Origin of the sequence: Ruminococcus sp. D54t1_190329_F1, from assembly GCF_015551645.1 — a bacterium.
Lineage (GTDB): Bacteria > Bacillota > Clostridia > Lachnospirales > Lachnospiraceae > Blautia_A > Blautia_A faecis.
Genome location: NZ_JADNDC010000023.1, coordinates 1 through 57,671 on the forward strand (window position 1 = coordinate 1; position 57,671 = coordinate 57,671).

Annotated in this window: 50 protein-coding genes, 1 tRNA gene, 1 riboswitch and 1 other annotated feature (1 of these 53 running past the window's edge); of the genes, 16 read left to right on the forward strand and 35 right to left on the reverse strand. The window is 43.8% G+C overall.

All coding sequences use genetic code 11. The features are described 5' to 3' along the window. Nucleotides 1-98: 98 nt before the first annotated feature. The 9 genes from I2D69_RS11750 to I2D69_RS11790 form a co-directional block, all read right to left on the reverse strand. A complete protein-coding gene (locus tag I2D69_RS11750) occupies nucleotides 99-719 on the reverse strand; it encodes a V-type ATP synthase subunit D (protein WP_118579368.1) in 621 nt (206 codons plus the stop codon). A 17-nt stretch (nucleotides 720-736) separates the two neighbouring features. Continuing rightward, nucleotides 737-2,119: a V-type ATP synthase subunit B gene (locus I2D69_RS11755; protein ID WP_118579365.1), complete on the reverse strand. Its 1,383-nt coding sequence runs from the start codon at nucleotides 2,117-2,119 to the stop codon at nucleotides 737-739. 18 nt (nucleotides 2,120-2,137) lie between these two features. Further along, nucleotides 2,138-3,907 carry a V-type ATP synthase subunit A gene (locus I2D69_RS11760; RefSeq protein ID WP_118579362.1) on the reverse strand — a complete coding sequence of 590 codons (1,770 nt, stop codon included), beginning with the start codon at nucleotides 3,905-3,907 and terminating at the stop codon, nucleotides 2,138-2,140. Further along, nucleotides 3,900-4,487: a V-type ATP synthase subunit E gene (locus tag I2D69_RS11765; protein WP_118579359.1), complete on the reverse strand. Its 588-nt coding sequence runs from the start codon at nucleotides 4,485-4,487 to the stop codon at nucleotides 3,900-3,902. Before I2D69_RS11765 ends, I2D69_RS11760 begins: the two co-directional genes overlap by 8 nt. A gap of 17 nt (nucleotides 4,488-4,504) precedes the next feature. After that, on the reverse strand, nucleotides 4,505-4,813 hold the full coding sequence (locus I2D69_RS11770; RefSeq protein ID WP_117851005.1) for a V-type ATP synthase subunit F: 309 nt from the start codon (nucleotides 4,811-4,813) through the stop codon (nucleotides 4,505-4,507). Between the two features lie 2 nt (nucleotides 4,814-4,815). Beyond that, complete coding sequence (locus I2D69_RS11775) at nucleotides 4,816-5,247, reverse strand: ATP synthase subunit C (protein WP_118579356.1); 432 nt, start codon at nucleotides 5,245-5,247, stop codon at nucleotides 4,816-4,818. 88 nt (nucleotides 5,248-5,335) lie between these two features. Beyond that, nucleotides 5,336-7,306, reverse strand: a complete 1,971-nt coding sequence (locus tag I2D69_RS11780) for a V-type ATPase 116kDa subunit family protein (RefSeq protein ID WP_173736221.1) — start codon at nucleotides 7,304-7,306, stop codon at nucleotides 5,336-5,338. An 18-nt stretch (nucleotides 7,307-7,324) separates the two neighbouring features. Beyond that, complete coding sequence (locus tag I2D69_RS11785) at nucleotides 7,325-8,368, reverse strand: V-type ATPase subunit (protein WP_118579353.1); 1,044 nt, start codon at nucleotides 8,366-8,368, stop codon at nucleotides 7,325-7,327. Continuing rightward, nucleotides 8,368-8,688 carry a hypothetical protein gene (locus I2D69_RS11790; RefSeq protein ID WP_118579350.1) on the reverse strand — a complete coding sequence of 107 codons (321 nt, stop codon included), beginning with the start codon at nucleotides 8,686-8,688 and terminating at the stop codon, nucleotides 8,368-8,370. The genes I2D69_RS11785 and I2D69_RS11790 overlap by 1 nt, the downstream gene beginning before the upstream one ends. A gap of 499 nt (nucleotides 8,689-9,187) precedes the next feature. Between I2D69_RS11790 and trmB the strand changes: the two genes are divergently transcribed. The 3 genes from trmB (at nucleotide 9,188) to I2D69_RS11805 (ending at nucleotide 14,390) form a co-directional block, all read left to right on the forward strand. Next, a complete protein-coding gene (gene trmB, locus I2D69_RS11795) occupies nucleotides 9,188-9,841 on the forward strand; it encodes a tRNA (guanosine(46)-N7)-methyltransferase TrmB (protein WP_195379944.1) in 654 nt (217 codons plus the stop codon). Nucleotides 9,842-10,084: 243 nt separating this feature from the next. Continuing rightward, entirely contained in the window at nucleotides 10,085-13,570 is a 3,486-nt protein-coding gene (locus I2D69_RS11800; RefSeq protein WP_243243808.1) for a DEAD/DEAH box helicase, read from the forward strand. Between the two features lie 747 nt (nucleotides 13,571-14,317). Continuing rightward, a tRNA-Lys gene (locus I2D69_RS11805) sits at nucleotides 14,318-14,390 on the forward strand. A gap of 985 nt (nucleotides 14,391-15,375) precedes the next feature. Here the strand turns inward: I2D69_RS11805 and I2D69_RS11810 are convergent. After that, entirely contained in the window at nucleotides 15,376-15,933 is a 558-nt protein-coding gene (locus tag I2D69_RS11810) for a C40 family peptidase (protein WP_195379946.1), read from the reverse strand. A 304-nt stretch (nucleotides 15,934-16,237) separates the two neighbouring features. On the opposite strand from I2D69_RS11810, the gene I2D69_RS11815 reads away from it, so the two are divergent. From I2D69_RS11815 to I2D69_RS11835, 5 genes are all read left to right on the forward strand, one after another. Further along, nucleotides 16,238-18,007 (forward strand): DUF885 domain-containing protein, encoded by a 1,770-nt coding sequence (locus I2D69_RS11815; protein ID WP_195379947.1) that lies wholly within the window; start codon nucleotides 16,238-16,240, stop codon nucleotides 18,005-18,007. A 230-nt stretch (nucleotides 18,008-18,237) separates the two neighbouring features. Further along, complete coding sequence (locus I2D69_RS11820) at nucleotides 18,238-19,803, forward strand: CapA family protein (RefSeq protein WP_195379948.1); 1,566 nt, start codon at nucleotides 18,238-18,240, stop codon at nucleotides 19,801-19,803. 731 nt (nucleotides 19,804-20,534) lie between these two features. After that, a complete protein-coding gene (locus I2D69_RS11825; protein WP_173735399.1) occupies nucleotides 20,535-21,908 on the forward strand; it encodes an SPFH domain-containing protein in 1,374 nt (457 codons plus the stop codon). Between the two features lie 26 nt (nucleotides 21,909-21,934). Further along, nucleotides 21,935-23,023, forward strand: coding sequence for a hypothetical protein (locus I2D69_RS11830; RefSeq protein ID WP_173735400.1), 1,089 nt, complete (start codon nucleotides 21,935-21,937; stop codon nucleotides 23,021-23,023). 13 nt (nucleotides 23,024-23,036) lie between these two features. Beyond that, a complete protein-coding gene (locus I2D69_RS11835) occupies nucleotides 23,037-23,927 on the forward strand; it encodes a TPM domain-containing protein (protein ID WP_173735401.1) in 891 nt (296 codons plus the stop codon). Nucleotides 23,928-24,205: 278 nt separating this feature from the next. Here I2D69_RS11835 and I2D69_RS11840 read toward each other — a convergent pair whose 3' ends face one another. Next, a complete protein-coding gene (locus I2D69_RS11840; RefSeq protein WP_118579324.1) occupies nucleotides 24,206-25,561 on the reverse strand; it encodes a uracil-xanthine permease family protein in 1,356 nt (451 codons plus the stop codon). A 634-nt stretch (nucleotides 25,562-26,195) separates the two neighbouring features. Here I2D69_RS11840 and upp point away from each other — a divergent pair. After that, nucleotides 26,196-26,825, forward strand: a complete 630-nt coding sequence (gene upp / locus I2D69_RS11845) for a uracil phosphoribosyltransferase (RefSeq protein ID WP_118579383.1) — start codon at nucleotides 26,196-26,198, stop codon at nucleotides 26,823-26,825. Nucleotides 26,826-26,905: 80 nt separating this feature from the next. Here the strand turns inward: upp and I2D69_RS11850 are convergent, their stop codons facing one another. Genes I2D69_RS11850 through I2D69_RS11865 form a run of 4 tightly spaced genes read right to left on the reverse strand, consistent with a single transcriptional unit; the run spans nucleotide 26,906 to nucleotide 30,816 of the window. Beyond that, nucleotides 26,906-28,543 (reverse strand): SpoIIE family protein phosphatase, encoded by a 1,638-nt coding sequence (locus I2D69_RS11850; RefSeq protein ID WP_243243809.1) that lies wholly within the window; start codon nucleotides 28,541-28,543, stop codon nucleotides 26,906-26,908. After that, the gene (locus I2D69_RS11855; RefSeq protein WP_148463568.1) at nucleotides 28,540-29,157 is read right to left on the reverse strand and encodes a GNAT family N-acetyltransferase; all 618 of its coding nucleotides are present in this window, start codon (nucleotides 29,155-29,157) and stop codon (nucleotides 28,540-28,542) included. The genes I2D69_RS11850 and I2D69_RS11855 overlap by 4 nt, the downstream gene beginning before the upstream one ends. Beyond that, nucleotides 29,154-30,014: a class I SAM-dependent methyltransferase gene (locus I2D69_RS11860; protein ID WP_173735402.1), complete on the reverse strand. Its 861-nt coding sequence runs from the start codon at nucleotides 30,012-30,014 to the stop codon at nucleotides 29,154-29,156. The genes I2D69_RS11855 and I2D69_RS11860 overlap by 4 nt, the downstream gene beginning before the upstream one ends. Nucleotides 30,015-30,039: 25 nt before the next feature. Beyond that, nucleotides 30,040-30,816, reverse strand: a complete 777-nt coding sequence (locus tag I2D69_RS11865; RefSeq protein WP_173718514.1) for a TatD family hydrolase — start codon at nucleotides 30,814-30,816, stop codon at nucleotides 30,040-30,042. Nucleotides 30,817-31,059: 243 nt separating this feature from the next. Here I2D69_RS11865 and I2D69_RS11870 point away from each other — a divergent pair, with 243 nt between their 5' ends. Continuing rightward, complete coding sequence (locus I2D69_RS11870; RefSeq protein ID WP_173718547.1) at nucleotides 31,060-32,253, forward strand: amidohydrolase; 1,194 nt, start codon at nucleotides 31,060-31,062, stop codon at nucleotides 32,251-32,253. Here I2D69_RS11870 and I2D69_RS21100 read toward each other — a convergent pair. Continuing rightward, nucleotides 32,139-32,393 carry a DUF6783 domain-containing protein gene (locus tag I2D69_RS21100; protein ID WP_306467818.1) on the reverse strand — a complete coding sequence of 85 codons (255 nt, stop codon included), beginning with the start codon at nucleotides 32,391-32,393 and terminating at the stop codon, nucleotides 32,139-32,141. The genes I2D69_RS11870 and I2D69_RS21100 overlap by 115 nt on opposite strands. Here I2D69_RS21100 and I2D69_RS21105 point away from each other — a divergent pair. Further along, the gene (locus tag I2D69_RS21105; RefSeq protein ID WP_173718515.1) at nucleotides 32,292-32,540 is read left to right on the forward strand and encodes a DUF6783 domain-containing protein; all 249 of its coding nucleotides are present in this window, start codon (nucleotides 32,292-32,294) and stop codon (nucleotides 32,538-32,540) included. The genes I2D69_RS21100 and I2D69_RS21105 overlap by 102 nt on opposite strands. 96 nt (nucleotides 32,541-32,636) lie before the next feature. On the opposite strand, the gene I2D69_RS11880 is transcribed toward I2D69_RS21105, so the two are convergent. From I2D69_RS11880 to metG, 3 genes are all read right to left on the reverse strand, one after another. Further along, nucleotides 32,637-33,128, reverse strand: a complete 492-nt coding sequence (locus I2D69_RS11880) for a MogA/MoaB family molybdenum cofactor biosynthesis protein (RefSeq protein ID WP_148463758.1) — start codon at nucleotides 33,126-33,128, stop codon at nucleotides 32,637-32,639. Next, a complete protein-coding gene (moaC, locus tag I2D69_RS11885; RefSeq protein WP_118577929.1) occupies nucleotides 33,125-33,631 on the reverse strand; it encodes a cyclic pyranopterin monophosphate synthase MoaC in 507 nt (168 codons plus the stop codon). Before moaC ends, I2D69_RS11880 begins: the two co-directional genes overlap by 4 nt. A 77-nt stretch (nucleotides 33,632-33,708) precedes the next feature. Beyond that, nucleotides 33,709-35,667 carry a methionine--tRNA ligase gene (gene metG / locus I2D69_RS11890; RefSeq protein ID WP_148463757.1) on the reverse strand — a complete coding sequence of 653 codons (1,959 nt, stop codon included), beginning with the start codon at nucleotides 35,665-35,667 and terminating at the stop codon, nucleotides 33,709-33,711. Nucleotides 35,668-35,755: 88 nt separating this feature from the next. Next, nucleotides 35,756-36,041 (reverse strand) — a binding site (T-box leader). 188 nt (nucleotides 36,042-36,229) lie between these two features. Between metG and I2D69_RS11895 the strand changes: the two genes are divergently transcribed. Then, the gene (locus I2D69_RS11895) at nucleotides 36,230-36,628 is read left to right on the forward strand and encodes a transcriptional repressor (RefSeq protein ID WP_118577930.1); all 399 of its coding nucleotides are present in this window, start codon (nucleotides 36,230-36,232) and stop codon (nucleotides 36,626-36,628) included. A 229-nt stretch (nucleotides 36,629-36,857) separates the two neighbouring features. Next, complete coding sequence (locus I2D69_RS11900) at nucleotides 36,858-37,403, forward strand: NADH peroxidase (protein ID WP_148463755.1); 546 nt, start codon at nucleotides 36,858-36,860, stop codon at nucleotides 37,401-37,403. A gap of 217 nt (nucleotides 37,404-37,620) precedes the next feature. Here the strand turns inward: I2D69_RS11900 and I2D69_RS11905 are convergent, their stop codons facing one another. The 3 genes from I2D69_RS11905 to I2D69_RS11915 all read right to left on the reverse strand — a co-directional run bounded on the left by I2D69_RS11905 (nucleotide 37,621) and on the right by I2D69_RS11915 (nucleotide 41,401). Further along, a complete protein-coding gene (locus I2D69_RS11905) occupies nucleotides 37,621-38,841 on the reverse strand; it encodes a hypothetical protein (RefSeq protein WP_173718528.1) in 1,221 nt (406 codons plus the stop codon). Nucleotides 38,842-39,158: 317 nt separating this feature from the next. Further along, nucleotides 39,159-40,418 carry a zinc ribbon domain-containing protein gene (locus I2D69_RS11910; RefSeq protein ID WP_195379950.1) on the reverse strand — a complete coding sequence of 420 codons (1,260 nt, stop codon included), beginning with the start codon at nucleotides 40,416-40,418 and terminating at the stop codon, nucleotides 39,159-39,161. Between the two features lie 278 nt (nucleotides 40,419-40,696). Further along, entirely contained in the window at nucleotides 40,697-41,401 is a 705-nt protein-coding gene (locus I2D69_RS11915) for a serine/threonine-protein kinase (RefSeq protein WP_148463804.1), read from the reverse strand. Between the two features lie 231 nt (nucleotides 41,402-41,632). Between I2D69_RS11915 and I2D69_RS11920 the strand changes: the two genes are divergently transcribed. Next, a complete protein-coding gene (locus tag I2D69_RS11920) occupies nucleotides 41,633-42,058 on the forward strand; it encodes a helix-turn-helix transcriptional regulator (protein WP_148463803.1) in 426 nt (141 codons plus the stop codon). 313 nt (nucleotides 42,059-42,371) lie between these two features. After that, nucleotides 42,372-42,444, forward strand: a riboswitch (Fluoride riboswitch). A gap of 53 nt (nucleotides 42,445-42,497) precedes the next feature. Beyond that, nucleotides 42,498-43,721, forward strand: a complete 1,224-nt coding sequence (locus I2D69_RS11925; protein WP_173717003.1) for a cation:proton antiporter — start codon at nucleotides 42,498-42,500, stop codon at nucleotides 43,719-43,721. A gap of 68 nt (nucleotides 43,722-43,789) precedes the next feature. Here the strand turns inward: I2D69_RS11925 and I2D69_RS11930 are convergent, their stop codons facing one another. Next, a complete protein-coding gene (locus tag I2D69_RS11930) occupies nucleotides 43,790-44,695 on the reverse strand; it encodes an Rpn family recombination-promoting nuclease/putative transposase (protein ID WP_195379951.1) in 906 nt (301 codons plus the stop codon). Between the two features lie 276 nt (nucleotides 44,696-44,971). On the opposite strand from I2D69_RS11930, the gene I2D69_RS11935 reads away from it, so the two are divergent. Beyond that, nucleotides 44,972-46,168: an iron-containing alcohol dehydrogenase gene (locus I2D69_RS11935; protein WP_195379952.1), complete on the forward strand. Its 1,197-nt coding sequence runs from the start codon at nucleotides 44,972-44,974 to the stop codon at nucleotides 46,166-46,168. Between the two features lie 280 nt (nucleotides 46,169-46,448). Here I2D69_RS11935 and I2D69_RS11940 read toward each other — a convergent pair whose 3' ends face one another. The 12 genes from I2D69_RS11940 to I2D69_RS11995 all read right to left on the reverse strand — a co-directional run. Next, a complete protein-coding gene (locus I2D69_RS11940) occupies nucleotides 46,449-49,400 on the reverse strand; it encodes a glycoside hydrolase family 3 C-terminal domain-containing protein (RefSeq protein ID WP_195379953.1) in 2,952 nt (983 codons plus the stop codon). A 170-nt stretch (nucleotides 49,401-49,570) separates the two neighbouring features. After that, nucleotides 49,571-50,887 carry an ATP-binding protein gene (locus tag I2D69_RS11945; RefSeq protein ID WP_195379954.1) on the reverse strand — a complete coding sequence of 439 codons (1,317 nt, stop codon included), beginning with the start codon at nucleotides 50,885-50,887 and terminating at the stop codon, nucleotides 49,571-49,573. Continuing rightward, nucleotides 50,880-51,593 carry a LytTR family DNA-binding domain-containing protein gene (locus I2D69_RS11950; protein WP_195379955.1) on the reverse strand — a complete coding sequence of 238 codons (714 nt, stop codon included), beginning with the start codon at nucleotides 51,591-51,593 and terminating at the stop codon, nucleotides 50,880-50,882. The genes I2D69_RS11945 and I2D69_RS11950 overlap by 8 nt, the downstream gene beginning before the upstream one ends. A gap of 33 nt (nucleotides 51,594-51,626) precedes the next feature. Continuing rightward, nucleotides 51,627-52,796, reverse strand: a complete 1,170-nt coding sequence (locus I2D69_RS11955; RefSeq protein WP_243243810.1) for a serine hydrolase — start codon at nucleotides 52,794-52,796, stop codon at nucleotides 51,627-51,629. Nucleotides 52,797-53,261: 465 nt separating this feature from the next. Then, on the reverse strand, nucleotides 53,262-53,954 hold the full coding sequence (gene rplA, locus I2D69_RS11960; protein ID WP_118577943.1) for a 50S ribosomal protein L1: 693 nt from the start codon (nucleotides 53,952-53,954) through the stop codon (nucleotides 53,262-53,264). Between the two features lie 56 nt (nucleotides 53,955-54,010). Then, nucleotides 54,011-54,436: a 50S ribosomal protein L11 gene (gene rplK / locus I2D69_RS11965; RefSeq protein WP_117852954.1), complete on the reverse strand. Its 426-nt coding sequence runs from the start codon at nucleotides 54,434-54,436 to the stop codon at nucleotides 54,011-54,013. A gap of 68 nt (nucleotides 54,437-54,504) precedes the next feature. Then, a complete protein-coding gene (gene nusG, locus I2D69_RS11970; protein ID WP_173718537.1) occupies nucleotides 54,505-55,020 on the reverse strand; it encodes a transcription termination/antitermination protein NusG in 516 nt (171 codons plus the stop codon). Nucleotides 55,021-55,036: 16 nt separating this feature from the next. After that, nucleotides 55,037-55,261 carry a preprotein translocase subunit SecE gene (secE, locus tag I2D69_RS11975; protein ID WP_173718538.1) on the reverse strand — a complete coding sequence of 75 codons (225 nt, stop codon included), beginning with the start codon at nucleotides 55,259-55,261 and terminating at the stop codon, nucleotides 55,037-55,039. A gap of 25 nt (nucleotides 55,262-55,286) precedes the next feature. Continuing rightward, entirely contained in the window at nucleotides 55,287-55,436 is a 150-nt protein-coding gene (gene rpmG / locus I2D69_RS11980) for a 50S ribosomal protein L33 (protein ID WP_117853039.1), read from the reverse strand. Nucleotides 55,437-55,658: 222 nt separating this feature from the next. Next, nucleotides 55,659-56,249 carry a 4'-phosphopantetheinyl transferase superfamily protein gene (locus tag I2D69_RS11985; protein ID WP_243243811.1) on the reverse strand — a complete coding sequence of 197 codons (591 nt, stop codon included), beginning with the start codon at nucleotides 56,247-56,249 and terminating at the stop codon, nucleotides 55,659-55,661. Between the two features lie 157 nt (nucleotides 56,250-56,406). Further along, nucleotides 56,407-56,709, reverse strand: a complete 303-nt coding sequence (locus I2D69_RS11990) for an STAS domain-containing protein (protein WP_118577945.1) — start codon at nucleotides 56,707-56,709, stop codon at nucleotides 56,407-56,409. Between the two features lie 28 nt (nucleotides 56,710-56,737). After that, nucleotides 56,738-57,671, reverse strand: the end of a protein-coding gene (locus tag I2D69_RS11995; RefSeq protein ID WP_195379957.1) for a non-ribosomal peptide synthetase. The gene runs 8,057 nt beyond the window's last position; 934 of the gene's 8,991 nt are visible here — the last part of the coding sequence; its start codon lies beyond the right edge, outside the window — the gene reads right to left on this strand; its stop codon occupies nucleotides 56,738-56,740.

Below are 57,671 nucleotides of genomic sequence, written 5' to 3' on the forward strand. Positions count from 1 at the left end.
TTTAACTACACGGCTCACTGGCGATTACCGTGACCGGACTTACACCGGCAAGTGTAGTCCAGCTTTGCTGGACACACACAGAAAAAAACAGGGCGCCATCACGCACCCTGCTTCATTCTCTTAATAACCTTAAGTCTGGTAAATTCCTCTCTCTCCTTCTCCTCCAAAGCATTGGAAATATCCTTGGTCAGAGCCTCGAACTTCGGAATCGTAATATTCTTCAGCGCATTCGCCCTCTTCTGAGTCTTCTTAATATTACTAGCCAGCCGAATCGCCGAATTCTCAATCATAGACAGCTTAATGGAAAGCTCCTTCACCCTCTCAAAAGCCGCCTTCGCCTCATCCAGAGACATCTTCGTACTATAATAAGCATATGTCGGCACATTTCCCGACTTATCATACTCTACCAGCGGAATCTCCGTACCCATAACACTACGTGTCTTAATACGGATAGAATTCTCCACCGGCACCGTATGGGAAATCTGATCCACAAACGCGATACCCATCTCCATATTCGCTTTCTGCAAAGCCTCATACGCAGTCCGGAACGTCTCGTCAATCTGTCCCTGGATATCCTTCGCCTGATCAACCAGATTCATCATCTCACGAATCAGAATATTACGCTTCTTATCCATCAGTTCGTAACCCTGACGGGAAAGAGCAAGTGAATTCTTAGCCAGAATTAAATTACCCTTGGTAGGAAAGGTATTCGGATCCATTCAAGTCACCTCACTCTTTATTTGGTAGTCTCGTGATAATACTGATCCAGAATCTTGGTATCAATACGGTCAAGCTCATCCTTCGGAAGCATACCAAGAAGCTCCCAGCCCTTATTCAGAGTATCGATAATACTTCTGTTCTCTGTATCTGTCTGACCGACAAACTCAGCCTCAAACGCCTTACCAAACTGCAGATACTTCTTATCCAGAGGAGAAAGCTCGTCCTCACCGATAACAGAAGCAAGGGCTCTCGCATCTCCAACCTTTGCATAACAGGAAAACAGCTGGTTGGCAACATCCTGATGGTCTGCTCTTGTGAAGCCCTCACCAATACCATCCTTCATCAGACGGGAAAGAGACGGCAGAACATTGATTGGCGGGTAAATACCCTGTCCATGAAGCTGTCTGTCCAGAACAATCTGACCCTCAGTAATATAACCGGTAAGGTCAGGGATCGGATGGGTAATATCATCATTAGGCATGGTCAGAATCGGGATCTGTGTAACAGAACCTGTACCACCGGAAACAATACCTGCACGCTCATATAAAGTAGCAAGCTCACTGTAAAGATATCCAGGATAACCTTTACGGGAAGGAATCTCTCCCTTGGAGGAAGAAACCTCACGCATTGCCTCACAGAAAGAAGTAATATCTGTAAGGATAACCAGAATATGCATACCTTTTTCAAAAGCAAGATACTCTGCTGCAGTCAGGGCAATCTTCGGAGTCAGAAGACGCTCAACAGTCGGATCATTTGCCAGGTTCAGGAACATAACAACATGATCGGAAGCACCGCTCTCCTCAAATGTTCTGCGGAAAAACTCTGCAACATCATATTTAACACCCATTGCAGCAAACACAATGGCGAAATTTTCATCGGAATCAGCACCCAGAGATGCCTGACGCACGATCTGTGCCGCCAGCTTATCATGTGGAAGACCGTTTCCGGAGAAAATCGGAAGCTTCTGTCCACGAATCAGGGTGGTCAGACCATCAATTGCAGAAATACCGGTATTGATGTAGTTACGCGGATACTCACGGGTAACCGGGTTCAGCGGCAGACCATTGATGTTCAGGCTTACCTCCGGTGTGATCTCGCCCAGCCCATCGATTGGCTGTCCAATACCGTTAAAGGTACGTCCCAGGATTTCCGGGGAGAGCCCGATTTCCATAGGATGACCGCTAAGACGTGTATGAGTGTTTCCAAGGGACATATTATCTGTACCCTCGAAAACCTGAATTACTGCTTTATCTTCGTATATTTCAATAATACGGCCAAGCTTTTCGGTACCGTCATCCATACGGAAGGAGACGATTTCCTCGTAGGAAGCGTTTTTAACGCCTTCCAGAACTACAAGAGGGCCGTTTATTTCACTAAGGCCTAAATATTCGATTGCCATAAAAAACTTACCTCCCTATCAGCCGTTTCTCTCTAATACGTTATCATAGAATCTGTCGATGTCAGCCTTATACTGGTCAAACATCTCAGGTTTGTTATTCGGAACATCATATTTGATAGCAATAACACGCTCAAAAATATTGTCCTCCTTCAGTACGGAAACCGGCATTCCCTGATTAACAAGGGAACGGCACTTCTCGTACAGATAAAGGATGATCTCCATCATATTGAACTGCTTGCTCATCGGTACACAGGTATCCTCTGCATGGAACGCATTCTGCTGAAGGAATCCAAGACGGATAACCCTTGCAATCTCCAGAGTCAGCTTCTGGTCATCCGGAAGAACATCACTACCGATCAGCTTAACGATTTCCATCAGGGAACTCTCCTGGTTCAGAATCGCCATCAGCTGATTACGGTCGCTTACAAATTTAGCAGAAACATTATCTCTGTACCATGGGGTTAAATCCTCCAGGTACTCACTATAGCTTGTAAGCCAGTGGATAGCCGGGAAATGACGGGCATAAGCCAGAGATTTATCCAGTCCCCAGAAACAGCGGACGAAACGCTTTGTATTCTGTGTAACAGGCTCGGAGAAGTCACCTCCCTGTGGGGAAACTGCACCGATGATGGAAACAGAACCCTCTGTTCCATTTAAGTTCTGCATCATACCCGCTCTCTCATAGAAAGCGGAAAGCTTGGAAGCCAGATAAGCCGGGAAGCCTTCCTCTGCAGGCATTTCCTCCAGACGTCCGGATAACTCACGAAGAGCCTCAGCCCAACGGGAAGTGGAGTCTGCCATGATGGCAACGTCATAACCCATGTCACGATAATACTCAGCCAGTGTAACACCTGTATAAATAGAAGCCTCACGGGCTGCAACAGGCATGTTTGATGTATTGGCGATCAGAGTGGTACGGTCCATCATCAGGTTTCCGGATTTCGGGTCGATCAGTTTACTGAAATCCTCCAGAACCTGTGTCATCTCGTTTCCACGCTCACCACATCCAATATAGATAATGATATCAGCGTCAGACCACTTTGCGATCTGGTGCTGTGTCATAGTTTTTCCAGTACCGAAACCGCCAGGAATCGCTGCTGTACCACCCTTTGCAATTGGGAAAAGGGTATCCAGGATACGCTGTCCGGTTACAAGCGGCACGCTTGCAGGGAAACGCTTGTAGGTAGGTCTTGGCACACGGATCGGCCATTTCTGCGCAAGTGCGATATCGCGCTCACTGCCATCAGAAAGACGAACCGTTACAATCGGGTCAAGGATGGTATATGCTCCGTCCGGAACTGCCTTGATAACCTCAGCCTCTCCAATTGTTGGCGGAACCATGGATTTATGAAGAATGGAAGCTGTTTCCTGAGTCTCGGCAATGATAGTACCTGCACTTACCATATCTCCAACTTTAACAGTTACATGAACATCCCATTTCTTAGCAGTATCAAGGGAATCAACACTTACACCACGGGAAATATATTTTCCGGAGGATTTTGCGATCTCCTCCAGAGGACGCTGGATACCGTCGAAAATGTTATGAATGATTCCAGGTCCCAGAAGAACGGAAATAGCATCGCCTGTTCCCATTACTGTATCACCTGGCTTCAGTCCTGTTGTCTCCTCGAAAACCTGTACGGTAGTCATACCCTTTTTCAGACCAATGACCTCACCGACCAGCTTCTCAGGTCCAACATAAACCATCTCGGAAATCTTAAATCCCGGGTCGCCTTTCAGATAAATAACAGGACCGTTAACGCCGTAGATAATACCTGTTTTATTCATGGCTCAGCCCTCCGTCAAATTTGAATTCTTTTTTCAGCTTCTCATAAGCACTCAGGAAAGAGTTGTCGATCAGGATGTTTTTAGCCGGGATTGTGGCTTTGATACCACCCATAAACGGTTCATCGGAAATCTCAACTGTGAATCCGGTCTTTGCTACAATAGAGCGCTGTAATGCTGTATCTTCAGCGGAAAGATAGATAAAAATCTCATCATTTCCTGCAAATTCTCTTGCCTTCTGGATTCTGCTGCACAGATAATCCTGATACGCAGGACTCTCCATGAAGTTCTCCAGATGATTCTTAACCTCTACAAAAAGCTCGTTTTTAAGCTCTGTCTGTTTGGCTGTCCAGTCACGTCTTAAAGTCAGCTGCTCAGCAGAAAGTGCCTTGTTTACCTCTCGGGTAGCATTTTCTGTCTCTGCCTTGATCTGTGCCTCGGCATCCATTTTTCTTGATTCTTTATGCTTTTCAAACATTTCTTCCAGACTCTTCTTATGTGCTTCCAGTGTATTCTCAGCCTCTGTCTGGGCTTCCGCAACGGAAGTGTCGTAGAAATGCTGCAGTTTTTCTTCAATTGTCATGCTTGGTCTTCTCCTGCCTATAACTTTAAGCCAATGGCTTCGTTAACATATCCGGTAATAAAATCAGGTTTGCGGCCTGTACCATGCCTGTCAGGGATTTCGATGATCAAAGGCGTTTTATGGTTCAGCTTTACATCGTCCACGATCTGGGGAAACTCCCTGCCGAATTTCTCGGTCAGGAGGAGAATCCCGATTTCCTTGTTGGCGATTGCTTTTTCCAGAGCGTCCTTCAGTTCGTCACGCTCATGGACTACCACGCCTTCCACACCTGCCAGTCTCATCCCTGTGCAGGTATCGATGTTGTCACTGATCAAAAACATTTTCATAATTATAATTTACCGATGATCATGAAGGAAATGATCAGACCGTAAAGAGCAACACCTTCGGCAAGACCTACGAAGATAAGGGATTTACCAAGAATGCTCTGATCCTCGCTGATTGCACCAAGAGCTGCACTTGCCGCACTGGCTACGGCAATACCACCACCGATACAGGAAAGACCTGTAACAAGAGCTGCTGCAATATATCCAAGACCTGTTGCAATACCTGCATCAGCGCCTGTTGCAGCCTGTACAGAAGAGCTTCCTGCAAACATAACCATTGCTGCTACTAACATTGTACCAAAGAAGAAAAATGCGTTTGTTGCGATTGTTGTTTTATAGCGTCCACGGCTCTTCTCGCCGATGAAATAATAACCAAATGGAACGATAATGCTTAATACAAGCGCTACTGCTAAGATAATCTGTGTCATAACTGTCATGATAATTGACCTCCTCGTGTTTTTAACATTTGTAATGTCACTGCATTTCACAGAGACATTTGATAAATATTTCACTACCAGCGGCAGTTTACTTTGCCTCCGCGTCAGAACGGAACGGCTCGAATTTTCTTCCGCTTCCTTTGTAGAAACGGCTGAACATCTCGTAATACTCAAGTCTCAGTACCTGGATACCAACGATCAGACCCTCAAGACCGCATACGAAAATATTTCCGAGAACAATCACTACCCAGTTCGGGCTTCCGTTCTCGGCACCGGCCAGCATCAGTACAACCTGCATCATAGCTGCATGGCTGACTGCATAAGCTCCGATACGCACGAAAGAAAGTGTGTTGGAGAAATAACTCAAAAGGACTTCGAACATCTCGAAAAATCCCTGAACAATAAACATTCCCACACCGCCTTCAAAGGCTGCCGGCTTCTTTTCCACAAGGTTTGTAAGAGGCTCTTTTAAGAACATTACAAGCAGCGGAAGAATAAACATAATGCAAAGAACAATACCGCCAGGAAGCTTATGGCCTGTCATGAACAATGCAATTACAATCACTGCGGATCCATAGAATACAAGGCCTGCAACAGAGTTGGTATCAAACCATACTTTCTCTGTATCCTTTGCTTTCAGGGAATTCATAATATTAAAAATCATACACAGAAGAATGATTCCCATACCAAAGCCAATAGCGATAATAAATACGGTATTCAGTTTTCCGATAAAAGGCACATTCATCATGGCATCCATAGGCCTTAACCATACAGGCTCTATAATATCCTCAAATCCGAAGACGCTGCCGAACATGAAGCCAAAGAATGTGGAAAAGATACCTGCACAGCTGATAATTCCGGCAAGATCAATATGCTTGAATCTGTAAAGAAGATATCCGCCGATCAATAAAACCAGACCCTGTCCTGCATCTCCGAACATTGCTCCGAAAATAAAGGAATAAGTAATGGCGATAAACCAGGTTGGATCCATCTCTCCATAAGCCGGAAGGCCATACATTTTGGTGTACATTTCGAATGGCTTGAAAAGCTTGGGATTCTTCAGCTTGGTAGGCGGTGTCTTATGGGCATCCTCCTGCTCATTCTCATCAATCAGACAGAAAATACGGGAATCTCCGGAAATATCATTCTGGAAAGCTTTGGCATCCTTCTCTGTCATCCAGCCACAAAGGATATAAAATGGTTCCTTCGGCTTATAATCGGCTGCTGCCTCTCCCTTATTGTCCCCATGTGTGCATGCTGCCAGTTTACGGATATCAAAGTTCCTTGAAAACTGGGAAAGTGTATGTTTGCAGGAAACAATGTCGGATGCATTTTTTCTGAAGAAAGCTTTTCTTGCCGCTTTGTTCGCATCAAGATCTGCAATTGTTTTCTTGTACTGCGCTTCAAGTGCTGTGTATGCAGCTTTGGCAGTTCCATCATACTGATCCGGTACAAAGATTTTTTCAAAGTGCATAGCAGAATATACGGCATGGATCCGCTGCGCTTCATGAACGGGAACAAAATAAATTCCCCAGATATAACGGTCATCTTCATCACATTTAATGAAAATCGTATCCAGATTATCATAAATGTATGTTTTAAATTTATCGAAATAATCTTTCTCGATCCGTCCAAAGCGATAATGGATATAACGCATTTTCAGGATTGACTGCACATCAAAGTCTACATTTCGGAACGGATAGATAATACGAAGTGATTCTGACAGAGAATCACGTTTCTCTTCCAGTTCCTGGCGTGTCTTGTTAAGGACATCCGCTTCATCTTTGATCTGCTGTACGAAAGAGAGAGCTTTTTCGATTGGCAGCTTCTTCGCAGAAGCCTGCTCCGGGTTCTCAACCTCTTCATAGAAGCTTCCGACTGTGCTTAAAGCTTCTTTATAAGGATTGATTTCAAGATAAGGGGAAAGATTCTTCACATCTGTGAGCTCAGTAAGAGCATTCTCCAGATGAATCTCATACCGGCTGAGGTAATTATTTACAACTCGGTCGATATCCTCTCTTGGCCCGGTAATGCTGACAAATTTCATTTTCTCAATCACATTGCTACCTCCGGGTTACTAATTGTTGTGAACATAATGCATTGCCTCGTCCGGATCAACCTGGTAACGAACACACTCCAGTGCGATGGTCAGACGGTTTACCTCATGCTCTTTGTGGTAAAGATAAGAATACAAAACAGCTACTGAATAAGGATCCTTGCGAGCCTCTTTCTCAAGCACGGTACGGAGCAGACTATTATAAAGCTCCTCCATGGAGATCAGGTTCAGCTGCTGATATTTCCTGCCGTACCAGGTACGGGAAAAGATCTGCTCACCTTCTTCTTTGCTGGTAGCTTCCACCAGAGCTGTGATTTCTTCTTTCTTTAGTTTATAATTCACGGGAATCAGCTGTGCGTAGATGGCTGCCGGCTCCATTTTGTAATAACGCTTGGATCTCAGGATAAACTGCAGATTCAGCATATCAAACTTCTCACCATAAGCCTTGGTGATCTCGTCCAGATCGTTTCCCTTGAATAACTTTTTGCGGACACTCCAGATCTGATTAAAATAATAAAGATCAAGAGCCATTCCGTAGTCAAATAAAAGTCCATTGCCGTTCTCATATACGCTCTGAAGCGGAGCATAGAATTCATTGCCCTTCAGGGCTGTCATGAACTCATCCATATTTCCGGCACCTGCCACTCTGTCAATGTCCAGCTTGGAATGGTGCAGGAAAAAGTCGCGGTAAGGACTCATATCCACAGGATCGGTGCTTCTGTGATCAAAGAGATTTGTCATGATCTCTTTCAGAACACGGATTTCGTAGCGCTTGGAATAAAGTGCCAGGAACTTGCGCTGCTCCTTGTTTGCAAAATTGTAAATGCGGGAGAAATTTCCGAAAATGGATTTCTTCAGAAGCTTCTCGATCTCACCTCGGTGAAGATTATTCTCATCAAGGTCTGACCATGCTTTCGCATATTCCGGCGTTTTCTTCAAATAAGCGGCTACCTGTGGAACGTCCGAAAAGCGGACGATTTCCTGAAGCTGTTCATCTGTCACCAGATGACTGCTCATAGCGCGTATTTTCGTGGAAATTCCGCTGTAGGAAAGAACGCTTCCCATTACATCACTTCCTCCTGAATGATCTTTTCAAAAATTTCTCTGGAAAGGCGTTCGTGATTCTTCGCATAGTAAGCGTCCAGCTGACTTAAGGCAGCCTGAGTGTCTTCCCGCAGGGATGACAGGCGCTTATCCTTCTCACCCTCAAGATTCCGGCGAATTTCCTTAATCTGCTCTTCTGTCTGTTTCTCCAGCTGGGTGTCGAATTCCTTGGACTGCCTTTCCATCTCAGCTGAAAGAGCTTTCTTCTTCTGCAGTGCATCCTTCATAATGGTCTCTGCAGTTGTCTCTATCTCGGATAACTTACCGATTATCTGTTCCATTTTTCCCCTCCTTTTTCAAGTTTTAAGTATCTTACACCCATTTTGATGAAAATACCAGTCAAACTTTGCCTAAAATTTTCACAAAAATTCAATACAATTCCAGATGATTTGACTAAAAATTAACGATCTTATCAATTCCTGTCATATCGAAATTTTATAATAGGTACACGTATTAATTATAAATAGGAAGAAAATCATATTTATACAGAATTTTCTCGTTTTTCCATTTGGATTTCTTGCTGATAGGTTTCATATTCAGTCAAAATTGGTCAATTTTTTCAATTAGAAGCTCTTTGCGTTCCCCCCTGACATAGAGCGTGTCTGAGGAATCACGATATCAATATTATTGCGAAAAAGCAGGAAATCATGTATAGTAGTTTTGTTAAGAATGAATACAATTTCAGCTGATTCTGACAAGCATTTTTTACCACCTGGTAAACTTTTGCAAAGAGCCGAAATCAGTTTCAGCCAGTTATAAATTTAATTACAGGAGGAAACCATGCGACTTAGAAATATACCAGGCGCCAAAGACGCAATTGAAGAAAGTATTTACGTGATCCAGAATCCCCAGGAGAATAAGGGAAACTGGAACAAGATTTTCCCACAGAATCAGCCTGTCCATCTGGAGGTTGGCATGGGAAAAGGCCGCTTTCTTATGGATATGGCGAAGCTTCATCCGGAAATCAACTATATCGGAATCGAAATGTATGACAGCGTACTCCTTCGTGCCATTCAGAAGAAAGAAGCCCTTGCAGAAGAAGGACAGGAGCTTTCTAATTTAAAATTCATGCGCATGGATGCAAGACTTCTTCCCGAAGTTTTTGAAAAAGGCGAGGTTTCCAGAATCTATCTGAACTTCTCTGATCCCTGGCCTAAGGCCCGCCACGCTTCCCGCCGCCTTACCTCTCGGGAATTTCTTTCCCGCTACGACAAAATTCTGAAAAAAGACGGAACCATCGAGTTCAAAACTGATAACCGCGGTCTGTTCGACTTTTCCCTGGAAGAAGTCCCGGAAGCAGGATGGAAACTGGAAGCTCACACCTTTGACCTCCACCATAACGAAGAAATGATGATTGGAAATGTAATGACCGAATATGAGGAAAAATTTTCCTCTATGGGAAATCCGATCTGTAAGATGATCATTCGTCGTTAAATGTTTCACCTTGCTGTATTTCTTTTCATATTATAAGGAAGAAATATCTGGCAGGAGTTTTTTATATGAAGCGAACCAGATCTTTGCAAAAATTTGCTGCTCAATTTGGCTATGAACATAAAAACAGAAGCAATCCCTTCTCCGGCATAAAAAAGCATGCCAATGAACTGTCCAAACTGCTGGACAGCATGTTTCCCAAGGACAAAAACAACAAAGAAAAATCATAAAAAGGAAGCCAAACAAATGAAAAATTCTCCGACAGAAGTGAAAAAGAAAGAAACGGAAGAGCGCAAACGTCAGGAAGAGCTGGAAAAACAAAAGCGTAACGAAACGTACCAGCTCCTTGGCGGTTCCCAGAATGACAGTGACACAGACGACGATTCCTCATTAGAAGGAAATATCCAGCAGCTGGAAAATTACAGCTATTTTGACGGCAACAAAATTCTCGAATCCTTAAAGCTCACTGCCAAAGACCGAAAAAGCGGGGAAGCCATCTATCGCCAGGGGAAAATGAATGTCACTGACATTTCCTGCGGTTACGACAGGATGAACGGTCAGCGTCTTGGCCAGATAGAGGCAACTTTCCAAACCGGCAGAAATAATTTTGATGTCACACTCCTTTTTTCTCACGAAGAAGTGACTTACGCAAGATGTGGATGCCCGGAGTGCAGTAAGAAATACTGGGGCTGGTACTCTGATAATTCCAGATGCCAGTATACCGCTGCTCTGGCTTTTTATGTGCGGGATTATGTAAGCCACAATAATTTTTCAGATGCCACAGACATGAACGGAGACTATCTGCTGAACTCCTACCGCATGGGACAAATCAAAAACGGCCAGAAAGAAACACCGGCCCAGGTTTCTCCAAGTGTTTCCCTGATTCCAAGGCTGACTCAGAATGGCAATAAGCTTTCCGTTTCTTTTAAAGTGGGAACTTCCAAAATGTTTGTGGTAAAAAAACTGGATGACTTCTGCCGCCAGGTTCGCAACGGTGAGATCGTTCAGTATGGAACCAGCACCCAGATCAGCCACAAAACGCAGGATTTCACAGAGGAGAGCCGCAAATGGATCCGCTATATTGACCGGATTGTCCGCGAGGAAGAGCAGTTTGTAGACAAAATCCAAAATTCCGGCATCTATTTGCCAAAAAAATTTAATGTTGGCAATTCTCTGGATCTTTTTGGCTGGCGTCTGGACAGTTTTTACGACAATGTCGGCAGTGAGAAAATAGATTTTGAAGATAAAACTCCGGATGCAGCCCGTAAAAAAGCCCAGCTTCACTGCAAAACAGGGAATCCACGTATTTCCATACGGATTCTGGATGCCTCTAAGGATAAAAAGCAGTTTGACGGTGTCACAGTAAAGGGATATATCCCAGAGCTTTTTCAGGGTATGGACTCTTCATACTTTATTCAGGATGACAGCTTCTGCAAAACAGAACCGGCCTTTATGGAAAAGGTCCGTCCATTGACAGCGCTTTCCAGAAATGGAGAATTCCACTTCCAGATGGGACGTAATACATTGTCCAATTTTTATCACAATGTGCTGCCTCAGCTTCAGGAGGTAGCGGATATTATGGAGGAAAATCCGGAGAAATTCAGGCAGTACCTCACCCCTGAAGCACACTTCGTATTTTATCTGGACATGGAAAACGATAACGTTATCTGCAAGGTAAGCGCCTTTTATGGAAAAAGAGAATTCTCTGTAGGAAAGCTTTTACTTCATGAGGATATCTCCCCGGACCAGCAGTTCCGTGACTTTCCTCTGGAAAACAGTGTGCTGGATCAGACCATGGAATGGCTGCCTTACTATGATCCCGACTTTGACGTACTTCACTGCAACCATGACGAAGAACTTAGCTATCAGATTATGGAGTCTGGAACTGCCGCCCTCATGGAGCTTGGCGAAGTACGCTGCACCAACCGTTTCCGCAGCAGACACACCTTAAAGACTGTAAAGGTTTCCGTTGGTGTGTCCGTATCCGGCGGACTCCTGGATCTGAATATTTCCACCGATGATATTTCCAGCCAGGAGCTTCTGGATATCCTGAAAAGCTATCAGCTGAAGAAAAAATATTACAAGCTGAAAAGCGGCGAATTTGTCAATCTTCAAGAGCAGAACCTGGAAATGCTGGCAGAACTGATGAAAACCCTTCATCTCACCCCAAAGGAATTTGTCAAAGGAAAAATGCACATTCCGGCATACCGCACCTTATATCTGGATCAGATGCTGGAGAGCAACGAAAACATATATGCCAACCGCGACCGTCATTTCCGTGAAATCGTAAAAGGCTTCAAAACCATTAACGATGCCGATTTTGAAGAGCCGGAAAGCCTTTCCAGAATCATGCGAAAATACCAGAAGAACGGTTATAAATGGCTGCGTACCCTGGAAGCATGGAAATTTGGCGGAATTCTCGCCGATGATATGGGCCTTGGAAAAACCTTACAAGTAATCGCAGTTCTTCTTGCAGCGAAGCTTGAAGGAAAAACCGGCACATCCCTGGTAGTAGCTCCCGCTGCCCTTGTTTTTAACTGGGGTGAAGAGCTTGCCCGATTTGCCCCACAGCTGAAAGTTTCCCTGATCGCAGGAAGTCAGTCCGAGCGTCAGGCAAAGCTTCAGACGTACTCAGATTTCGATGTTCTGGTCACCTCTTACGATCTTTTAAAAAGAGATATTGACCAGTATGAGGAAAAAGAATTTTTATACCAGATCATTGATGAGGCACAGTATATCAAGAATCACACAACAGCAGCAGCCAAATCTGTAAAGGTGATCCACAGCCAGACCCGCTACGCACTTACCGGAACACCAATTGAGAACCGCCTCAGTGAGCTTTGGAGCATTTTCGATTATTTAATGCCGGGATTTCTCTACGGTTATGATTCCTTTAAAAAGGAATTTGAAACTCCGATCGTAAAGAACGACGATGAGTCTGCCATGACCCGTCTGCAGAAAATGGTGTCTCCATTTATCCTTCGCCGTCTGAAAGAGGATGTGTTGAAGGATCTTCCTGAAAAACTGGAAGAAGTCCGTTACGTGAAATTTGAGGATGCACAGCAGAAGCTGTATGATGCCCAGGTTGTGCATATGAAGGAAAAAATTGCCCAGCAGGACGAGGGCGAATTTAATAAGAGCAAATTGTGGATTCTGGCTGAATTGACGAAGCTGCGACAGATCTGCTGCTCTCCTTCTCTTTGCTTTGAAAATTACCGCGGTGAATCTGCCAAGGCTGAGAGCTGTATGCAGCTGATCCAGAGTGCTATTGATGGTGGGCACCGTATGCTTTTATTTTCCCAGTTTACTTCCATGCTGGCTCTTCTTCAGGCAGCACTGGAAAAAGAGGGGATTCCTTATTACATCATCACTGGGGAAACCTCCAAGCAGAAACGACAGGAGCTTGTGAAACAGTTCAATTCTGATACCACTCCTGTATTTCTCATTTCCCTGAAAGCAGGCGGCGTTGGACTGAATCTGACAGGTGCAGATGTGGTTATCCACTATGACCCCTGGTGGAATCAGGCTGTCCAGAATCAGGCCACTGACCGTGCCCACCGTATCGGACAGACAAAGAAAGTTACCGTGTACAAGCTCATCGCCCGCAATACCATTGAAGAAAAGATCCAGAAGCTCCAGGAAGCAAAGCAGGATCTGGCAGAGCAGATCATCAGCGGTGATATGGGACAGCTGAGTGGTATGAGCAGGGAGGATATTCTGGAATTGTTGTAGGAAATAAGGTACTATTGCTATTTAATTGATTAAAAGTTCTTCAATGCGGACGCATTTGGACAATGTGTATTACTCACTCGCCGGCGCAACGCTACAGCGAACTAATCGCTAACTGCGACTAATGCGTTCGGGAGAGCCCTCACGCATAAGTCTCCGTAAGCGCTGGATTTCGCTTACGCTAAGAGCGCGCCTGAAATGGCTCGCTGGAGTAATACACATTGCCCAAATGCTGTGTACTGGCTGGGACTTGCTGGTTGATAAGAACTTTTAATGAAGAGGGGTGGGTGAGTGATTGGTTTCCCTACACTTTCTTGACAACGATAGATTGGCAAAAAACAATAAAGTTGCGGGATACCAACTACTTCACCCCACCCCCATTGTTGTCGTTATTGTTTCTTTCTTCTCTTTCCAATAACCAGCGATTTTGCAATGTATATTCGCAAGCCGCGCATTTCAGGAGCGGTTTTAGTGGAGGCGAGATCCATGACTTACGGAGACTTAGGCGCGAAGGCTCTCCTGAGCGTCTTAGTCGCAGTTAGTCATTAGCTTGCCGGAACGTTGCGACGCGCGGCGGTGAATATACATTGTGAAATCGCGTCCGGAATAATGACCAACACACTAAATAGCAATCGTAAAAGTTTTCGAAAAAATTTAAAAAAATTATAAAATTCCTATTGACTTTTGTCCTACACTTGATATATAATACATCTTGCGTTGAGGAAATAACAAATCAACGAAATAGGAAATGCGCCTTTAGCTCAGTTGGTAGAGCACCTGACTCTTAATCAGGGTGTCCAGGGTTCGAACCCCTGAAGGCGCACTGAAAGCACTGTTTTTGCGGACAAAGCGATTGCCGCGGGGACGGTGTTTTTTTGTGCCTGCAAAGCCAGTAAGATCAAGGCTTTCGGGGATTTTAACCCTTTCGACTATAAATTGTAATCTCACGTTTTTCCAAAAACTGTTACATTTGGGGTAGTTACAAATGGTTACATTTGAATACATTTTTGAATACAAATAAAGTATGCAACTTTACCTTTCAATTTCTCTTAGCAAAAAGCCCTCTGCCATAAATCATATCTGATTCTGGCAAAGGGCTTTCTTCACTTGATTTTTATAAATTTTTCTCTTTCCTTATTCTCATAATTTGCTCCATTGGAACTCCAAATATCTGAGAGATCTCTGTAGCATTGTACTTAATATAAAAATCAGCTGTTCTGCGCCTGGGATACTCTCACGGTTGCCAACCGCATTCGTAATCCTATACTTTTTTGTCAGACATTTTATCGTTTTTGGCTTTAATTGTAATATTTTCCGCGAATATTCTATAATATTTTGATTTTGTAAAAGTCAATACCTTTTTGCCGATTTCTGTCGAATTTTACATTTTCATAACAATAACCAAAACATTTGTTTCGATTCCCATTATGTAAATCAACTCATCCACATGCTTTTCCATGTGGATAATGTGGATAACTTTGTGCATAACTTGATTTTTCAACATTTTTTCATATTTTTGAAAGTGGAAAACTTTCTACCTATTAATTCACCTATCCACATTTTTTTAAAGTCTTTGTGCAATCTGCTAATTTCAACATTTTTCGACATTTTTCCTTGCAAAATATCGTATTTACAATACCTTACAAAATACACACAAATCAATTTTATTCTCTCACTATTCCCCTTTGTATCGTGGCAGGCTCCCGCCACTGTACAAAAAGGCCGGGGAAACCTTCCCCGGCTGTAAATGTCAGAACAGGATAACCGGATTTCATATCTGTTTTATCAAATGCTCCGCTCCCTCACTCTTATTCACTAAAGAAGCCGTCCGCTTCAATATAAGTTCCTACTCCCACAGTCGCCTCATAATCATAGTTGGAAATCTTGATTCCAGACGCAGATGTACTTGCATGGATAATCTGTCCATTTCCAATGTACAGTGCCACATGGCTGATTCCGCTTCCATAGAAAATCAGATCTCCTGGCTCCAGATCTTCCACGCTTTTTTTCGCTGATTGATTATACTGATCTGCTGCTACTCTGGGCAGTGAATAGCCAAACTGTGCAAACACAGACATTACAAACCCGGAACAGTCTGCTCCGTTTGTCAGACTTGTCCCACCGTAAACATAAGGATTTCCCTCAAACTGCAGCGCAAAATCCACGATTTGCTGACGAAGCTCTTCCTCAGAAAGTACCTCCTCTGCCTCTGCAGTCTCTGTCATCCCAGCTACAAATGCCTCGCCCGCCTTTTCCACAGCAGCCTTAGTCGCTGCAAACGCAGTCTGTGGAAAAATCATCTGAGAACAGACCGTTATACACATTGTCATTCCGCAGATCAGTTTTTTCATTTTATTTTTTAACATTCATACACCTCTCAATTTATATAAAATCGCCCTTCAAAATGTTACATTTATATTAAGCATATGTAACAATTACGCATAATATCACAACAATCTGTTACCGTCAATTTTGCTCCCACAAATAAAAAAATCGCCTTTTCCGTGAAATCCAACAACTTCCCCATGACATCCCCAACTAATTTCGTCATTCCCGTCAGTCTTGTACACAAAATACACATAACCTTAAAGCCATGGAACCAAATATTTCGCATACTACACTGAAATTCTCAATAATATAGTAGAAATCCCCCAGAGCAGAGGGCATCCTATGTCAAACAGACCAAAATTCACCGCCGCTATTCTGGCTTTTTTTCTTATTATCTGCTTCACATTTTCCTGGCTTTTCAGTCATGTCTTCTCCGAAAATGCCCGCTTCGAAAACTTCGCGGAGTCCATATTTGAAAAAGAGGTTTCCGGAAACGCCCTGAATCTTCATTATTCCCTGGCTTATCCGGAAAAACAGGGCATCTCACGCCCCCGCGCTACCCTTGGCACAATACATCCCAACAATGAAAAAGCCTCTGCCCAGTGCCAGGAATATGTAAAAAAGCTGAAAAAATTTTCCCAGTCAAAGCTCAGTACTTCCAATCGCCTGACCCTTGATCTGCTCCTCCTTTACTACCACACCGAAGCCTCTCTGGGCGACAATTATCTTTTGGAAGAGCCGCTTAGCCCAAGCCTCGGGATCCAGGCGCAGCTGCCTGTACTGCTGGCGGAATACTCCTTCTACACCAATCAGGACATCACCGACTACCTGAATCTGCTCTGCAGCACAAAAGAATATTTCCAGAGCATTCTCGCCTTTGAACAGACAAAATCTGATGCCGGATTTTTTATGTGCGACGAAACTCTGGAACGCATTCAGGACCAATGCCGTGCTTTTATTCAAAACCCGGATTCCAATTATATGCTGGAAATTTTTTCTCAGAAACTAAAAGCCTATGGAAAGCTTTCCGAAAAGGACCAGGAACAGCTGAACCTGACCCATAAACAGATTCTGAAGGAAAAGGTTCTCCCCGCATATCAAACGCTGATAGAAGGTCTGGAGCAACTTCTGGGAACAGGCAAAAATACCGGAGGCCTGGTCAATTTTTCCGGTGGAAAGGAATATTACCAATATCTTCTAAAAAGCCAGGTGGGAATCTACATACCTGTGGAAAAACTGGAAAAGCGCCTCACCCAGCAGCTTTCCACCGATTCTCAGGAAATTTCAGAACTTTTGAAACAGCATCCACAACTTCTCACATTGCTAAATGAGAAAATGGATTTGCCAGATATGGAGCCCACACGGGTCATGGAGCTTCTGGAAAAAAATATTCAGCAGGATTTCCCCTCCACTGCTTCTGTAGATTTCGAAATCCGGTCTGTACATAAATCCATGGAAGAATTTCTCAGCCCGGCGTTTTACCTGACACCGCCAATGGACACAGGAGCGCCAAATGTTATTTACATCAATCATGGACGGCAAATTTCCAATCTGGAGCTTTTTACCACGCTGGCGCACGAAGGCTTCCCCGGTCATCTTTACCAGACCGTTTATTTCGGACGACAAAGTCCATCCCATATCCGGTATCTCATCGATTACAGCGGATACGTGGAAGGCTGGGCCACTTATGTGGAAAGTTATGCGTATGATTATGCCGCAGATTATCTGTCTGCCGGCACCTTATCCTCACAGGAAGCTTCTGCCTGCACGCGACTTTCCTGGCTGAACCGCAGCGTGAATCTGTGCATTTACTCCCTACTGGATGTGGGAATCCATTACCACGGCTGGACTCCTGCGCAAGCCGCCCGCTTCCTGAATCTTTTCGGAATCCGTGATGCTGCTGTCACGGCCGAGATTTACCGATATATCACCGAAACACCTGCTAATTATCTGAAATACTATGTGGGATATCTGAATTTTCTGGATCTGAAAGAAGAACAGCAATCCCTCCTTGGCGAAAACTTTGATCTGAAAAGTTTTCATCAGAAGATACTGGAAATCGGCCCTGTGCAGTTTCCGGTTTTGCGAAAATACATGAACGAGAAATTATGATTGCCTCTGAAGCTGCAGTATTTTCGCCCGGCTTCTGCCTGCCAGATCCACGCGCAATATTACCCGAAAATTCCCGAAATGCTGTAACATTTTTTTAAATATTTATGTAATAACTTCTTTCTTTGAGCACAATAATTTGCTATAATGAACTCACATTGAAAATATGCAGGAGCAATCTGATTTTCTGATCCTGCTGGTCATATTTTCCTACATTAGAGAAGGGCAAAATCATGAAAAAACGAGATAATCTCCCATTAAATTATAAAGAACGCCTGAATTCCAGAACCAGCTTTCTGGTATCCATCGCGGTTCTGGTGGTTCTCTGCCTGGTGTTTAACCAGATGGACTACACCATGATCCGCCAGCCAGCCGCCCAGGCGAAAAAAGCAGCTGACTTACAAAAACAGAAGGAAGAAGAGGCAGCTGCCACCACCCAGGAAGTCACTACAGCCACAGTTCTTGCAGTTGGGGATAACCTGGTTCAGCCAAGTCTTCTTGCATCCGGTCAGTCAGAAACCGGTGCCTGGAATTATGACAGTGTTTATGCTAATCTGAAATCCGATATACAGGCTGCCGACATTGCTATGGTCAATCAGGAAACACCTTTCACCACAGACCACAGCGCAGTCAGCGGTACCGCGCCTTACGCCACTCCTACAGAGATTGGCGACGCACTTGTAAATGCCGGATTTAATGTGGTCACATCTGCCACAGCACTGATCGATGACAATGGTTCTTCCATGATCAACGAAACTTTAAATTACTGGGAAACCAGCCATCCGGATGTCACTCTGGTTGGTATTCATAAAAACCAGTCCGGTATAGACACTCCGAAGATTGTAGAAATTAACGGAATCAAGATTGCGTTCCTTAACTATACCTTCCCGTCATATGGAAGCCAGACTGTAAGCTCCGGCGACAGCACTGATAGTTCTGATGGTTCTGCAAACGACTCTGCCAGCTCGGATACTTCCGGCAGTTCAACAGGAGATGCAGACAGCTCTGGAAGTACAGATACATCCACTTCCGGAAAAGGCTCTATGATTGACACGTTCAGCACTGCCGATGTTGCAGCCGCCATCAAACAGGCCAAAGCTTCCGCAGACTGTGTGATTTTCTCTGCAAACTGGGGCAAGACCGAAGAACCAATGCCTACCGAATACGAAAAAGAATGGGCCAACTTCCTTATGGAGCAGGGTGTTGACGTTGTGATCGGAACCAATCCGAATGTGCTCCAGCCATATGGCTACCTTACAGATGACTCTGGTCACAACATGCTGATCTACTACTCCCTTGGCAACTTCGTTACCGGTCAGGAAACACTGAAGCAGCTTCTTGGCGGAATGGCAGCCTTTACCATTCAGAAGACTGTAGACGGCGACCAGACCAGCATCCAGATCCAAGATGCCACACTGACACCGCTGGTTATGCATTACAGCTACGATACCCTGGAATATGCACCATATAAGCTGGACGATTATACAGACGCTCTAGCATCTGCACACAGCGTCCGCCAGTCCATCGGAGATGAATTTTCCCTGGAAAACCTTCAGACAAAATATGATGAAATCATGTCCATGAACGTCACACCATCTACTAAGACGAATCTTCTGGATGTCACATTTGATTCCGACGGAAATATGCTGGATTCCAACGGAAATTACGTGGAGGATAATGATTCCATCACCTCCTCCTGGTACTATCAGACACTTGCCACCCAAAGCAGTTCCAGTTCTGACGGCTCTGGATCAGACCATTCCGGAGCAGACGCATCTGATGACAATTCAGAAGGTTAAATGTCACTGTTCACCGGTAACGTTCCGCGAGGTGTTTGTGTGAACAAAGTTCATACAAAACCCGAAACCTTTGACGCGAAATCATGCGAATGCATGATTTCTATGCATTACGAAGAGCGTTTCTGTGAACAGAGTTAGCAGAACCAAAAATAAATTACGCCCCATACCAGGTTCAATATTACTAATGACAAAATCTGCAGTACTATAATATATAGGCTGCAGATTTTTGTTATTCCGGCATTCCAAACATTTTTTTGTCATCAAATGGCTGGTATACAATTCCTATTTACTGCAAATCAGATAGTATCTATGTCTTATTGTCACGAAAACCAGTCATTTATCACATATAGGTTGTTTTTTCAGACAAAATCAGATAAAATTTATAGTAGAGTAGTAACGATTCCGCACATTCACAGTGATATCCTTCTGGATACACAGAAATCATGTTTTATACGATTTCGCGCCGCATTTCTCGTTTTTTCTGTGAACTTCGTTCACAAAAACACCTCGCGGAATAATGTCTGCTGAATCGTTATGTAGAATAATTAATAAAATCATTTTCGGACAATAACTGTACAAATTAACGAAACCACTATGTCTGCTCACACAGGCACCACCAGATATGAAATCCATGGTTTCTGCGCCAATGCACTCCTGCTATTGGCATCAGGTGGCATTCGTTTACATAATTTTTCCAGTCATTGACCGGTCAAAAAGAAAGGAGTTACAATATGGGACTTATTAAAGCAGCACTTGGCGCCGCAGGCGGTACACTTGCAGATCAGTGGAAAGAATTTTTCTACTGTGATGCCATCGACAATGACGTTCTGGCAGTAAAGGGGCAGAAGCGCACATCCAAACGTTCCTCCAATACCAAGGGAAGCGACAACATTATCACCACCGGATCCGGAATCGCAGTCGCAGACGGACAGTGTATGATGATCGTAGAGCAGGGCAAGATCGTTGATATCTGCGCAGAGCCAGGCGAATACACCTACGATGCTTCTACCGAGCCAAGTATTTTCTCCGGAAATCTGGGCGACGCCATCATGAACACTTTCCACACTATTGGCAAGCGTTTCACATTCGGCGGTGACACTGGCAAAGACCAGCGTGTTTACTATTTCAATACCAAAGAACTGGTGGACAATAAATTCGGAACTCCGAACCCGATTCCATTCCGTGTTGTAGACCAGAACATCGGACTGGACATTGATGTTTCTGTCCGCTGCAGCGGTGTTTATTCCTACCGCATTGCAGACCCGCTTCTCTTCTATTCCAACGTCTGCGGAAACTTTGAACAGCAGTACGACAGAGAGCAGATCGAGGGACAGCTGAAAACAGAATTTATCTCAGCTCTTCAGCCGGCATTTGCCAGCATTTCCCAGCAGGGAATCCGTCCAAGCGCACTTCCGGCTCATGCAATGGAGCTCTGTGATGCCATGAACCAGGCTCTCACCCAGAAATGGAGTCAGCTTCGTGGTCTCGTGATCGTATCTGTTGCCATGAATCCGATCACTCTTCCTGAGGAAGATGCCCAGATGATCAAAGAAGCTCAGCGTATGGCTATCCTCCGCAATCCTGCCATGGCAGCCGCTACTCTTGCAGGAGCACAGGCAGACGCCATGAAGACAGCAGCAGGCAACGCTGGCGGTGCCATGACCGGTTTCATGGGCATGAATATGGCAGGCATGACTGGCGGTTTTAACGCACAGAATCTTTACGCTATGGGACAGCAGCAGACAGCTCAGGCACAGCAGATGGCACAACCACAGCCAAATCCGGCCGTATCCCAGGCTCAGGCAGGCGGTTCTGCTCCGGCAGCTGACCAGTGGAAATGCTCCTGCGGTGCTATGGTTTCCGGTAATTTCTGCCCGGAATGCGGCGCGAAAAAGCCTCAGACACCTGCAGCAAATGCAAGCTGGACCTGTTCCTGCGGCGCTGTAAATACAGGCAAATTCTGCACCAACTGCGGTTCTCCTAAACCGGCTATGAAGCCTCGGTACCGCTGTGACAAGTGCGGCTGGGAACCGGAAGATCCAACCAATCCACCAAAATTCTGTCCGAACTGTGGCGATCCATTTAATGAAAACGATACCCAGTAAAAAAGCAGCATAAAAGGAGATGAATTATGTCCGATTTACTTGAATACAAATGCCCTTGCTGCGGCGGAGCAATCGAATTCAACAGTAAGCTCCAGAAGATGAAATGTCCTTACTGCGACACTGAATTTGATATGGAAGCCGTCAAAGAATTTAACGAAGCAGCAGCTAACCAGCAATCTGATGAATTGAACTGGGAGAGTGCTTCAGACAACTCCTGGAAGGAAGATGAAGCCAGCGGAATGTCCGTTTACATATGCCAGTCCTGCGGCGGGGAAATCGTTGCCGATGAAAGCACAGGTGCTTCCTCCTGCCCATTCTGCGGCAATCCGGTAGTAATGTCCGGCAAATTTTCCGGTACCCTGCGTCCGGATTTTATCATTCCGTTTAAGCTGGACAAAAAGGCAGCCAAAGAAGGTCTGACCAAACATCTTCACGGCAAGATCCTTTTACCCAAAGTATTTAAAAAGGAAAATCACATTGACGAGATCAAAGGTGTTTATGTGCCTTTCTGGCTTTTTGACACCGACGCTTCTGCAGATATCCGCTATCATGCCACCAAGACCCGTTTCTGGAGTGACAGCGACTATGATTATACGGAAACCAGCCATTACTCTGTTTTCCGTGCTGGAAACATCGGGTTCGACCAGATTCCGGTAGACGGTTCTTCCAAAATTGACAATGATTTAACAGAGTCTCTGGAGCCTTATGTAATTTCCGAGGCTGTGGACTTTGCCACTCCTTACCTGGCAGGATACGTTGCGGACAAATATGATGTATCCGCAGAAGAATCTGCTGAGCGCGCCAACCAGCGTGTAAGAAAAGCCGCTGAAGATGCTTTTCGCGATACGGTCATCGGTTATGACAGCGTTACCCCTGAAGATACCCGTATTCAGTTAAAAGGCGGTAAAACCCACTATGCTCTTTTCCCGGTATGGCTTCTTTCCACCACCTGGAAGGGCAACCACTATCTGTTCGGCATGAACGGACAGACTGGTAAATTTGTAGGAAATCTGCCTGTAGATAAAGGTATTTTCACTAAATGGTTCCTTGGACTTACTGCAGGTTTTTCCGTTGCTGCTTACGCCATTGCATGGCTGATTCACACATTTTGTTAAGGAGGAACATGCCATGAAAAAACAATCATTTGGAATTATTCTGGCGGCAGTGCTGGGAGCAGGAAGCCTTTTCAGTGCAGTTATTCCAGGCACAGATGCGCTTTTTACTACTGCTTTGCCAGGTACGGGAGCTGTTACGGTACAGGCCGCAGCTTCCAACAGCTTTGGCGGATCCGGCAGTGAGGAAGATGACTCTTATCAGGACTTTGCAGCCTCCGAATTTTCCCTTGTCCTGGACGAGGCGGATCTTCTCACAGATGAAGAAGAATCCCAGCTTCTGGATAAGCTGGAAGCCATCACCGGGGAATACAATCTGGAAGTGGCAGTTGCCACAGTAGAGTCGAAAGACGGCAATGAGATGAACTACTTTACAGATCATTTCTTCGATGAGAATGGTTACGGAACCGGCGAAAACCACGACGGAATCCTGTTCATGGTCAGCATTGGCGACCGTGAATGGCACATTACCACCCACGGATATGGTATGACTGCGTTTAACGATGACGGACTTGCTTATCTGAAGGAAAATGTAGAGCCTCTGTTAAAGGATGAAAACTTCTACGGCGCTTTCGATACCTACGCAGATCTGTGTCAGGATCTGTTGGAAATGGCTGCTAACGGGGAGCCTTATACAGAGCCCTTTTCTCCCATATGGATTCTCATTTCCCTGGGAATCGGTCTTGTGCTTGCGTTTCTGTGCACCATGGGCATGAGAGCCCAGCTGAAAAGCGTACGGACACAGGACAGCGCAGTGGATTATGTGCGCCAGGGAAGTATGGAACTGACAAGATCAAACGATATTTTCCTGTATCACACAGTTACCAAAACAGCGAAACCGAAGGATAGTGACAGTTCCTCCGGCGGCTCAGACAGCGATCACGGAGGTACAGGCGGAAGCTTCTAAAAAGATTCCTTCTTGCAGAATTGCACTGCGGCAGGTCGCCTCGAACGACACCTCCCCTTCCGCCGCAGTGCAATCCTGCCCGGTAATAGGAAATTCCAACAGCATTTCCTATTACAACATAAAAAAGAACTCGATTCATACATGGCAAATAAATGTACTTAGAGCCTCTTTGAAAAAGACTACCGCATTTATTTACTTTGAATCGAGTTCTTTTTATATATCAGCTAAACAGACATTTCACCTGCCGGCAGCATCACCATATAGGAAAGCCAGCCGGATCAGTCGTCTTCCATCTCCTCTTTCTTCTTTGCAGTCTCAAACACATAGTCATTTCCCGGAAGAACGGCGTTCAGCAGGATTCCTACAATTGCAGCAAGTGCAAGTCCTGTAAGAGTAATATGTGCGCCTGCGATGGTAAATGTAAGTCCATCGGAAATGCCAAGACCACAAACCAGGATAACCGCTGTAATAACCAGGTTACGAGAACGTGTCAGGTCTACTTTGTTCTCAACTACATTACGGACACCAACAGCAGAGATCATTCCATAAAGAATAAAACTGATACCACCGATGATCGCAGACGGAAGGGAACTGATCACCTCAGCCATCTTCGGGATAAAGCTGAGGATAACTGCATAAATAGCAGCCAGACGGATTACCTTCGGGTCATAAACACGGCTCAGAGCAAGAACACTGGTGTTCTCTCCGTAAGTTGTATTTGCAGGTCCACCGATCAGTGCTGACAAGGAGGTTGCAAGTCCGTCACCCAGAAGTGTACGGTGAAGTCCCGGATCTTCGATGAAATTGCGGTCAACCGTTGCGGAAATAGCAGAAATATCGCCAATGTGCTCCATCATGGAAGCAATTGCGATCGGTGCCATTGCAAGGATTGCAGTAATGTTAAATTTGCAGAGGAAGAATTTCGGAACACCTACGATCGGCGCACTTGCTACTCCTGCAAAGCTGAGGATAGCACTTCCATCTGCGTTTGTCATACCCAGGGCATTCATGATCAGGGCAACCACATAAGAAACAACAATACCCATCAGAATCGGAATAATACGGAACATTCCAACGCCCCAGATATTGAAGAAAATAACAGTTCCAAGTGCGATCAAAGCAAGGATCCAGTTCTGGGATGCGTTGCTGATTGCAGACGGTGCAAGGCTAAGACCAATACAGATAATAATCGGACCAGTTACAACCGGAGGCAGATAACGCATGACGCGCTTTACGCCAATTACCTTAACGATCATTGCAAGTACCAGATACAGAAGTCCTGCTACAAACACACCACCGCATGCATATGGAAGCTTCTCTCCATAAGACATGTTGGCAAAAATTCCGGTGTCAAGCTCTGCAACGGTGGCAAATCCGCCAAGAAATGCAAATGATGAGCCCAGGAATGCAGGTACCTTCAGCTTAGTCAGCACATGGAACAGAAGTGTTCCGAATCCGGCACAGAACAGGGTTACCTGAATGGATAAGCCCTCACCGTGAAAATAGTTGTTTACCAGGATCGGCACCAGAATGGTAGCGCCAAACATGGCGAACATATGCTGGAGTCCCAGAATCAGCATCTGTGGGATTCCAAGCTTTTTGGCATCATAAATGCCCTCAACTCTGAATTTCATAAATATAGTTCCTCCTTTTCCCTTAGAGCCTGTTCACAACCTGACTGGTAACGCACTTCACACTGTACGAAATCATACATTCGCATGATTTCTTCCAATACGGTCTATACTGTGAACAGCAATCGTTACTGTTCACTGGTAACGTTCCGCGAGGCGTTTTTTGTGAACAAAGTTCACAGAAAACCCGAGAATTGCGGCGCGAAATCATGCAAATGCATGATTTCTGTGCATCGCGAAGCGCGTTACTGTGAACGGAGTGAACAGTAACCAGCAATCTTGTTATAGTATAAAGTATGCGACAAATTTTTACAATTATTGACTTTCTATAGAAAGTGCGATATGATTTTTACAGTATTCCCATAGAGCATTTTCAATACGCTCTGGAACCCGTTTAAAAAAGGTTCTGAAGGGATTGTTAGTTCCTGTTCACTGGTAACGTTCCGCGAGGTGTTTTTTGTGAACAAAGTTCACAGAAAACCCGAGAAGTGCGGCGCGAAATCATGCGAATGCATGATTTCTGTGCATCGCGAAGCGTGTTACTGATCACGGAGTGAACAGTAACGATTGTTATTGCATAGGGCAATGGCAACTTTATCACACTACGGAGGTTTTTATCATGTCAAATTTTTCAGATATGGACAATGTTTTTATTATGGATCACCCGCTGATCCAGCATAAGATTTCCATTCTTCGTAATAAGGAGACCGGAACAAATGAATTCCGCAAACTTATTGAGGAGATTGCAGTTCTTATGGGTTTTGAAGCTCTTCGCGATCTTCCCCTTGAGGATGTTGAAGTTGAGACTCCTATTGAGACTTGCAGAACTCCTATGATTTCTGGTAAGAAGCTTGCTGTTGTTCCTGTACTTCGTGCAGGTCTGGGTATGGTAAATGGTATCACCACTCTGGTTCCATCTGCCAAGATCGGTCATATTGGTCTTTACCGTGACCCGGTTACTCATGAGCCTCATGAGTACTATTGTAAGCTTCCGGATCCTATCGACCAGCGTCTCATCGTTATGGTTGACCCCATGCTTGCAACTGGCGGCTCTGCTATCTCCGCTGTTAACTTCATCAAACAGCATGGTGGAAAGAGCATTAAATGTATGTTTGTTATCGCTGCTCCGGAAGGTCTGAAACGACTTCATGAGGTGCACCCGGATGTGCAGATCTATGTAGGACATCTGGACAGAGAACTGAACGACCGCGCTTATATCTGCCCGGGACTTGGCGACGCAGGCGACAGAATTTTTGGTACTAAATAGATTTTCGACCAAAGCATATTTAAAAAAGGCTGAATTCCGGAAATTATCTCATTTCCAGAATTCAGCCTTTTTTTGCCCGATCATGCTTTTTCCATCTTCGCCTTATACTCTACGCAAAGCATGGTAATATCATCAAACTGCGGTGCCTCTCCTACAAAAGCATCAATATCTTTTTTCACTTCAGGCAGAATTTCTGATGGTGTTCTGTCTTTTACACGATTCAGAACCTGCTCCAGACGCTCCATTCCATAAAGCTGATTTTCTACATTTGTCGCCTCAGTCACACCGTCTGTATACTGGAAGATCAAATCTCCCACATCCAGCGTCATACTGCCGGCTTTATAGTTCATATCTTCAAATCCGGCGAGGACAAAGCCTGGACGGATCTTATATGCCTCAAAACTGGCGCCTGCTTTACAGATAAACGGCATTTCATGTCCAGCATTTACGAAACAGAACTCTCCTGTCACCAGATCCAGCACACCTTCAAAAGCAGTGATAAACAAGCCTTCACTGTTTGCCTCACAAAGAAGATTATTTACAGTAGAGAAAACCTCCCCCAAATCTCTTCCTGGTGTAGTGTGATCCTTGATAAGCGTTTTTCCAATGACCATAAAGAGCGCAGCCGGAACACCTTTTCCGGATACATCGGCCATAACAATTGCCAGATGTGTCTCATCTACCATGAAGAAATCGTAAAAATCACCGCCAACTTCTTTTGCAGGTGTCATAGTTGCATAAATATCAAATTCCTTACGATCCGGAAAAGCCGGGAAAATACATGGCAGCATAGATGCCTGAATATTCCTGGCGATATCCAGCTCAGTGCCGATTCGCTCCTTCTCAGCAGTCACTTTGGACAGATTGGCAATATAATTTTCAAGCTCTTCCATCATAAAGTTGAAAGAGTCACTTAGTGCCTCGATCTCATCACCAGTTTTCATGGTAATTCTCTGATTCTCAAACTTTCCGCTCTCTGTAATCTCCTTGGTAAAATCAGCCAGCCTGCTGATCGGTCTGGTGATTGTCTTTCGCACAAAGACAATATACGCAGCCATCGTCACTGCGATAATGCAAAAAGAAATCAGCAGCATATTGATAAGAAAGGAATTCAGATAATTCCTGACCTCTTTCATATCCAGAATATACTGAATTTCTGCCAGAGCCTTTCCATTCTCGTCCAGAATCACCGAAATGCCCGTGTAATTATAGCCATAGCTGTTGTCCGTCACAAGCGGATGATCCACACCTTTATTCTGCTGATACTGGTTCCATATGGTAATATATTTCTCCATGTCAGCAGGATCATCAGGATTTGCAGCATCAGTGTACAAAATGTCACTTCCATAGGCAATCTGATTCGCAGGATCATCTCCCAATTCCTCAACCAGGGCATCTATGTAGAAATGAACACTGTCTTCATCCGGAACAACCAGAGACAGATATGTAGCATCGCCGTCCTTTTTCAGCTTGTTAAACAGCGTGACCATTTCCGAATATTCTTCTGTCTTGTCCCCGCCTTCTGCCAGGATTTTCTTCACATCCGAAACCGACATCATATCTGCAATACTATTGCTGTTCGTCATTACCCTCTGTGCATATAGATTTTCCAGATAGGATCTGGAGCTTCTATAACTGAAAAGAGAAATGGCAATGGTAAGGATTACACCGATCACGCCAAGTGAAAGTATAAATTTAGGAAGAAGTTTTATTTTCATTTGCAATTCCTTTCCTTAACTTTCTTAAAATAGACCTCTGCATCACACTTGCAGCGTCCTTTGCAATATGGACAATAAAGTTCTTTTTTATTATACCAGATCATCTTTGCAGAAAAAAGATGAACAAACCTGCATTCCTGAAGTGCCTTTTCCAGAGGAACTTTACCGCCTGCATTCCAGCAGATGATAAACACTTCCCCTATGCCCTTCTCCGCAAACTGCCTCAACGCATACTTCATAAGCCAAACTGCCAGTCCCTGTCTGCGAAATGTTTCTTTTATTCCTACAGACTGGATCTTTCCAACAGGTGCCAAAGTATCTTGTTGGCATACCTGTTGAATTTTCTGTTCCGTAAGCCTGGTATCCTCTGCAATCTGCTTCTCATTGGTAAGATAGTAATAAATATATCCTGCAAGCTCTCCTTCTGCAGTTCTCAGCAGAAGGAATGCCCGTTCACTGCTTCCAATGGCCTGCTCAAGCTCTTCTTTCTGATACAGATTTTCGCCTACGCACCTGTCCATAAGCTGCAGTGTTTCCTCAATATCCTCTTTTTCCAATGAATACAGACAAAATTCTCTGCCAGAAGCCCCAAACCTCCCTGTCTTTTGTGTCATAAGCTTCCCTTCTCACAGGACAAAATCTGCATGCCCATTGTAATCTCCGATTCCTCACTCAGAATCAGCTGCTGAAGTTCTTCATAATTCTTCTTCAGCCAGTTCTGCCAGTCCTGATATTTTCTGTTATCCGGTTCTTCCGCCAGCAAGATTTCCACATCCTCGGGCAAATAGGAAAAAAAGGTCTGGAAAATATCTTCTTTTTGCTGCTGTTCACCTTCGGCAGCGGAAATCCCCTTGCACCAGACATGAATATGATCGTATCCGCAGTTGGTCAGCCAGCCGGGAACTGCCTGGCCGGTTTCTCTTTTTCCTGCGTATTTGTCCTCTTTTAAGATATCCAGAAACTGTCCAAGAAGATTCTTTTCATCTGGAGCCAGAGTGGATATACGGTCATTGCTTTCTGTGATAAAAATCACTCCGCCTTTTTTCAAAAAATTCTCCAATGTGCGAAGCAGCTTTTCCCCATCATATAAATGCATTAATACAAAAGAAAGACAGATCAGATCAAATTCTCTGTCTTCCGGTTCTGCGCAGAGCTTCTGAAAATCCGCTGAAAACGAATCCCGATCCACATCCATCTGATAAAAAGAAAATTTAGTATTTCCGAACTGACTGTTGGCTCTTTCCACAAGCTGCTGATTATACTCCAGGCCAATCACCCTGGAAATCCTGTCATCTGAAAAGCGGTGAAAGGTTCTGGCTCCATCATTGCAGCCAATATCCAGAACAGAGAGTTCTGATTTTCCCTTAAAAAAATGCTCTAACGCAGGTTTCTCTGCCTGTGACAACAGCAAATTCTGTCTTCTCAGTCGTTCCCTCTCTTTTTCTTCCTGAAATACTAACTGACTTTGCACTACTTGTCTCCTTGTCCGTCAAAATTTACGCTCTGAATAATAACCGCTTCGCATTCTCTTCCGTCACTGCAATTACTTCTTCTGCAGTAATTCCCTTAATCTGAGCCAGGGCTTCTGCAACATAGGGCAAATTCAAGGAAGAATTTCTCCTGCCTCGATTGGGCTCCGGTGCCATATAAGGGCAGTCCGTTTCCAGAACGATCTGGGACAGCGGCGCTATGGCAGCTACTTCTTTCAGCTTCTTTGCATTTTTGAAAGTAAGCACGCCGCCAATGCCAAGATAAAGTCCCATTTTCAAATATTCCGCCGCAATCTCCTTACTGTAGGAAAAGCAGTGAATGATTCCTCCGGACATATCTTTTTTCATATATTCCTTTACAATCTCCAGAGTGTCCTCGGCTGCATCCCGGCTGTGGATCATAAATGGCAGCTTCTCCTCCCTAGCAATGTCCATCTGCGCCCGGAACATCTCCTGCTGCTGTTTATGCTCTGCCTCTTCCTTATGCCAGTAGTAATCCAGACCGATTTCTCCGATGGCGACCATTTTCTCCATATGGGAAAGACGCCGGATCTCATCCAGAGTATCCTGTGTCATAATTCCTGCATCGTCGGGATGAACCCCCACTGCGCCATACACAAAAGGATACGCTTTCATCAATTCCAAGGTCCCGCCAAATCCCCCGGCTGACGCGCACACATTTACAATACAGCCCACTCCCCCGTCTTTCATGGAAGAAAGGAGCTGATCTCTGTCTTCGTCAAATGCCTCATCATCATAATGTGCATGTGTATCAAATATCATTTTTCTGCCTCATTTTTCTTTGAAATACAACAATTATAGCATACTAAAATCATACCAGTAAAGTGTTATAAACCTCTTTTTGGAAGTTCTATTTTAGTTGTTACTGTGAATAGAACGAACATCGAACTATTTTAAACACAATTTCAAAAACACAAAAAAATACTTGACAATTCAGAAGATTCGACAGATAATGTGAAGCTTGAAAAAATTGATATTCCTTATGTCTAGGTACCAGGCGGTAGCATTTTTGCATATATAAACGGAGACAGTACCGGAAAAACAGTTCTTCTCAGATCCGACATCGATGCACTTCCCATACTGGAATCCGAGACTAATCTAAAGAATAAAAAAGTATGTATTTCCAAAAATCCTGGTGTTATGCATGGCTGCGGCCATGACGGCCACATTGCTATGCTTCTTAGCGCCGCAAAAATACTGAAGAATATGGAAGCATCCCTAAATGGACGCGTTGTCCTTATGTTTGAGGAAGGAGAAGAAGGACATCGGAATATAGAAAAGCTTCTGGCTTATATGGCAGAAAAGGACATGAAGTTTGACACCTGCTACGCCTCTCATGTGCGTTGGGACATTCCCACAGGAAAACTTTCCTGCTGCCAGGGTTCTGCCATGTCAGGCCTTTACCACTTCGTACTTGAAATAAACGGAAAAGGCGGACACGGTTCCAGACCGGATCTTGCCCACAGTGTAATTGACTGTTTCCATGACATATATTCCAACCTTGATACACTCCGGCTAAAATACATAAAGCCAAACACCGTTCTGACCTGGTCTCTGGGCTCTGTCAATGCAGGAGCAACCTTTAACCTGATTCCCGACAAGCTTACCTGCGAAGGAAGCATCCGAATGATGGATCGAAACAGCGGAGAAGAATTTATCAAAGAATTTGAACGAATTGTTGCTGCAATTTGTCCTCTTAATTACTGTACCTACCAGTTTAAATTGCTGGAACAGCTTTTACCTACAGAGAACTATCCTGCATGCAGAAAAACCTATCTTGATTCGATCAAGAAACAGATCGGCGAAGATGTCATATATGATTGTGAGCCATGGATGGCATCTGAAACCTTCAGTTATATGTGCAGCCTGTTTCCAGGTGTAGAAACCTTCGTGGGAATAAAAAATGACGAATTAGGTTCCGGCGCTAATCACCATACCCCGGAATTTGATCTGGACGAGGACGGACTTACCTATGGTACTGCCGCTGCCGTCAGCTACGTTTTGGAATACTTTGAAAACACGCCTGACACTTCTGCTTTTGAACCTGCATACAACAGCATCAGCGAACTGATTGCGACATTTGGTCAACAGCCAGGAAGTACCGAATATATGGATTTGATGCTGAACAGCAACAATTTCGGAATTGACGGTACTGCAGAGCTGCTTGCAAATATAATTCGTAAAAATTTCGGATTATAGATCTTCCTAGAGCGTGTTTGAAAAAGGCTTTCTGCAAGATGTGCGTCACAATTTGTGGGAGATTTTGTCCGGATGAGGGCGCCGTAGCGGGCTACGGCAACCGAATTCGGGTGAAATCTCCCGCAAAGTGGGGCGTGCAGATTGCGAGAATGATTTTTCAAACAGTCTCTAATGTACTTATGCTGCCTCACGCCGCATATTTTACCGATCAGGCACTGGAAGATATGGTGCACAATTCACTGATTGTAACAAGCCAGTATTTTAAAACTATGAAAGAGCAGCCATAAGCAGTCTTCGCCAGCCCACAAACTAAGAATCCCCTCCACAAAAGCAACTGCTGCATAGTGGAGGGGATTCTCATTTACTATAAAATTTATGAATATTTACTGCCTTGCACAATTTCCAGCTTCCCCGGTCATAATCTCAATGCCATGACCAAGAGCTCCAATAATGTATTCCAGACTCTCCTTTACTGCTTTCGGACTGCCTGGAAGATTAATGATCAGAGTCTTTTTCCGGATTCCGGCTGTGGCGCGGCTGAGCATGGCGCGTTTTGTGATCGTCATGCTGTAGGCGCGGATGGCTTCCGGGATTCCCGGAACCTTACGTTCTGTGATATCTTCGGTGGCCTCCGGCATAACATCCCGCGGGGAAAAACCTGTTCCACCAGTAGTCAAAATCAGTTCTGCCTGATTCTCATCTGCGATTTCCGCCATTCGTCTGGAAAGCATGGCACGGTCATCCGGAAGAATATCCATAGATACTACCTGATAGCCTTCTCTTTCTGCGATTTCCTTAATTGCCGGACCGCTTAAATCTTCCCGCTTGCCCTGATATCCCATATCACTGGATGTGATAATTGCTACTCGTTTCATTTTTCTCCCCCCTTCGTTTTTATTTCTTTGAATAAAAAATCTCCACTCTTACCGCCAGTTTTCTCTACCAGGTGAATATCCGTCATCACCATATGCTTGTCGATTGCCTTGCACATATCATAAATTGTAAGAAGAGTCACCTGCACACCTGTAAGGGCTTCCATTTCCACACCGGTTTTACCGTCTGTCTTCACAGTGCAAAAAGTGCGGATAATTCCATTTTCTTTTTCAATTTCGAAATCAATGGTACATTTGGTAACCGGCAAAGGATGGCACATAGGTACCAGATCCGAGGTGTGCTTCACAGACATGATCCCGGCAACTCTGGCAACGCCAAGAACGTCTCCCTTTGCCACAGTGCCTGCAGTAAGATGCTCCATGATTTCTGCTCCAACCTGGATAGAACCTGTTGCAATTGCAGTTCTGTGGGTAATCGGTTTATCCGAGACATCCACCATAACAGCATTACCATTTTTATCAAAATGGCTTAGTTTATTACACATAATTCGTCCCTTTTTATAACAATATTAACCTATTATATTATATTCCGGCTATATCAGATGGACGCTTCCGGTCAAAATCAGCAGATTTCAGATCCTGTCGGCATATTTTTTTCAGGGCTGACTACGCATACATTTCCCTCAGCATCCTCTGCGCAGAGAATCATTCCCTCACTAAGAATTCCTGCAAGTTTCGCTGGTTTTAAGTTGGTTACTACCATAACCTTTTTGCCAACCATTTCCTCTGGTGTATAGTAAGCCTTGATTCCAGATACGATCTGGCGAACCTGGCTTCCGATCTTAACCTGAGAGCAAAGAAGTTTCTTGGATTTCTTCACTGCCTCACAGGCAATAACCTCACCAACCTGGAACTGAAGCTTTGCAAAATCATCAAATGTGATCTCCGGCTTCGCCTCAATATCTACAACCTTCTCCTCTGGCTTTTCTTCCTTCGGCTCTTCTTTCGGTGGATGAAGCTCGTTTACTTTTTCCATAACTTCTTTGATGTCCATACGGGCAAAAAGGATCTCCGGTTTGTCTGTTACCTTGTTTCCTGACGGATACAGTCCAAATGTCTTCAGATCCTCAAGAGTTCTCTCAGAAGCATTTAACTGACCAAGGATTCTCTTGGTTGTGTCCGGCATAAAGGACTCAAGAAGAGTGGTTCCAATACAAATGCCCTCAACCAGATTGTAAAGAACGGTTGCAAGACGATCCTGTTTGGACTCATCCTTTGCAAGTGCCCATGGCATTGTCTCATCAATGTATTTGTTGCAGCGTTTGAAAATAGTGAACACTTCTGTGATGGCATCTGCTACACGAAGTTTCTCCATCTTTGCATCAACTTTTGCAGGAACAGAAAGAATGAAGTTCTTCAGATCATCGTCAACTGGTTCTGTTACGCCTTTATTCTCTACCACGCCGCCAAAGTATTTGTTTGACATGGAGATGGTACGGTTTACCAGGTTTCCAAGAGTATTTGCCAGCTCGGAATTCATACGCTCTACCATCAGCTCCCAGGTTATCACACCATCGTTGTCAAACGGCATTTCGTGAAGTACGAAATAACGGACAGCATCAACGCCGAAGAAATCAACCAGCTCGTCTGCGTAGATAACGTTTCCTTTGGATTTGCTCATTTTTCCATCGCCCTGGAGAAGCCACGGATGACCGAATACCTGCTTCGGAAGAGGCAGATCCAGTGACATCAGGAAGATTGGCCAGTAAATAGTATGGAAACGGATGATGTCTTTTCCAATAAGATGAAGGTCTGCAGGCCACATCTTGTTAAACAGTTCAGAATTGTCTCCATCACAATCATAACCGATTCCGGTAATATAATTGGTCAGTGCGTCCAGCCATACATACACAACGTGTTTCGGATCAAAGTCTACCGGAATTCCCCATTTGAAAGAGGTTCTGGATACACACAGATCCTGAAGTCCCGGAAGAAGGAAGTTGTTCATCATCTCGTTCTTACGGGATTCCGGCTGAATGAATTCCGGATGTGTCTTAATGTGCTCGATCAGACGGTCTGCGTATTTGCTCATTTTGAAGAAATAAGCCTCTTCTTTGGCTGGTACGCATGGGCGTCCGCAGTCCGGACATTTTCCGTCTACAAGCTGGGATTCTGTGAAGAAGGACTCACATGGAGTACAGTACATTCCCTCGTACTCTCCCTTGTAGATGTCCCCTTTTGCATACATTTTCTTGAAAATCTTCTGAACCTGTTTCTCATGGTCTTCATCTGTGGTACGGATGAATTTGTCATAGGATGTATTCATCAGATCCCAGATATTCTTGATCTGACCGGATACGTTATCAACGAATTCTTTAGGTGTAACACCTGCTTCTTCTGCTTTCAGCTCAATCTTCTGGCCATGCTCGTCAGTTCCGGTCTGGAAAAATACGTCGTAGCCCTGCTGTCTTTTATAACGCGCAATGGCGTCTGCCAGAACAGCCTCGTAGGTATTGCCAATGTGCGGCTTGCCGGATGTATAGGCAATGGCTGTGGTGATGTAATATTTTGGTTTACTCATTGTATTTCCTCCTTTTCTGTGTAACAAAAAGAGCTGGTTAAACTTCTCCTTCCTGTCACAACATAAAAAAACGTCTTCTCAAATATACTGAGAAGACGAGTTATCCCGTGTTACCACTTCTATTCATTCCCGCCTCACGGTACAGATGGAAAAACCATCTTCGGGAATCTCACCGGGTACCTTCATACCCTTACGCTATAACAGGCGTTCCTGTCGCAGCCTAAATTACTTCAACTGCGCCCCTCCAAAGCCATCTTCCATCTGTTCCATACACACCCCCTCTCAGCCTGGAAAAGCAACTCTTAACTGCTCATCTCCCGGGGGATTCTCTGTAATGCGGTACGCAAATGTACTCTCTTTTTCTATGGGTTTGGCTTATAAATTCATATAAAAGAGCGTATCACATTTTAATGGGTTTGTAAACCCAAATTTATCATTTTACAGCGATGCAATATTTATAATTTTAGTGTAAATTTAGACAAATTACTATTGACAAATTTGCAATTATCTTGTATATTAATATCAGTAACAATTACTATTATTGAGAGAAAGGAGGAATCAGATGGCCACATTGAAATACAGCCGCCAGAGAGAATCTATTAAGGAGTTTCTTACTGGCAGAACCGACCATCCCACCGCTGATTTTGTTTATGAGAATATGAAGCAGATTTATCCAAACATCAGCCTTGGAACTGTATACCGAAACCTCTCTCTTCTCGCTGATCTGGGTGAAATACAGAAGCTTTCCAGCTTTGGCGGAGCAGACCGATTCGATGCCCGCACCGTTCCCCATTGTCACTTTATGTGCACCCGCTGCGGCAGAGTGATGGACGTATTCAGCGAACATATTGATAAAAGCCTTGAGAGTATTGCAGCTGACTTTAAGGATGGTCAGATTTCCGATTATAAAGCAAGATTTTTCGGAATTTGCAAGGAATGCCTGAAGGAAGAGTCTCACTAATCAGTTGAATAAATTTTTCATTTTCTGATCATAGCTATTCTGTAGGGAATTACAGCCGCTCGACAAGCAATGGCCACAGCACCAAACTTTAAGTGAACATTCGATCCTGTTAGAAAAAAGTTTCAATAACTCTTGACAAGCAAGAAACAATATGTTACCATAAAACAGTAATGATTACTATTATTAAAAACTAAATAAAAATTTTATATAAGAAAAGGAGAATTTAATTATGGCTAAATGGGTATGTAGTGTATGTGGTTATGTTCATGAAGGTGACACAGCTCCGGAAGTATGTCCAATCTGCAAGGCTCCGGCTGAGAAATTTACGAAACAGGATGATGAAATGGCATGGGCAGCTGAGCATGTTGTGGGCGTTGCTAAAGGTGTCAGCGAAGACATCCTTGCTGATTTAAGAGCAAACTTCGAGGGCGAGTGCTCTGAGGTTGGTATGTATCTTGCTATGGCACGTGTTGCTCACAGAGAAGGATATCCGGAAGTTGGTATGTATTATGAGAAAGCTGCTTATGAAGAAGCAGAGCACGCAGCTAAATTCGCTGAGTTATTAGGTGAAGTTGTTACAGACAGCACCAAGAAGAACCTTGAGATGCGTGTAGCAGCTGAGAACGGCGCTACAGCTGGTAAGACTGATCTTGCGAAACGTGCTAAAGCAGCTAACCTTGACGCAATCCATGATACAGTTCATGAAATGGCAAGAGACGAGGCAAGACACGGCAAAGCATTCGCAGGTCTTCTTAAGAGATACTTTGGAGAATAATTTTTACCGGGGAATCGCATAAAATAAAGCTTTTTATAAAAGGGAATCACTTTCGTGATTCCCTTTTTGGGCAGACTTCCGTCATTTTTAATATGTAAATCAGGTGTCCCTAACCCATTTTTCACTCTTAAAAACTCTCAAAATGTGTCTCTCCCTTTTCGTTTAATTTGTGCGGACCACAGCCCCTCCCAGCATAGCTTTTCTCTCTATTTTTTACTTAATTTTCTGTAAATTCATACAACGGCATATTGTTCTCATCATATAAAACAATCATCATAACCGCATTCACCTCGCCGGTTGCACTTTCAAAGCATAATAAATAATAGCCGTCACGGTCTAATGATTTCACAATATAACGTTTTTCCTGATTTCCAGATGTAATTGTTCGGATCAGTTTTCCATCTTCGATTCGCCAGCTTCCATTAATCTCAGGCCAGTTGGGATTTATTTCTTCTCTTGTGCGATAGCTGTCATCTGTTCCAAAGCTTCCAAGCTGTTTTGTATTACCATCTGCGTCATATTCATAAAGGTCTCCGGCACCAGTGGTTCCGCCAATTGCCCAGTTGACCGTATAATACCGGAATCTGCATGGAAAAATGGAGGATAATTCCTCTTCTGTTAAAGTCTCAAACTCGTCTGCATGAGCTTTGAAGTAATAAAATCCACTTTCATAGTCATTATCCGCATCTGTATGATTCACATATGCAGCAATAAAATCATCTTTGGATTTTATAACCTTCTCCGCCTGTGCAAGCTCTGCTTCCTGTTTTTTCCTGCTGCTTTCCTGCGCTTCTTCTATTTCATGTTTACTTTTTCTTTCCTTCCTGCCTTCCTCATCTAACGGCGCACCATATCCGCCTTCATCAATTAGCTCTGCGATATTGCCTGCTTCCAATGCAAAGCTATATTTAGATGAACCAAGATTCAGTACACAACGTATATCATTTCCTTCATATAAACATTTCACAATATCTTCTCCTGAAGATCCGCTGACATAAACATTGCCATTGGGTTCCTCACCTAGCAAACCATATTCATATACCGTATTTATACTTCCAACTTTTATTTTCAATTCTTTAGAATCAGAAGAAAAATAAGTAGCAGGGGTATCCTTATACTCTAAAAGTTTAAAAGATAAATCATAACAATAATCAAATTCATCAAAATTAATATATGCTGTGACAAGCAGATCACTACCGGTTGTTGCCGTGTTGCTAAAGGTTCCGGAAACAACCGTACTTATAACAGATTGCCCCGTTGCATCCCCGAAGTCATCTACTACCGCAACTTTTCCCCAGGAGTTATTGTTTCCTTCATCCGTACTGGAATCCTCTTCTATTTCTGAAACTACCTCTGCATTCTCTTCCCCATAGGAAAGCGTTGGAGACATAAATACACACCCCAATGCCAACGCCAGCGCTAATGTTCTTTTCTTCATCCTTTGACCCTCATTTTTTGTAATTTTATTTGAGACTGATAAGTTATCATATAATAATAGGAGGAAGGAAAGCAATTACCTGAAAGCATAGTACAAGAAGAAATTATTACTGTTCACGACCTTCACAGCAACACGCTTCGCGATGCACAGAAATCATACTTTGCAGGATTCTGCTACTGCAGCAGGGAGTCTCGGCGGCATCTGCCATTGTGCCGTAATATAAAAAGAGTTACAGACCGCAAAATGATTAATCTGTAACCCTAAAACTCTTATTAAAATATTACTTGAACGCTATATAAAAAAGCCCTCACAGAGCATTACTCCGAAGCAGTCTCAAAATTTGCCTTCGCCGTATCCACCGAATACTCTGCTTTATTATCAATGTCCACATCATTTTCTGAGAAAGTACTTCCCGCGAAATCAAGGACTTCATTCCCAGGTAGATTCTCAATGCAGACCGCCGTTCCATTTCCGGTAAATGTATTATTCAGATAGTTGGGCGCTGTACCATAAGCCATGCTGCTGTTAAACTTCAGTGCAATTTTATTATTGGTAAAAGTACAGTCCATTGCATTTACCCAGGCTTCATTATTGGCAATTGCAGCCGTATCCCAACCATTAAAACTGCATTTGGAAAGTAAAGTAAGACAATACGCGTTCACCCCAATTCCAGAATTCCCTTTAAACTGGATTCCTGACATTTCCGCGTAATTTCCATTCAATCCGCGCAAGCTGACGGTTCCTGTGAAAGTAGTCACGTCATCTCCGTCTGAGCTGCCATAAATTCCCCACACATGATTTCCAAAAACAATATCACCATCATAAGTTACTGCCGGAAGATGAAGGTAAACCGGAGTTTCCGATGACACCTCTTCCTCAATGGAAGCCAGCAATGCATTCAGTTCCTCTGTGGTCTCCATAGGCGTATCCTCTGAAAAATAGGTAACTGCTGCTTGCTTTTCAATGGTAAGCCGTGTGCTAAGAGAAATCGTATCTCCGTTTTTCATCGTCAGGTTCCACAAGATATCGTTAGTACCGCTGTCTGAGGTATAAATAATATCAGAAACATATGCTGCATTTGGAAAACTCTCGTTATGAACCGGTTCTACATAATCTACCTTCCGGGAATTTTCTCCAGGTTTTGTATCCACCTTACAGGAAACTACCTTTTCTGTAAATTCTTCCCACGCCAGTTCTCCAGTCTCCTGATCCAGAACATACAGCTGACATGGAAGGGCACTCTCCATTCCCTGTGCCAGTGTATCAGTACGTTCACCCTGGGCATGTCCTGTTACTCCATCATCTTCGGAAAAATTCAACAGCATTTTATAAGATTTTCCTTTGTCTGTATAAACCACCTGCGCCCCTCCCTCATAGGACTTCGGACGGTGATGCAGGGAAAAAGCTGCTCCAACAGCTGCCAGAAGCACTACCACAGCAGCTGCTCCAAAAGCCGCCTTTCTCCATCGTTTCGGTGCTTTTATCTCCTGTTTTTCCTTCTGGACTGCTGTACAATGAGGACAAAAAGAAGCATTGTCCGGAAGAGGCTGTCCGCATTTTATACATTTTTTACTCATATTTTTCTCCTATTACGATATATTTATGGTTAACATACCTTATAGCTGGTACATCGTTTTCGAAATAACTATACCACTCACTTGTCTGTGAATCCGATTGCACAGGTATAAAAGCCTCGGCGTAGCCCGCTACGCCTGCGTTTTTATACCTGCACACTCGAATCCACATCCTACGCGATTGGTATAGTTATTTACGAAACGATGTACTAGTAAGTAATTATCCATCTTGTATTATAAATTTACAGGCTTTTTTCCAGAGACCATAAGCTTTTTATGCTTTACAAAACCTCCATCAGATGAAGGATATTCTTGTATCTTTTCTCCGGATTTACCATGGTACAACGCTGGACGATCCTGCCCATTCTTCCGCTGGCAAGCTTCCTGGAGGGATGTTCCCCAGTCAGCATAATGTTCAGCAGAACTCCCAGTGCATAAATATCCGCACGCCCATCAGACTGGGAGAGCCCATACTGTTCCGGTGCTGCAAAGCCTGTGGTTCCAAGAATCTGTGTATCTTCTCTGTTTTCATTTTTATAAATTCTGGAAGCATCAAAATCGATAAGAACCGCTTCGGTTCCACGTATGATCACATTATCTGGCTTTACATCTCTATGTACAACTCCCAGGGAATGAAGCACCCACAAAGCCATGCACAGCTGGCGGGTGATCTGCTTTGCCTGTGCCGCTGTCAAAAGTCCGCCCTGTAAAATCTCCCCCAGCGTATCACCTTGCACATATTCTTCCAGAAGAGCTGTTTTTCCCTCCTTTTCCCCCACCTCCATGATCTGGGGCAGATTGGGACAGGATACCGTAAGAAGCTTCCGGTACACTTCACTGCTGCCGGAAAAATGTCTGAAAATATAGCGGTTTCCGCTTGCCCTGTGGCGTATCAAGGTTACTTCGCCCCGCTCGCTTTTTTTGATCAATGTGACCCTGTCATATTCGTCACAAACTGCGCCTAAAAGACTGTCATAAATTTCCATATTTCTCCTTATCACCAACTATCATTCCCCAAATGGACATATCACCTGCACGCTATGAGAATCAGCTGTTCCTCGCCAATGGCACTCCCACAGCTATGGAACACTGCCAGAGGGTAACAACCACTATGCTGACTGCATATTGTTTTTCAGAATTTTTTATAGTATAGTTTTATTTGATTGTATTGTTAAAATTATTTTAACTTATTGACAAATTATTGTAAAGGCGCGAATATGAAAAAGAAAAATACAGATGGTTTACAGCAGGAGCTTATGGATTCCCCGGATCTGAGCCAGTTTCTGTCCCAGAACCAGGAGCAATTTGAAAATAAGAGTGTGGCAGAATTATTAAACCGTCTGTTCGAGAAGAAACATATCTCTAAGGCAGCGCTTGCCAAACAGGCCGGTATGAGCGAAATATATCTCCATCAGATTTTCGCAGGCCGCCGTAATCCATCGCGGAATCGTCTGCTGTGCCTGTGTTATGGGCTTGAAGCGACGGTTGACGAAACCCAGGAACTGCTGAAGCTTTGTGGAATGGCACAGCTTTATCCGAAATTAAAAAGAGATGCCATTATTTATTATGGACTGCTTCATAGGCTTAAGTTGTTTGAAATTAATGATAAACTTTTTGAGGAGAATGAAGAGACGTTGTTTTAATTCTCTTCACCCAACGCCTAATGATACAAAACTTAGATTCTACATGTTACAAAGCACGTTGTTGTGCACAGGTTACTGTTCACTGGTAACATTCCGCGAGGTGTTTTTCGTGAACAAAGTTCACAGAAAACCCGAGAATTAAGTTTGCGCAGCAAACGCTACTTCTTGTGCTTGTCACAAGAAGGTTCGTCTTTCTGTGCATCGCGGAGCGGTTACTGGTCACAGAGTGAGCAGTAACGTGCACAGCAGAAGTTGTTATTTGATTTATAATTTCTTCTTGCCACCACTTTTATAATGTGCTATTATACCACCAGAAACAAATGGGAATGAATGTCTCCCCGGGATCATCCCGAACCGCTTATTAAGCTGATGACTTCTGTGATAACAATTGTCGCAGGAAGCATCAGCTTTTCTGCGTAAAAAGGAGGAATTTATAACAATGTTAACATCTCTGGCTTTTATTTTTCTTGTGGGACTTTCCCTGGCTGCTATTTGCCAGATACTGAAACTACCGCGTATTATCGGTATGCTGATCACCGGTATTTTACTGGGACCTTATGTGCTGAACGTATTGGATCCGTCGATTCTGTCCATCTCATCGGAGCTGCGGCAGATCGCGTTGATCATTATCCTGCTGAAAGCGGGACTTTCCCTGAATCTTGCCGATCTGAAGAAAGTGGGACGTCCTGCCATCATGATGGCCTGCATTCCTGCAACTTTCGAAATCCTGGCTTACTTTTTGCTGGCACCGTATTTTCTGGGAATTACCAGACTGGAAGCGGCTGTGATGGGCGCTGTAATGGGTGCGGTATCCCCGGCTGTAGTTGTCCCAAGAATGGTACAGTTGATGGATGAAAAATACGGCACAGCCAAAAGCATTCCCCAGATGATCCTGGCAGGCGCTTCCTGTGATGATATTTATGTGATCGTGCTGTTTTCCACATTTTCTACTATGGCACAGGGCGGCAGCGCACATTTGAAAGATTTTATCAACATTCCGGTTTCCATTATCCTGGGTATTGCACTTGGAAGTGTGGCTGGTTATCTTCTTTCCTTGTTTTTCGAAACTGCTTATGCGCACAGTCATATGGTGCGAAACAGCATGAAAGTGATCGTAGTAATGGGCGTGGCTTTCCTGCTTATGTCCATTGAGACATGGCTGAAGCCTGTGGTTTCCGTCTCCGGACTTCTGGCTGTGATAAGCATGGCTTGTGTTTTGAAGCTAAAATGCACCGCCTCCGTTTCTGCCCGCCTTTCCCAGAAATTCGGGAAACTATGGCTGGCTGCTGAAGTCCTGCTTTTTGTACTTGTAGGTGCTTCTGTAGATATCCGCTATACCTTAAAAGCCGGTCCTGCTGCCCTGGCCATGATCTTTGCAGCACTTCTGATCCGTACCCTGGGCGTTTCTCTTTGTGTTACCGGAACAAACCTAACATGGCGGGAAAGACTGTTCTGTTCCATTGCCTACCTTCCGAAAGCAACCGTACAGGCAGCGATTGGGTCTGTTCCAATGGCTATGGGACTTTCCTGCGGGCAGATCGTGCTTTCTGTGGCTGTACTGGGAATTCTGATCACTGCACCACTTGGAGCAATCGGGATGGATTGCAGTTATAAGAAGCTGCTTTCCAGGGAAATCGATAAAAGCCAGATATTCTCTAGCTAACATATAACGATACAGGAAAAGTGGAACATTCTGTTTATTAATTTTAAAGAATGTTCCACTTTTATTTTTTACTCTATTCCAAATTCTTCCATCAGATGTTGACAAAATTCTGGGTCTTTTGCTATTCTTTTACAATCTTCTATGCGATTTTCTTCTAATAATTTATCTATCAATCGTGCCATAGAACTTCTTCCCTCTGCTCTTCCCTCCGCTCTTCCCTCCGCTCTTCCCTCCGCAAGACCCTGGGTTCTGCCCTCAGTAAGTCCCTGGGTTCTGCCCTCTGCGAGTCCTAATTCACGTGCCGCCTCTTTTTCCATTTCCATTTCTTCCCATCTCTGCATATATCTCACACTCACTTCCTCACTGGATTTGATACTGCATATACGCTTCTGCATCTTATGTATTCTTTCGCTTTTACAGCCATCTGCCATGTCCTGAGTGGTATGTTCAATATAATGAAGCAATTCTACCAGCTCCGGACTTACTTCATCTGGATTTTCCCCATGGGTATTCAGAAAAATGCGGGTAGCGCCATCCTCAAGCGATACAGATGGATCCTCTTTACAGGTCATCTCAAATGTATACATATATTTTCTCTTCCCAAACAAATCAAACGGAGCTATCAGAATAATATAAATATCATTCATTTTGTTAAAATCACGTTCACCGGGTTTTAATAATTTCGCATCAATAATACTTTCGTAATATCTGCTTCTTTTGGGAAGATTCTTCGTATTCGTCCCCTGTACCTCTGTATCATATACAACTTCATCTGTATCCTTTGCCCACACATCCACTTTAGCAAAACGATACGCTGGTGAAATCCGTGCTTCTTTTTCTGTCTGGGGTAGGTGCTTCAAAACTACATCTTTTCCAAGAATAATTTCCAATACATCCCGCATATTCTGCGGATCTTCCATCGCCTCAGCAAACAGAAAACGGTCCAGCAGGTTCAAATCCTTTAGATCTTTCATCCATCAGTTCTCCTTTTATTATATAGTTTTCTATATTGGAAGTAAAGAATAACTGTGCACCGTTTTTCTGTTTTTCCTCTATAACCATACCTTACAAAATCACAGCTTAAAAGTAAAGTTTTATCGTTCGAAAAATTATCCCATAAAATTACAAAATCCGCTCTGGTCATTTACATTTCCAGCATATATAATGATGTCAGATGCATAAGACCGCTCACAGAACACTTTTTGCAAAGAATCGCAAATTTATTTTCATATTTTACGGAGGCATTTCCCATGATAAATTTTGATTTTTACACTCCTACCAGAGTTCTTTTCGGTGCAGACCGGGAAAACGAGGCTGGCAAACAGGTTGCCGCATTTGGTGGGCATAAAGTTATGATCATTTATGGAAAAAAAGGAGGACATGTTGAATCATCAGGACTATTGGAACGTGTACATCAGAGCCTGAATGGAGCCGGACTTTCCTATATAGACTTTAGTGGCGTGGTTCCCAATCCTCGCCTTTCCCTGGTAAAAGAAGGGATCCGCATTGGACGGTCGGAAGGTGTTGACTTCCTTCTGCCAATTGGAGGCGGCAGCGTAATTGATACAGCAAAGGGAATCGGTTACGGAATCGCCAATGATTTTGAAATGGAAGATCTGCTTTACGGTCGTGTTAAAACAGATAAAAACCTGCCCATTGGCGTTATTCTTACAATCGCTGCCGCAGGCTCTGAAATGTCTTCTTCTATGGTTCTCACCATTGAAGATGGTATGATGAAACGTTCCTACGGGCACGACTGCTCCCGCCCTAAATTTGCTATTATGAACCCCAAACTTACCTATAGTCTTCCCGCTTACCAGACAGCCAGCGGCGCAGCTGATATTATGATGCACACTATGGAGCGTTATTTTACCCCTACAGACACAGATACCATCCTTACTGACCGGATTGCAGAGGGACTGATGATTTCCGTTCGTGATGCCGCCCAGGTTGCTGTAAAAGACCCTGAGAACTATGACGCCCGGGCTACTCTCATGTGGGCCGGAAGCCTTTCCCATAACGGTCTGACCGGTGCCGGAAGGGTATCTGATTTCGCCACACATAAGATTGAGCATGAACTCGGCGGTATGTTTGATGTAGCTCACGGAGCCGGACTTGCATCTGTCTGGGGAAGCTGGGCTAGATATGTGTATAAGACAAATCCGGGAAGATTTGCACAGTTTGGTGAGAAGGTTTTCGGAATTGATGCTTCCCAGACCAGCGATTCTGATATTACGGATACTGTTCTCGCATCCATCACTGCCTGGGAGACCTGGTGCCACTCTATAGGCATGCCAACCACCCTTACAGAGCTTGGAATCCGCCCAACAGATGCTCAGATTGAAGAAATGGCTGAAAAATGCGTATACGGAAGAAATGGGCATGTTGGGTTCTTTCAGAAATTGGAGAAAGAAGATATTGCCTCGATTCTTCACGCGGCTATCTAATTATAGATACATTCTATAATTTTCTGACAGTATTCTGCAAAATATTTTTCCAAATTAATTATTACAAAATTTCTGAGAACTATAACGTAAAATCATTCAAATACATGATTTATTTCACAAAAATTCCGGCAGGCAAATGAGAATTTTCCGTTACTATACATCAAGTAACCTGTAACATTTCCCATCTGTCTGCCGGAATTAAAAAAAATCAAGCTTTCTTTTTTATGCTGCTCATTTGCAGGATATTATTTGTTACTGTTCACGCCGAAACCAGTAACTATTATTTTTCTTTATTTCCCTGTTCTCTCTTCTTTTTTCTATAATTCATAACTACTGCAATTTCCGCAGCAACCAGAAGTGCTCCCAGAATCACATCCACTGTGATAAATGTTTTTCTCCATGCAGGCATCTTTGTTGCGTTCTGATATGCCTGCTCTGTATAAGCACCACTGTTCACTACCGTATACAAAATATTTTTAGATGCCTGGCGAAGAGCTTTTGTCATAGTAGCACTCTTGTCTGTAATATGTGCAAACTGGCTGACCATATTTAACATCAGATCAGTTCCTGCACGTACACCAGCATCTGCATTCTGATAACCATATCCGCCAAAATAGTCTGTAATCGCAGCTCCACGGAATCCCCATTCGTCACGAAGAACTTCTGTCATCAATGGCTTACTTGCCCCAACCCATGTTGTTCCAACAAAGTTAAACGCAACCATAACACCAATGCTTGTTCCTTCAAAATTCTTTATAGCCAGTTCAAATGGTTTCAGATAAATTTCACGCATTGCCTGTTCGGTCGTCCAGGTACAGAGCATTTCCCTGGTATTAATTTCCTGGTCGTTCAATGCAAAATGTTTCAGATATGCATACACGCCTTTTGTTGCGGCACCATTAATTTCAGCTGCACCAATATAGCCACCAAGCACACCATCTTCTGAATAATACTCAAAATTTCGTCCACCAAATGCTGAACGGTGTGTGTCCATAGCAGGTCCATACCAGCCGTAGTTATCAATATCTGCATATTCCTGTCCCATTGCTTCACCAAATTTCTCAGCAATTTCTTTACTCCAGGTCTGTGCAAGCATTACCTCCACACAATATGAGGTTCCATAATGCTGTGTCATAAAGTTGTTAACACCTGCTGGTCCGTCACATTCTGCAGTCGCAATTTTATCGATAGATTTGATTGCCGCTGTATGCCAGCCACCAAATTCGATCATATTTTCCATTTCATCATAAGTCAGCTCATCAAGCAGATCATCCCACTTTGGATCTTCATAATCCAAACCTCTCAAGTCTGCTAGTTTCACATTATTCTTAGCTCCGGTAACAGGCATTTCATCTGAATCATTATTATAAACTGTTCCATCATAATTTGCATTTGAAACATAAGTTGCAAGAAGCTCATCACTCATAGTGTGCTGCTTTTCAGATGGAGCAGCTGTTGCTTCTTTATAATTTGCAAAGCTGTCTTTTCGTGAAAGATAAGTAATATCACAGCTATCATCGCCCTCTACATCTGCAAAACGTGTTACAGCTGCTGTATCATCAGATCCTCTTGGATTGCTTTCATCATATATAACCGTGTCAGATACCTTGTAAGTCTTCTCATCCAGTACATTATGGGAATCTGAACGAAGGCTGATTTTATAATCACCTTTTTCAAGTACATAGCACTGATTTTCATAGCTGTCGAAAGAGGCCATATCATCGCGGCTGAAAGAAACCGTTATAGTCTGACTCTCTCCTGGCTGAAGCAGATTGGTTTTTTCAAACTGAATCAGATTTGCAGAAGCTTTTTCAATACCACCGTTCGTATACGGAGGATTATAATATACTTCTACAACATCCTTTCCTGCTGTGTCTCCTTCATTTGTTACCGTTACATCAAACGTAATATTTCCATTTTCATCTTCCTGGATCTCTCCCATTTTCTGAGAAAACTTGGTATAAGAAAGCCCATAACCGAATGGATACTGCACAAGGGCATCATAATCGATCAGTCCTTCCTCAGCTGCCGTTTCGTAAAATTTGTATCCCACATATATATTCTCATTGTAATCTACAAAAGTTCCAGGCTGAAGAGAGCCATTATCTGCTGCAATAATCTCAGCTACATAATCCTGGATGTTGTCATAGGTAAAATCTCCAATATTATTAAAATACGGAGTCTGTGTTAAATCTTTCACCCATGTATCTACTGTTTTACCACTTGGATTTACTTCACCGGAAATAATTTCTCCAAGAGCATTAAATCCTGTACTTCCAGCACCAGGACAAAGAAGTACACCTTTAATCTGCGGATACTTATCTGTCCAGTTCATCTCCATGGTGTTTGCACCATTATATACAACAATTACATTATCAAAATTTTTGCATACAAGAGCCACCATATCCTGTTCTGTTTTATCCAATGTCAGATAAGACTGCCCTTTTTCAAAATCGTCATAATCTCCATTATTGGTATAGGTTCCATTTTCTGCAATAGACTGATTATCCGGATCAAAACTATCGTTATGGATCACTTCATACATATCCGTCGGAAGATCAAAACATTCTCCGCTGACACGAGCTACCACCACTACTGCGTAATCAGAAAAATCCTTCGCATTTGCCAGCATTTCCTCACTATATGCATCTGCTGTAGGCTCTGGCAGAGTGTAATCCTGTACCGAGGTACCAGCTTCTGGCCTTGCATCGGCATAATTTTTATAAAAATCTGTCAATTCTGTGTTTAACTCAAATCCTGCATTTTCAAGTCCCTGCAATAACGATACAGAAGTTGAAGAATCAGAGGCTCCTGATCCGGATCCGCCATAAATCGGATTTGTTGAAGCCCATCCAAATACATTCAATTTTTTTACATCTGTAACAGGAAGCACTTTATCTTCATTCTTTGCCAGAACGATTCCTTCCTCCGCCGTCTCCTGCACGGTATTTCTAGATGCTTCTTTTGCTTCTTCTGAAATATCCTTTTTCTCAGCCAGAGCTGCATTCAAGGTATCTCCATAAACACCGAAACAAATTGTGTTTACACACACTACTACAGCCAGCAGCCATGCAAACAGCGCCTGCCATCTGATCAGACATTTCTTTAGCTTATCCATTTTGCGGACTGTTACTGCAACTGCAATTGCAACAACCAGAAGAACTGCCAATACAATCAGGTATCCTGAAATTGTACTCAGGACCATTTTCACATCTTCTGTACTAAAAGTCATTTCTTTTTTCCTCCCTTGTTTTTCTATAAGCCGCAGATCTTCCCAAAACACATTGTCTTACTTTACTTTAACTGTGTGTTTTTTGCTCTAGCAGCTGTAAAAATTCACAAGGGAGACCATAACATAATTTTATATGGTGCAGAAAAATTTTACCTATTTTGACATTCTCCTTACATAATTGGTATCAACACTTTTATTACAAACCAATTATCTTCACATTTGATTTGAACATGACCATTGTATTTTTTCACTGTATAAATAATACTGGTGACGCCATATCCATGTCTTGTCTTATCCTCTTTTGTAGTCACCGGAATACCTTTTTTAAATTTCAATTGTTCATAGCAACAATTTTCAAAACGAATAATCAGAAACTGATTTTTCTGATACACTGCTCCCTGAATGATCCTATCCTCTTCCTCTTCATATTTCGCAACACACTCCATAGCATTGTCTATAATATTACCAAAAATATTGCTGATATCACGTACTGCCAGATTCTGTAGAAGCCTTCCATCCGCATTACAGATAAACTGTATATTTTTCTGCGCGCACTGCATCTGTTTCTGTGTCAAAATCGAATCCAAAACTGCATTCCCCGTTACTTTCTGTGAATCGTACTGCTGTACTGCCGCTTCCAGTTCTTTCAGATAGGACTCCCTTTCTTCCGGCGAGCAGGCATTTCGAAGTGCAGCAATCTGATGTTTCAGATCATGGCACTGACGGCTGATATACTCTGTATTCATTTTGAAATCCAGATATTGTCTGTACTGAAGATTCAGCATATGATTAATAGCTGTCAGTTCTTTCTTCACGTTTTCTTCCTGCCAGCTACGTTGAAGAAAAAGAATTACAGCAATCGCTCCAAAATCTACTAAAGTTCTGACAACTGCCAGAATCATTCCTGCATCTATTTCCACTGTTGTACGATAGTTTACACGGTAAAAACCCAGATTTCCAACAATCATTGCAAGCAATGCAACTAGAACAAATATCAGAGTCTGCCGTCTTTCCATACGTGTAAAATGCTCTGAAATTCTTTGTTCCAAATAATAAAAAAGCCCATACATCCCCCCAAAAGAAATAATCAATATAACCATTGCTTCCACATTCAACAAAGTATCTCCACCTATAAGCCAGTAACTTAACAGCCATTCCGCTGATGCTGCTAATTCACCGGCAACAAAGCCGACCATTCCGTAGCCTACCGCACTGAAAAAATCCACCTCACAAATCACCCATATACATAGAATCATAAAGCAGACACTGATCACCATATCTACGATCCACTCAACAGTATTTCTCTGCAGCCAGGTTACAATTACAAAATTCAGTACCAGAATCATTATTCCAGACAACAACGTTCCTAATATAGAATAAATCTTAGATTTTCTTTTTTCCAGTAACAATATCATTACTGTAATTCCCAGCCACTGTGCCAATGCTGTAATTAACCTTGGAAGTCCCGGCAGTCCCGCTTTAAACATATTCTCCCTCTCCCATATACTCCGTCAGAAGCTCCATAAACTCTTTTTTCCTGGATCTGCTTACGGTCAGTGTTTCGCCATGTATCTGAATCTCATTGTTTCTCACACTCTGAACTTTTGCAAGATTTACGATCAAACCACTATTGCAACGAAAAAAAGGCTTCCCCTCCAGTCTTTTTTCCATTTCCTTAATTGTACAGTAAAACGTAATAATTTCGTGTTCCAAATGAATGTGAAGATAATGTTCTCTGTTTTCCATATAAAAAATATCTTTCAAACCTACATTCCGAACTCCCGTAGGAAACTGTAAAGACAGGTATTCCACCTTTTTACTTTCCAGTTCCCTTAATGCCCTGTCCATCTGTTGTGAAAACAGTCTATAGCGCACTGGTTTCAGAATGAAGCCTCTGGCTTCTACGTCATATCCCTGTATGGCGTACTCTGCCATGTTTGTAATAAAAATGATAATAACCGCTTTATCTTTTTCTCGGATTTTTCTTGCAGTTTCCATTCCGTCAATATGTTTCATACGGATATCCAGCAAAATGACTTGAAACTGTTTTGCATATTCATCTAAAACATCAATTCCATCACAATAGCATCTGCTCTGTATGGCAATTTCCCTTTCTCTGCTATATCTGGAAAGGAAATCAACCAATTGTTCTCTATATTTTTCCTCATCTTCTACTATCGCTACATGAATCATTTTGTCTCCTTCCCCTCAGCAGGCTCATCACATTCAGCCTTGCTTCGCCGCCACAGCTTCCCCAAGCCTGTTATAAATTGTTTTTGCATCTAACAGATGTGGTACTCCTGTAGCATCCGCCGGAGCGCCCGCGGTTACTAGAATATATTCTCTGTCATAGATCTGGGCAAAGCTTGCCAGACAGTGTCCTGCTTCAGACGTGTATCCCGTTTTCCCTCCCAGGATTTCACCGCCAGTAACCGTAGTATCCGACATATTTTTAAACATGGTGCTATAATAGGTAATTCCATCCGGATGTACATTAGTCGCCGGAGTGGAATGAAAATGGCTCTCGATCACGTCCCGGAATGTATCATTATGTAACGCGTATTTCAGCAGCAGTGCAATATCATAAGTCGTACTATAATGTTCCGGGTCATGGAGTCCTGTACAGTCCATAAAATGGGACTCTTTCATTCCTATGGATTTCGCCTTCTGGTTCATCCTTTGCACAAAAGCCTCCTCCGATCCAGATACCGCATCGGCCAATGCCAGACAACACTCTGCTCCAGACGGCAACATCGCCCCATAAACCAGATCCCGCACCCTCACACTTTCCCCTGGCCGGAACCCAGCCTGTGTAGCGTCCTGTCCATCCAATGCATAAAAAATATCATCGCTAAGTGTGATCTCACCGTCCAAATCCGAAAATGCTTCCAACGCCACAATCGCCGTCATGATCTTTGTCATAGAAGCCGGATAAATCCGTTCCTCTCCATTCAGATCCCCGATCACCCTGCCACTCTTCACATCCATCAAAACCACATTAGAGCTATTTACTCCCGTTACATCCAGCTCCTTCACCGGCGGCCCATCAAACCTCCCCAGGAACCCCGAAACCTTCGCCCCCAGCCCCCTGTTCCAGCAAAAAGCCCCCGCCAGCAACACCAGGATCAGAATCTCAATCAGCGCACTAACCACCATCCTGCGCCTCTGCAGTCTCTTACGCTGACTCCTGCTACCGCTTCCATTTCTCCTAGCCCTATTTTCTCCCCGGCTTCCAGTCGCTGCTCTATCCGTATTTCCTCTTTGGCCGCCTCTTGTTACGCTCCCCATATTCCCTCTTCGGACACTTTCCCTTGATCTGTCTTTATTTCCAGCCTGATTGCTTTCATCTTCCAACCTGCCAGTCCGTCTATCCCCTCTATCTCTATACTCTGCCATCCGCAAAGCACCACCTTTCTCATCTATTCCTACATTATACACCATCCCATCCTATCACACCATTCTTTAATTTTCCTATAACCGCCTACCTCTACCACCAACGCAGCGTTCTCTCTTTCCATCACACCCTCCTCCACCAGCGCAGCGCAGCGTCCGCGTCCCTCCTACACTCTTTCCCGCCTTGAATACACAGCCGGGGGATGGTGCTGGGGCCGGGGACTTCGTGGCGGGTTCTTGCAGGGACTTAGAGGGCTGGTGGTTACGTTGCCCAAAGATAAGGACACTGTCTGAGCTCCAACGGAGCGAGTTTGTCCTTATCTTTGGGCGCTCTTAGTAACCACCAGCCCTCTTAGACCCTGCAAGGTTCCGCCACCAGCCCCCGGCCCCAGCACCATCCCCCGGCGTACCTCACCCCACAACGCAAAAAGCACCCACCTCGCGGTGAGTGCTCTTCATTCTCATCTATTAAGCTAATTTGATCGGGTTGATCTTCACTCCAGGACCCATTGTCGGAGCAATAACAACGCTCTTTAAATACTGTCCTTTCAGTGTGCTAGGTCTAGCCTTTACAATAGCTCCAATCAGCGTCTGGAAGTTGTCGCTTAACTGCTCCTCAGTAAAGGAAGCTTTACCGATCGGCACATGGATAATGTTTGATTTGTCAAGACGATACTCAATCTTACCAGCTTTGATATCATTGATAGCCTTTGTAACATCCATAGTTACAGTACCAGCCTTCGGGTTAGGCATTAAACCTTTCGGTCCAAGTACACGACCAAGACGTCCAACAACACCCATCATATCCGGAGTTGCTACAACAACGTCGAAGTCAAGCCATCCCTCGTTCTGGATCTTCGGAATAAGGTCCTCAGCGCCAACGAAATCAGCACCTGCTGCCTTAGCTTCCTCAGCTTTTGCATCCTTAGCGAATACAAGAACACGAACAGTTTTACCTGTACCGTGTGGCAGAACTACTGCACCACGGATCTGCTGATCTGCATGACGTCCATCGCAGCCTGTGCGGATATGAACTTCGATAGTCTCGTCAAATTTGGCAACAGCAGCTTTTTTAACTAAGCTGATAGCTTCATTAGTATCGTATAATGTTGCGCGGTCAACTGCCTTAGCAGCTTCCACGTATTTCTTTCCTCGTTTCATTTCTATAACCTCCTGTGGTATTTGCGGGGAAAAGCCCTCCCACTTACTATTTGTGATTAATCAACTACTTCAATTCCCATACTTCTTGCAGTACCAGCAATCATGCTTGCTGCTGCTTCGATGGATGCTGCATTTAAGTCTTTCATCTTAAGCTGAGCGATCTCCTCAACCTGAGCCTTTGTAACTTTAGCAACTTTTGTTTTGTTCGGTACGCCGGAACCGGATTTAATGTTTGCAGCTTTCTTAAGAAGAACTGCAGCCGGCGGAGTTTTGGTTATGAAGCTGAAACTTCTATCTGCATAAACAGTGATTACTACAGGAATGATCATACCATCCTGATCTGCTGTTCTCGCATTGAACTCTTTTGTAAACTGAACGATATTTACACCGTGCTGTCCAAGAGCCGGACCTACAGGTGGTGCTGGAGTTGCTTTACCAGCGGGAATCTGTAATTTGATATATCCTGTTACTTTCTTTGCCATTTTCGGCACCTCCTATGTGGTATTGGCGGGGGTATGTCCCTCCCACGATATTGTGTTACCTTTGTCTGTTACATTTTCTGAACTTCTGCGAAACTGATTACAACCGGTGTTTCGCGTCCAAACATCTCTACATTGATCGTTACAAGCTGCTTCTGCGGATTGATGGCAGTCACAACGCCTGTAGTCTCTTTCCAGGCTCCGCCTGTTACAACAACAGTATCGCCCTCGACGAAATCAACGCGGACAGTCTCATCTTTGATGCCCAGCGGCTTCATTTCCTCTTCTGTGAGCGGTACAGGCTTGGATCCCGGACCAACAAACCCAGTCACTCCACGGGTATTCCGGACAACATACCAGGTATCGTCGTTCATGACCATGTTGATAAGAACATAGCTTGGGAACATTTTTCTCTGAACCTGCTTGGAAACACCATTACGCATCTCCACAACGTCTTCCAGAGGAACCCGTACTTCCAGAATCTGATCCTCAAGATGTCGGTTTTCAATTGTCTTCTCAATGTTGGCCTTTACCTTGTTCTCATAACCGGAATAGGTATGGACAACGTACCATTTTGCTTCTGACATACAATCACCTTTGTCCTTATTTGATTAAAAGATTAATGCATTCCAGAATGCCTGCATCCATCACACTGATGATCACACCGAGAATTACGGTTATGACAATAACAACAACTGACTGTTTCATCAGTGTATCGCGGTCTGTCCAGACAATTTTGTTGAACTCTGCCTTCAGCCCCTGGAACCAGGATTTCTTCGGCTCCTTAGCCTTGGCGGTCTTGCCTGCAGATTTTTCTTTTTCTTGCATAGCCTAACCTCACAATCTAAAGTGACTATTTTGTTTCCTTGTGCATTGTGTGTCTCTGGCAGAACTTACAATATTTCTTGGTTTCCATTCTCTCAGGATGGTTCTTTTTCTCCTTGGTCATATTGTAGTTACGCTGCTTGCACTCTGTACATGCTAATGTAATCCTAACGCGCACAACTTCCACCTCCAGTGTTTTCATTTGCATGGTCTTAAATCAGCCTTTTCGGTGTATCCGCCACCGTTTTTCGGCATAAAAAAAAGACCTAACTTCCATGTCGCTTGTACAGTTTACCACACAGCGGACATATCCGTCAAGTCTTTTGTATATAATTCTTAAGGATTTTTTGACTAAAAATGAGCTCCAATCCATGCTGGATAGCAACAAAAGGCAGTAGTGTCACAGAAGCTCTGTAAAGCCCTTGGACGGCAAAGAAAAATCACTTTCCATGCACACTGAGAAAATATAATCCTCAAATTCCATTGTCCTGAAAAAGCCTGGTCTTTCTGGTGATTTTCCCAGAACAAAGCCTTGATCTTTTCTAATGATCTCGAAAGAATCAAGCGGAAGGCTCATTCCCCTGCCTGTCATTTTCATATAGCTCTCTTTTAACGTCCAAAGTGTAAAAAAAGCTTTGCCCGGGTCTGAAGCAGCTTCTATATATTTCCGCTCTGCTGAATAGAAATAATGCTCCGCAATTTCCAGAGGCGCATTGACATTCCGCTCAATGTCGCATCCCACTTCACCATCCGACACTACTCCTACCACATAGTCTCCAGCATGGGAGATATTAAAATGGAGATGGTCCGCCAAAGGCTTCCCGTTTTCGGAATATTTCAGGCTGCTTTCGGAAAGTCCGTTCCCATTCAGGATCTTCCGGATCATAATTCCTGCGCCCAGACTTCTTTTGCGGTCATCCGGCTGAAGATACCGGATGACCTTTTTTCTCCTCTCTGGTCCAACTTGTTCCAAAACGTTTTCATTCTGCAAGGGATCCTCAAGAGTATTGATATTGATTCTATATAATTTTATCATTTCTTACTATAAAAGAACCGGATAGTAACCGTGGATTCCCTATGTCTACTCCAGACAGATTACTGTTCACTCCAATCACAGCAATACGCTTCGCCATGTACGAATTCAACCTTTATTTTTTCTCAATATTGATCTTCTGGTCAAATCCGGTAAGGCTGAAAACATCGTACACTTCATCAGAAACATTTACAATCCTGAAGCCTTCCTTGCCTGCCATCTTCTTATAAGCGGCAATTACCAGACGAAGTCCGGCGGAAGAGATATATTCCAGGTTTGCAAAGTCAAATACCAGGCTTGTTGTGCCAGGATCAAGTGCTGACAGCTCCTTTTCCAGCTGCGGTGCAGTCTGGGTGTCAAGCCATCCTGTAATCTCCATAGTTACCTTGCTGCCCTCTGTCTTACTTACAATTTCCATTACAATTTCCTCCTTTAAGTTGCGTAAATCAATCAAAGAATGCAAGTCTGTCAAGTGCCTCAATAGCGCTTTCCAGATATCTGTCATCTGTAACCGGCCACTTATAATCCAGTCTGTAAAGAACCTGTGCTGTAAACCGGTTGCTGTAATCCAGGGTATAGATCTCATTTTCATTATGAGCCGTATACGCGATCAGTCCGGAAACAACATCCGAATCATCACTGTTCTTTGCAAATTCTTTTACTGCAGCCTCAAACTCTTCATCACTTACAATGTCAATGTCAAATCCATGGCTCCGCATTGCATAGATCAGATCCGCCATATAGATATGGTGGCTGTTGCAGGCGTGGAATACGGTAAATCTCCGGTCTGTCTGTACCAGTCTCAACACTGCAAGTGCAGTAGAATCAATTGGTGAAAATTCTGTAACTTCGTGCATAGCCCCAATTGGGAATTTACCAACTGCCTCATATCCTCTCAGACTTCGCAGGAATCCGTTTGTAATAAAGTTGATCTGGAATTCACCATCTGAATTTCGGCTCATCAGATTTCCTACACGGATAACCTTTCCGTCAAGCCCACTGGAAACAGCTTCCAGTACAGCTCTCTCTGCAAGAAATTTTGTGCGGATGTATTCATTTGTGATGTTCTGTCCAATATACAGATCGTTTTCATTAAAGACTCTGGACATTGGCGGAACACCATCGGAACCTTCTCCGGCAACAGAAACAGTAGAAATCTGGATCAGTCTGCGTCCGTTATTTTTACAGAATTCAATCAGATTTTCCACTCCGTGTACATTTATCTTCTCCAGTACATCACCAGCAGCAAAATGCTTTACGCAGGCTGCACAGTTAATAATGGTGTTAAATTTGTAATCTGCAAATTTCTCCACCTGTTCTTTCGAGGTAATATCGCCGTCCACACAGATAATACGCTCGCCAAACAGTTCCTGGCATGGA

Coding starts and splice junctions, on each gene's coding strand:
- moaC (WP_118577929.1), bottom strand. CDS start 33,631: ATGTGTAATAAACTAAGCCATTTTGATAAAAATGGTAATGCTGTTATG.
- I2D69_RS11815 (WP_195379947.1), top strand. CDS start 16,238: ATGTCAAACAGACCAAAATTCACCGCCGCTATTCTGGCTTTTTTTCTT.
- I2D69_RS11920 (WP_148463803.1), top strand. CDS start 41,633: ATGAAAAAGAAAAATACAGATGGTTTACAGCAGGAGCTTATGGATTCC.
- trmB (WP_195379944.1), top strand. CDS start 9,188: ATGCGACTTAGAAATATACCAGGCGCCAAAGACGCAATTGAAGAAAGT.
- I2D69_RS11925 (WP_173717003.1), top strand. CDS start 42,498: ATGTTAACATCTCTGGCTTTTATTTTTCTTGTGGGACTTTCCCTGGCT.
- I2D69_RS11775 (WP_118579356.1), bottom strand. CDS start 5,247: ATGACAGTTATGACACAGATTATCTTAGCAGTAGCGCTTGTATTAAGC.
- I2D69_RS11865 (WP_173718514.1), bottom strand. CDS start 30,816: ATGATATTTGATACACATGCACATTATGATGATGAGGCATTTGACGAA.
- I2D69_RS11950 (WP_195379955.1), bottom strand. CDS start 51,593: ATGATTCATGTAGCGATAGTAGAAGATGAGGAAAAATATAGAGAACAA.
- I2D69_RS11880 (WP_148463758.1), bottom strand. CDS start 33,128: ATGAAACGAGTAGCAATTATCACATCCAGTGATATGGGATATCAGGGC.
- I2D69_RS11895 (WP_118577930.1), top strand. CDS start 36,230: ATGGCCACATTGAAATACAGCCGCCAGAGAGAATCTATTAAGGAGTTT.
- I2D69_RS11750 (WP_118579368.1), bottom strand. CDS start 719: ATGGATCCGAATACCTTTCCTACCAAGGGTAATTTAATTCTGGCTAAG.
- nusG (WP_173718537.1), bottom strand. CDS start 55,020: ATGTCAGAAGCAAAATGGTACGTTGTCCATACCTATTCCGGTTATGAG.
- I2D69_RS11940 (WP_195379953.1), bottom strand. CDS start 49,400: ATGACTTTTAGTACAGAAGATGTGAAAATGGTCCTGAGTACAATTTCA.
- I2D69_RS11765 (WP_118579359.1), bottom strand. CDS start 4,487: ATGACAATTGAAGAAAAACTGCAGCATTTCTACGACACTTCCGTTGCG.
- I2D69_RS11810 (WP_195379946.1), bottom strand. CDS start 15,933: ATGTTAAAAAATAAAATGAAAAAACTGATCTGCGGAATGACAATGTGT.
- I2D69_RS11900 (WP_148463755.1), top strand. CDS start 36,858: ATGGCTAAATGGGTATGTAGTGTATGTGGTTATGTTCATGAAGGTGAC.
- metG (WP_148463757.1), bottom strand. CDS start 35,667: ATGAGTAAACCAAAATATTACATCACCACAGCCATTGCCTATACATCC.
- I2D69_RS11910 (WP_195379950.1), bottom strand. CDS start 40,418: ATGAGTAAAAAATGTATAAAATGCGGACAGCCTCTTCCGGACAATGCT.
- I2D69_RS11930 (WP_195379951.1), bottom strand. CDS start 44,695: ATGAAAGATCTAAAGGATTTGAACCTGCTGGACCGTTTTCTGTTTGCT.
- I2D69_RS11935 (WP_195379952.1), top strand. CDS start 44,972: ATGATAAATTTTGATTTTTACACTCCTACCAGAGTTCTTTTCGGTGCA.
- I2D69_RS11855 (WP_148463568.1), bottom strand. CDS start 29,157: ATGACACAAAAGACAGGGAGGTTTGGGGCTTCTGGCAGAGAATTTTGT.
- I2D69_RS11830 (WP_173735400.1), top strand. CDS start 21,935: ATGTCCGATTTACTTGAATACAAATGCCCTTGCTGCGGCGGAGCAATC.
- I2D69_RS11840 (WP_118579324.1), bottom strand. CDS start 25,561: ATGAAATTCAGAGTTGAGGGCATTTATGATGCCAAAAAGCTTGGAATC.
- I2D69_RS11820 (WP_195379948.1), top strand. CDS start 18,238: ATGAAAAAACGAGATAATCTCCCATTAAATTATAAAGAACGCCTGAAT.
- upp (WP_118579383.1), top strand. CDS start 26,196: ATGGACAATGTTTTTATTATGGATCACCCGCTGATCCAGCATAAGATT.
- rplA (WP_118577943.1), bottom strand. CDS start 53,954: ATGAAACGAGGAAAGAAATACGTGGAAGCTGCTAAGGCAGTTGACCGC.
- I2D69_RS11955 (WP_243243810.1), bottom strand. CDS start 52,796: ATGGCAGAGTATAGAGATAGAGGGGATAGACGGACTGGCAGGTTGGAA.
- I2D69_RS11760 (WP_118579362.1), bottom strand. CDS start 3,907: ATGAATAAAACAGGTATTATCTACGGCGTTAACGGTCCTGTTATTTAT.
- I2D69_RS11825 (WP_173735399.1), top strand. CDS start 20,535: ATGGGACTTATTAAAGCAGCACTTGGCGCCGCAGGCGGTACACTTGCA.
- I2D69_RS11835 (WP_173735401.1), top strand. CDS start 23,037: ATGAAAAAACAATCATTTGGAATTATTCTGGCGGCAGTGCTGGGAGCA.
- I2D69_RS11755 (WP_118579365.1), bottom strand. CDS start 2,119: ATGGCAATCGAATATTTAGGCCTTAGTGAAATAAACGGCCCTCTTGTA.
- I2D69_RS11850 (WP_243243809.1), bottom strand. CDS start 28,543: ATGAAAATAAAACTTCTTCCTAAATTTATACTTTCACTTGGCGTGATC.
- I2D69_RS11990 (WP_118577945.1), bottom strand. CDS start 56,709: ATGGAAATTGTAAGTAAGACAGAGGGCAGCAAGGTAACTATGGAGATT.
- rplK (WP_117852954.1), bottom strand. CDS start 54,436: ATGGCAAAGAAAGTAACAGGATATATCAAATTACAGATTCCCGCTGGT.
- I2D69_RS21105 (WP_173718515.1), top strand. CDS start 32,292: ATGTGCGTCACAATTTGTGGGAGATTTTGTCCGGATGAGGGCGCCGTA.
- I2D69_RS11915 (WP_148463804.1), bottom strand. CDS start 41,401: ATGGAAATTTATGACAGTCTTTTAGGCGCAGTTTGTGACGAATATGAC.
- I2D69_RS11800 (WP_243243808.1), top strand. CDS start 10,085: ATGAAAAATTCTCCGACAGAAGTGAAAAAGAAAGAAACGGAAGAGCGC.
- I2D69_RS11790 (WP_118579350.1), bottom strand. CDS start 8,688: ATGGAACAGATAATCGGTAAGTTATCCGAGATAGAGACAACTGCAGAG.
- secE (WP_173718538.1), bottom strand. CDS start 55,261: ATGCAAGAAAAAGAAAAATCTGCAGGCAAGACCGCCAAGGCTAAGGAG.
- I2D69_RS11785 (WP_118579353.1), bottom strand. CDS start 8,368: ATGGGAAGCGTTCTTTCCTACAGCGGAATTTCCACGAAAATACGCGCT.
- I2D69_RS11770 (WP_117851005.1), bottom strand. CDS start 4,813: ATGAAAATGTTTTTGATCAGTGACAACATCGATACCTGCACAGGGATG.
- I2D69_RS11905 (WP_173718528.1), bottom strand. CDS start 38,841: ATGAAGAAAAGAACATTAGCGCTGGCGTTGGCATTGGGGTGTGTATTT.
- I2D69_RS11945 (WP_195379954.1), bottom strand. CDS start 50,887: ATGTTTAAAGCGGGACTGCCGGGACTTCCAAGGTTAATTACAGCATTG.